Source organism: Arthrobacter flavus (assembly GCF_039526005.1).
Taxonomy (GTDB): domain Bacteria; phylum Actinomycetota; class Actinomycetes; order Actinomycetales; family Micrococcaceae; genus Arthrobacter_D; species Arthrobacter_D flavus.
Genome location: NZ_BAAAIJ010000003.1, coordinates 1 through 55,045, shown reverse-complemented (window position 1 = coordinate 55,045; position 55,045 = coordinate 1). Strand labels below are relative to the sequence as shown.

The window sequence follows — 55,045 nt, the reverse complement described above, 5'->3', positions numbered from 1 at the left end:
GCCCGCGGAGGGTCGGTCATTCCTTCCAGACCTAAAAACGTCAGGCCGGAAGGCGGCGGCAGCGGGGTGAGCAATTCCTCGGTATCGGCAAGTACCCTGGACCCAGTGGCAATGACACGCAGTCCGTCGCTGCCCATCGCCTCGTTGGCCGCATGGACCTGCGCTTCATCCAGAGGAACGGTTCCGCTGGGCGCCGCCAGGACAACGGACCCAGCCAGTACCGCCTCCGGAGCGCCCTTCACATACAGCGTCCGGCGGCCAGCGGCATCCTGTTGAACGGTCTGCGAATAACGCAGCTGAGGTTCATAGGGCTGATGGGCCGCCGGTTCGGCCGTGCGCTCCGCTTCGCTGATCGCGTCGCGGACGACGGCGACCAGGGCCATTGCCGCGTCAACCGCATCGCCAGAGTACTCCAGGTCATCGTCTTCGGCGGAGATCGTCGCCTCATTGGTCAGTGCACCGGCGCGCAAGACCGCACGAACCAGAGGTGAGTCCGTTGTTCTGCCGTCGCCGGCAGCAGCGGAAACATCAACGATCCCGCCACTCGTCCAGATCCTCTCCACGGTCAACCGATTCTCGGTTAGCGTCCCGGTCTTGTCCGAACCAATGACATTGGTCGACCCCAACGTCTCAACAGCAGGCAAAGTGCGCACTATCGCGTTCCGCCGGGCCATCCGTGACACCCCCAGGCTCAGCGCCACCGTCAGAACGATCGGCAGTGACTCGGGGATGCTGGCCACCGCCAGGCCGACAGCCGTGCGGAACATCGTGGAGACGTCGTTGCCCAGCACCAGCCCGGCGATGAAGATGAAGACGATGGCGGCGAGGACGATCAGTCCGATCCGTCGCTCCAGGCTGTGGGTGAGCAGCTGTAGCGGCGATTTCCGGGTCGGCCCCTGGACGAGGGCGTTGATCTCCCCAAGGGCAGTGCTGGCCCCGGTCGCAATAACGACTCCTCTACCCCTACCGTTCCCGACAAAGGTTCCGCTGAAGGCCACATTCGTTTTGTCAGCGTCGCCAATGTCTGGTGGCAAGGCAGCGGTGTGCTTGGACGCGGCGAAGGACTCCCCCGTCAGCATCGATTCATCCACCTGCAGCCCATTGGCCTCAAAAAGCCGCAGATCAGCCGAGACCCGTTCGCCGCTTTCCAGCAGCACCACGTCGCCGCGGACGACGTCGCTCCCTGGGATTACCTGTTCGGTCCCGTCGCGCAGTACCCGGCACGTCGGGCTGGCCATCGATTGGAGGGCACGCACGGCGTCCTCGGCCTTGCGTTCCTGGAAAAAGCCCAGAGCCGCATTGATACACAGAATGAGGAAGATCGCGCCCGCGTCCACCCAGTGCTGCTGGACCAGGGTCACTACAGCGGCCACCAGCAGAATACCGATCAGCGGGCTGATGAACTGGCGAAAGAGCACCCGCCACCAAGGGCTCACCATCGCGAAGCTCAGCTCATTCGGGCCCAATTCAGCCAATCGGTGGGCAGCCTCCGAGCTGCTGAGCCCTCGTGGGCCCGACGACAACCCCGCAAAAACTTCTGGCAGGTCTAACGCGTGCCATAAGGTCGGCGGTTCTGAGCTCGGCGCGGTGGCCGCGGACTGGGCTGCCATAGGCTCAGTCTTCTCGGCCGCCGGGTCTCCGACAAGGGACCTTCGGGCCGAATCAGGTGATTTTTAGCTTCAGGACGGCAGGAGCGCCCCTGCGCTGTGAAACTTTTCCACTAGGGGACCTTGGGCTCTACTTGGCCGAACTCAGACACGGCATGATGTAGGGAGGAGACCCTCAACCAGTCAAGGACTGATCGTGACACAAGTTCGCCCTGTTGTCGTTGGCTACGACGGATCTGACACCTCACAACGTGCAGTTGTGTGGGCCGCGCACCACGCCGCTGCGGCTGAGCTGCCCCTCGTCGTCGTGCACTGCTGGATGGGGATGTCGCATTCAGGGGAACCTGGCTCGATGATCGAGGCCTCCGACAATGCCCGGAGAATCGTGGCAGAAAAAACTGCTGCCAAAGGGGTGGACCTCGCGAAACAGGCCGCGCCAGAGGTCAGTACCAGCGCTCACCTGATAGTTGGCCATCCCTCCGAGGTCCTCACGAAAGCTTCCATGGACGCTTCTCTGCTGGTCACCGGATCCAGAGGACTGGGCGGTTTCAAAGGCCTGCTCATTGGATCAGTCAGTCTCCATCTGGCATCCTGTGCCACCTGCCCCATAGCGGTCGTACGCAAGGAACGACCTGCAAAAAGGGGCATTCTCGTTGCTATTGACGGTTCACCCCAGAGCGACAAAGCCCTTCTGTTCGCCGCCGACCTGGCAAGAGCGCGCCGCACCTCCCTGCGATTACTGCATATTCGGCCCTACAGCCGGTACGCCATCACGCGCCCACCGGTCCCGGAATCAGAGCACGATCCAGTCATTCAGCAGGCCATCAGTCTGCTGCCCGGTGACGTCGATGTCACCATCGTCGAAGACTCACTGGACGGACCCACCGTGCCAAGGAATATCGTCCTACATGCCCAAAAGGCCTCCTGTGTTGTTGTTGGCGCCAAAGGTCGCAACTCCCTTACCGTTCGCCTCGGGTCCACCGTGCACGCAGTCCTGCACTATGCCCAGGGGACAACCATCATTGTGCGCTAACGACGCCCCTCCTCGGCAGCAATGGCGTGCCTCCTCTCTCTGGCGGGCCCTGCGATTGCCACAGCAGCCTATCGACTGTGGTGTGGAAGTTCCCCAGTACCTGTGAGGTATTCAGCAATTGTGGCAAGTTTGGTATTGGTGTGCGAGCTTGAACGCACCAGCAGGATAAACGCCTGATTCGCAGTGATTCCGAACCGCTCCATTAAAATCCCCTTGGCCTGACCGATCGTGTCCCGATTCGCAAGAGCATCATGCATCTGATCCATTTTTTTGCTTCCAGCAATAGCCACCGACGCGTGAGCGGCAATCAGGAGTCCGTTTTCCTCCGATTCGACAGTGAACGCGTTAGCGTGACGGCTATAGAGGTTCATCGCTCCAAGGTTGTCGCCTTCCACGTATAGCTGGAAAGCAAGCATGCTTGCAGCACCGAGGTTCATGGCCCCCTCAGCGAAACGAGGCCAGCGGTCCTCCTGAGCCATGTCCGGAACGCTGACGGTGCCGTGTTCGAATACCGCATCAAGGCAAGGTCCCTGGCCGACCCGCGTCTGCAGAGCATCAACCTGTCGGGGCAGATCGCTCGACGGTGCTCGGGACTCTACATCCGCTCGTCCCGTGATGAGGCTGATCGAGGCCTCATCGGTGCCCGGTACCAGCTCGATAGCTGCCTTGACCAGATGTGTGAGGAGGGAGTCCGCATCGTTGTCCGCTTGCAGCACGCGAGCAAACTCACTCAGCTGCTCGGCCATGTCTTCATAGTCGACACTGCCAGGGATAGCTTCAACGAGTTGGTTCGGTGCGGTACTGCTTTCCGCCATCCTCCATTATCCCGCGATTGGGGAAACCAGTCCACAGATTTCCCAAGCCCGGTTGAACTATTGGGGGCTATCGCCCTGACCTATTTGCGTCTACGCTGTCCCTTAGGTCCAGTAGCTGGCCGCAAGAGAATCAACTTGTGGAGCCCTGCGTGGAACATAAATTGCGAGTCATTATCAAGCTGAACATCGATCACGCCAGTGCCACCGTTCAGATTACCGGTTGCCTGACCCCTCGAGGCTGTCAGGCGCTCCTCCCCCTCATCATCCGCACGCAAGGCTTATCAAGAAGTCTCGCGGTCCAGGTTGATCTCTCGCATGCGCGGCACATCGACGCCGAAGCGTTGCATTCGCTGGAGGCCTACTCGATCACGGGGACCGTCGCGGCAGATCCCCACCTCCGGATCACTTCGCCTGCTCACCTCCCTACCTGTCCAGCGCTGAAGCACAGCCTCAATGTTCTCTAACCGGTTGCCACCCAAAGAACGCCTTTCCTCGGATTCCGGGCTGCCCAGGGGCCCTCCACCGACCAGTCTCTCCACAAGTTACGCCACGTTCGGGCGGGTTATAGGGGGTCTGCCCGGACATGGCGTGACTCTGAACCCCGGAAGATAAAGCTTCTGGCGCTGGCAGAGTCGTTGGCCACCTATCGGTCGGTAGCGCAAAATGGGAGGATGCCCACGAATCATCCCCCACTAAGGTCGGCCGACGCGGGGCAGACCATGACGGCGATTGTCACTACCGGGGGTGGTGGCTACGACCGGCTTGAGGTGAGTCGGGTTCCGATCCCGGTGCCAGCCGAAGGTGAGGTCCTGGTTCAGGTTTTGGCAGCCGGCGTGAACAACACCGAAATCAACACCAGGCTCGGTTGGTACTCTTCGTCGGTTGCGACAGGCACCAATGATGCAGCCGAGGACCTTTCTGGGCAGACGTCGACGCGGCCGGACGGGGGTTGGAACACGGCCACGCCATTCCCCCTGATTCAGGGCGCAGACTGCTGCGGACGTATTGTCGCCGTCGGTCGCGGGGGCGACGAGTCCAAGGTTGGGGCCCGGGTATTGATCCGCCCATGTATGCGCACGCAGGGGTTTTCCTCGATGGAGACCAGTTGGCTAGGGTCGGACCGGGACGGAGCTTTCGCTCAGTTTGTTGCTGTCCCCGAACACGAGGCGTTCACCGTGGACTGCGACTGGAGCGACGCCGAATTGGCCACCATCCCGTGCGCTTACGGAACAGCGGAGAACATGGTCCGTCGTGCGGGTATCACCTCGGAGTCGCGGGTAGTGGTTACGGGTGCCTCCGGTGGCGTTGGATCGGCCGTCGTGCAACTCGTCAAACGTCGTGGCGGTCATGTTGTGGGCATCGCCAGTGAAGCCAAACAGGACCGGGTCCGGGCCCTGGGCGCGGATATCGTCCTTGGGCGGGACGAGGCGCTGAGCGCGCTGGGAGCGGAAAGCGTCGACGTCGTCATCGACAATGTGGCAGGCACCAGTTTTCCCGCGATGCTCAGTCTCCTCAAAAGGGGAGGCACGTACGTCTCTTCAGGCGCTATCGGCGGACCTCTGGTCGAACTGGATATGCGAACCCTGTACCTGAAAAATCTCACCTTGATCGGGTGCACAGCGTGGGACGCCGCAGTGTTCCCTAGCCTCATCTCCTACATCGAGCGTGGGGAGATTCGGCCTCTCCTGGCCAAGGTCTTCCCACTCAACCAGATCGCAGACGCACAGCGGGAATTCCTTGACAAGGCACACGTGGGCAATTTCGTCCTTATCCCCCCTGAAGCCCTGTACTACTGAGGGTGGCCAAGGCTTTGCGCAGGCGACTGCTGGCGTCGTCAGCGACCTCTTTGACAGCTGGCGCATCACTGAGACGAACCATGGTCTCCGGGTCGATGGCCTCGATCGTCGTGATGTCTGAAGTGTTGCTCCGACGGACCACGACGTTGCATGGCAGGAGGGCGCCGATTTCGGGCTCGGCGGCAATGGCCCGACTGGCCAGGGCCGGGTTGCAGGCGCCGAGGATGATGTACTCGCCGACAGCATCCGCGGCTTCGATGCCAAGCTTGGCCTCGAAAGTGGAGCGGACATTGATCTCAGTGAGTATTCCGAAACCCTGAGCTGACAGTGCATCCCGGGTAAGTTCCAGGGCTTCAGCCCAGGGAAGCGCAATGGTCGTGCTGAGTGTGTACGTCATGGTGCTCCTGGAGTGACTCGTTGACGGATCCGCCCGATAGGTCACCGGACAAGTTTTCCTACATTCTTCTAGGGTATTCGACTGCACACCGCAATCGCCCGTGACCCTTGAGGGTAATCATGTCCACCTTGTCTACCCATCTGGTCACCGGACAAGAACGCGCCATTTGAGAATCATCCGCATTATCAGTAAGTTAGTAAGAACGATACTCAATACTAATAGGACTGGGGGTGTGCGCGGTGAGTTTGGTCGTGAAGGATCTGTCGATCCGTGTTGGCTCCCAACACCTGGTCAGGGGCGTATCGCTGTCAATCGATCGGGGTGATGTGGTAGCCCTGCTGGGCCCGTCCGGGTCAGGCAAATCCTTGACCGCGGCATCCCTAAGTGGGTCCCTTCCCGGAAGTGCGATGGTTCGCGGCCATCTGGAGGTGGACGGACAAGCAACACCCCTGGGAGACAGAACCCGGGCCGGTATCGCCGCTATTCGGCAGGACTCGCTGACCTCCTTGCACCCGTTGGTTCGGATCGACCGGCAGCTTGTGCCTGTCCTTCTTCGATCGGGTGAAGCCAGCACACGGGCAGGCGCGTTGGCGCGGGCGGAATTGATGCTCGAAGAGGTAGGTTTTGCCGCTCCCACACAAGTGTTGCGGAGCTTCCCCATGGAACTGTCCGGCGGCCAGAGACAGCGGATCTGCATCGTTCAGGCGCTTGCTTGTCGGGCGTCGTATCTGATTGCGGACGAGCCGACCACAGCCCTCGACGGTGTGTCCCAGCAGCTTGTTCTGTCAGCATTCCGGACAGCAGCCGAAGCTGGCGCGGGAATCCTCCTCATCACGCACGACGTCGTCGCTGCGTCTTCCTTGTGTTCACGGGCTGTCATTCTTGACGCCGGGTCCGTCGTCGACCAGGGTTCTTTTTCCCACCTGGCCAGCAGAGCGGCACATCCCATTGCGCGTTCGCTCACCTGGGCCGCCCACCAAACAACAACACAAGACAAGCACACCGCCGCATGACGGTGACTCTTTCAGTCAGGGATCTAAGGCTGTCCTTGACTCGGCCCGGGCGGACCTTCCGCAGGAGTCTGCCGACAAATATCCTGCAAGGCGTATCTCTCGAGGTCTCCAGTGGCACTAGCCTGGGGCTTGTCGGCCGCTCCGGCTCCGGCAAATCGACCCTGCTCCGAGCACTCCTTGCTCTGGAGGAACCAGACTCAGGTTCGGTCACCCTACAGGGCAGACCTGTCCGGCCGGGTTCGTTGAGATCATTGCGCTGGTTCCGGCGCATGGTGCAGTACGTGCCCCAGGATCCGGCGAGCAGCCTGGATCCTCGGATGACAGTCGGTCAGCTGCTCCGTGAACCTCTCGTTTGTCTGGGAATCGACGGACAGCACTCCACCATGATCCGCGAAGCCCTCGGCCGGGTGGCATTGTCCGGGTCCACCAGTGGAAAGAGACCGTTCGAACTCTCCGGTGGGCAGAACCAACGTGTAGCAATCGCGCGTGCGCTCGTCGTCACGCCATCGCTTCTTCTCGCAGACGAACCGGTGAGCGGATTGGATTTACCGCTGCGCAATCAGGTGCTGGAAGTCCTGCAGCTACTGGTCAACGAACAGGGCCTGGGGATGTTGTTCGTATCTCATGACCTCGACGCAGTCGCGGCCATTTGCGCCGAGACTGCCGTACTCGCCAACGGCCGCATCGTCGAACACGGACACACCGCTCAAATCCTCGACCACCCCCGGCACGAGGCAACACGCGCACTCAATGTGGCACGACAGGCTCGGGGCGTCACCGCACAATGATCGGCTCCACCCTTCCGAGGAACCATATCTCGGTGTCTTTAATTCTGCCCACCCAACTGGTCTTCAATATCGGCTTCTACGCGGTAGTACCGTTCCTTGCACTCGTGATGACAGAGGACCTGGGTCTCGGTGCTGCCGCCATCGGGCTCGTCCTGGGCGCACGGACGTTCAGCCAGCAAGGAATGTTCCTCCTCGGCGGGGTGATCGCCGACCGCTGGGGGCCGCGCCGGAGCATCCTGACGGGCTGCGCTGTCCGCGCAGCGGGCTATCTAGGGCTTGCAATAGCTGATGACTTCTGGGCTTTTCTCGCCAGCGCGGTGCTGACCGGCATTGGCGGCGCTTTCTTCTCCCCAGCCATTGAAGGACTAGTCGGCACACTGGATCGCGCCCAATCGACGAATGGCAGTAGGCGCAACCTGTTCGCATGGCTCGTCCTTGTGGGGGAGATTGGTGCCGTCGCCGGACCTCTCATTGGGATCGGGCTGCTGCCCAACGGGTTCCCGGTTGTTGCCGGATCGGCGGCGCTGCTCTTTCTCGGCGTCGGCGTCGCCCTCTGGCTACTCTTGCCGACACACGATCCAGCCTCGGTGGTCGGCGGGGAACCCAGCGGGCGCAGGTGGAAATTTCGCGGTGCGTTCGCCTGTTTAGGGGATCGCCGCTATCTCTGTTTCGCCGCCTTCTTCAGCATGAACCTCCTGGCCTACAACCAGTTGTACTTCGCCCTACCGCTTGAACTCGCCCACAGTGGAGTGGGCGCCGGGACTTTGGCTGTGTTGTTCACGGTGGCTTCGGTTCTGACTATTGCTCTTCAACTGCCGCTCTCAGCCGTGGCTGCCAGGCTGGGCCCGGCCGCCACGCTCAGAACGGGATTCACCTGTATCGCCGCGGCATTCGCAGTGATGGGCTTGCTTGGCACTACCGGTATGAATCTCCTTCCGGGGCTCCATGCGGCAAGCGGCCCCGTTTTTTGCGTTGTGCTCCTCTGTCTGGGACACATGCTCGTCGGTCCGGCAGGGATGCAGCTCGTGCACCACTTCGCCGGACAGCGGCCGTTGAGCGCCTATTACGGGCTCCTCGCCAGTTGCGGCGGTATCGCGGTACTCATCGGCAACACACTGTTCGGCACGCTTCGTGACATCGCCGGCGGCTTGTCCAGTTGGACCTTCCTTGTCGTTCTGGCCACCCTCAGCGCGTCCTTCCTCCCTCATGTTCTTCCCCTTCCCCAGCAGAAAGATCACCCATGAACCGCCCCACATCACTGACCCTTCTTGCCGTCTCAACCATCAGTTGTTTTGCGCTGACAGGTTGCTTCTCCCCCGGCCCCGAGAATTCGCCGCTGGGATCCGGGGAAGATGGCGACGATCGGATCTCGATTGCCATGCTGCAACCACCACGGTCGGGTCTCACCCCGTTGAGTGACGACGCCTTCAAGCTCTCCCGCTGGTCCACGGCCGAGACCCTGGTGGTCCTTGATGACCTCGCGGAAGCCCAGCCGTCGCTAGCCACCGAGTGGCAGCAGACCAGCCCGATCGAGTGGACCTTCAGTCTCCGCGAGGGTGTCACCTTTCACGATGGAACCCCGCTGACAGCCGAAGACGTCGCCCGATCACTCACCACAGCCGCGACCGCCTCACCTACCCCTCGCATTCTTGACGGCGTCGACCTGACCGCTGTCGCCAGCGACGACCTGACAGTGACTGTCACCACGGCGGTGGCCGACCCTCTGGTGCCCCAACGGCTATCCAGCCCCCAGCTTTCGATCCTGGCTGCCAGCGCCTACGACGACGACGCCGTCGACCCGGTCGGCACTGGAACCGGACCCTTCGTCCTGACGGCCGTGGACGGGACCTCAGGTGCAACGCTGGACAGGAACAACGACTACTGGGGTGATCCCGCAGCTGCCGCGGGAATAGACGTCCAATTCGTGCCGGACGGCACTGCACGGGCTGCAGCACTGCGGACCGGAACGGCCGACGTCGTCGAAGCCATCCCGGTCGGCCAGGTAGCCCAGATCGACGAGGATTTGATCTTCGAGGTGCCCATGCCACGCACCAATACCCTCTACCTCAACACTGAATCAGGTCCTTTCGCGGACCCCGACGTCCGTGCCGCCGCGCGCGAAGCTATCGACCGGGCGTCGATTGTCTCAGGGGTCTACGAGGGCCGGGCCGACGTCGCGGAAGGCCTTCTCGGACCCGCACTCCCGTGGGCTGCCGACGCCCGCGCCGACGACTATCGGGAAATTCTCGAGCAGCGTGCTGAACCGGCAACGGTCGACGGCGTCAGCATCAGTCTGGGAACCTTCACTGACCGGGCGGAACTCCCCGAGGTCGCGGTACAACTCGAACAGCAGCTCGAAGCAGCCGGCTTTATCGTCGAACAGGATGTGCGCGAGTACCAGTTCATCGAAGCGGATGCCCTCGACGGCGCTTTCGATGCTTTTATCCTATCCAGGGCGACGGTACTGGACTCCGGCGATCCAGTGGCCTACATGTACAGCGACTTCGGCTGCGAGGGGTCTTTCAATCTCTCCCAGTTCTGCGATCCGGCGGTTGACGAGGCCCTCCGGGTCGCGGCCGCGCTGCCGGCCGGTCCAGACCGCCGCGAGGCCATCATGGCAGCCGAAGCCGAAATCCTCAGCCGCGACGCAGCCATTCCGATGCTGCACGAACGGGTAATCCAGGGTGAGTCAGCAAAGATTGAAGGGGCAGCGCGTGACCCGCGGGAGCGGCTACTCATCACCGGTGACACCCGCGCCGACCAGTGAAGAGGTTTCCTACCAGCGGACTAGTGGTAGGGCTGTCGCGAGCCGGAGCCCTACTGGCCGTCGTCATGGTGATCGGTTTGCTGCCCTGGCTCTCCGGCCAGAGTCCCGAATACACCGTGCTGCGTGCCCGCTATGCCGATTTGGAGGTAACACCTGAAGCACTGACCATGGTGCGGGACGAACTCGGCCTGGACCGAGGCCCGATTCCGGTGTTCATCACCTGGTTCACTGGCGCGCTCTCGGGTGACTTCGGCCACTCCTGGATCTCGAATGCGCCAGTCCTCCCAGGCACGCTCGCCGCTCTCGCAGTTTCCGTCACTCTGATGATCGGTGCCGGCGCAATTGCGCTGCTGGTGGCCAGCACGTTCGCTCTCCCCTCGCTCCTGCGAAGCGCTAGGGGCAAGCATCGGCGGGGAGCTGGACTGCTTGCCACGACCGCGACGTCCCTGCCGGAATTCCTTCTGGCCTCGCTATTCCTCGTCATCGGCGCTGTCTGGCTCGGCTGGTTTCCACCCTCAGGCTGGCTCGGTCTCCACTACGCGGTCCTCCCCTCCCTGGCCATGGGCCTGCCCGCGGGCGGGCTGATGGGTAAACTACTCGCCGATGCCATCAGCTCAGCCGGGGAAGAACAGTGGGTGTCAGCATGGTTGTCTGCCGGATTCACACGCGGCCAAATCGCGGTCGGAATCCTGCGCCGAGCACTACCGAACGTCTCAAGTCAGGCGGCGCTCGTCGTCGTCGGCCTGACTGGTGGCGCGGTAGCTGTTGAACGCGTCTTCGCCATCCCCGGTCTCGGTAGGGCGACCCTCGGAGCCGCCACCGCACAGGACATCCCTGTGCTGCAGGCCGGCGTGCTCGCCCTTCTGATGTTGGCAATTGCGGCAGGCGTCCTCGCGTCACTGGCCCGGCGGGCGCTACTCGGTCCCGCCGGACGGCTGGGGGTGGTGCCGGTCGCTGTCGTTCCGCCGTCGTTTCGCCGCCGCGACCTGGCAGTGCCAATCGGGGCGGTATCGCTTCTGGTGACCCTCACCCTCGCCGGTGTACTGCGCGATCCTTTTGCCTCGGCCCACCCACGACTCGCCCCGCCCAGCTGGCTCCTGCCCTTCGGGGCCGATGCCAGCGGGCGGGATCTGCTCGCCCGGGTGGGACACGGTACCGTCTCCACGGTGGGTACGGCCCTCGCCGTCGTTCTCCTGTCACTGTTGATCGGGGCGCTGGTCGGTTCGTTGCCGAGCCTGGGAACGGGCCCGCTGGAGGTGGCCAACGCAGCCCCTCCCGTCATTACCGGAATCATCGTGGCCGCAATTGCAGGTACGTCGGCTGGCGGCGCAGCCTTCGCCGTAGCGCTCGTCAGTTGGGCTCCCCTGGCTGCCCACACTGCGGCATTGACCCTTCAGGCGAAAAGCCTGCCCTTCGTCGCGGTACTGCCGGTTCTTGGCGTGGGTCGGGGCCGGATTCTTGTTCGGCATGTTCTGCCGCACATTGCCGGACCACTATTCCGGCACGCAATGCTCCGCCTGCCCGGTACCGCCCTGGCCCTGGCGGCACTGGGTTTCCTTGGGCTCGGCGCGAATCCGCCGAGCCCCGAGTGGGGCCTGATCCTGGCCGAGGGAATGGCCTACGTCGAACGCGCACCCTGGACCGTCTTCGCTCCGGCCTCTGCGTTGATCCTTGCCTCGGTCCTGGCGGTTTCAGCCTCAAGCGTCACTCTTCCTCCCCTTGAACGGAGGCGGAGGCGTCCGACCACGCCTGTCAATCAAGCTGCATGATTGGTATTTACCTATTGCATAAACGCATGCAGACATGTTTATATATTGGTATGACGGATGACGAACAGCTGGAGCAGGTTGCCGAGCTGTTCAAAGCGCTGGGGGCTGTGTCACGATTGCGAATTCTGACTGCCCTATCCGCCAAAGAGGGGTCAGTAGGCACGCTGGTCGCCACCACTGGCCTCTCCCAGCCACTCGTGTCACAACACCTGAGGCTCTTGCGAAGCATGAACCTCGTGACCGTCAGCAGATCGGGGCGCGAAGCCGTCTACGCATTGACCGACGAGCATGTTGCACATGTCATCGAAGACGCGATCGCCCACACGGTCGAAGCGTCCCCGACACCCAGTCATAGCCACTGAAACTGAAACTTGCGGGAGCTCCCGCACCAAGGAGATACCGATGACCACCGAAACGCACTCAGAACACACCATCCACGAGCACGACCACAAACACGGCTCGACCGATTGCACCCATGAAACTGTCCAGCACGGCGACCACACTGACTACCTTCACGACGGGCACCGCCACGCAGAACACGGCGATCACTACGACGAGCATGACGATCCGGCCGAGCACGGCGTCGGTGACCACAAACACGGCTCGACCGATTGCACCCATGAAACTGTCCAGCACGGCGACCACACTGACTACCTTCACGACGGGCACCGCCACGCAGAACACGGCGATCACTACGACGAGCACTAACGGTAGCTAGAACGAACGGCGCCGACCCCACAGGTCGGCGCCGTTCGTTTTAACGGCTTTCTAGGCTTGGTTTGCCGTCAGGCGGACGGGTGCGCCGGTACCGAGCACCGCCTGGGAAAGCTCGTGGGGTAACGCACTGGGTCGTTCTTCCTGTGGGCGCCAGCGCTCCACCCAGGCGCCGAGAGCACGCAGCCGCCCGGGGGCTTCGAGGCCGCCCAGCCAGACTGACGGCCCCGTGAGATCAGTCATCGAAGCGCGAAGGGCAACAGCGGCGACGGCACCGTGGGCACATTGTTGCAGGCAGGATGCCGAGATGAGTACCCCGCCGGATGACCGGGCGACGGCTGCGGCGAGACCGCCGTCGTCGTCGCTGGCTTTGATAAGCGCAGCGCATCGGTGACCCGCGCACAGCGCCACAACGATCCCAGCCGTGTTCTTGGTGCTCTTCACCGCCACGTCAGCCTTGGCGTGCCTTCATGCGGGGGTTTTTCTTGTTGATGACAAAAGTCTTGCCTCTGCGTCGGACGATCTGGGCACCAGGGACTTTCTTCAATGCGCGGAGGGAATTGCGTACCTTCATGGTTCTCCTTTAGTTGTTCGTGCGTGTTCTATCGGCTGGTTTTGTTGGCCGCATCCATAAGGGGCGATCGCAGTTCCTCGTCTGTCAGTGCGCAGGATGCCAGCAGGCTGGTCACCTCGACGTCATCGATGTCATCGCCGGTCAGAGCGAGGTGCGTGCCGCGGCGCCACTGCCCCTGGGGATCACTGGCCCACGACCCACCGTTACTGAGGGCGATGCGCGGGCCAACACCGAACACCGCAACCTCGGTGTCCAGCAGGCCAGCAACCCAGACCCCGCCCCGTACAAAGCAGCAACCCTCGGAGATGGCACCCAGGGCTGCTCGAAAGCGATCGGGATGCAATAAAAGATCCGTGCGGTATTCAAAGGTGCTGAATGGCCCTGACGACGTCGACGGCGCAGCGATCGCTCCGGGACGACATCGGGCGCGGGCGGCTTCGTCGTCGTGCATTCCAAGATCGGCGGCAGTCGCTCCCACGGCGGGCAGGATCTGCGCGTGGGGGGCAAGCTGGCCGAGCAGTTGAAGACCCCTGAGACTCAGTTCCTGATCCGAGGGCAGCAGATCACTGGCGGTGGTGAGCACAGTATCAGCGAAGAGCAACTCCCCCATCAGGAATTCGCCAGGGGTCCTGCCATCCTCGGGAACAGCCGTGTAGCCAGATTCAAACAACGTGTGATGGTCCCACAGTTGGTTCTCCAGGTCCTCAGGCTGTACGGCCAGCGCCACTGAATCAACAGTGAACTCCCCCGGAGCGATGGCATGAATCCCGTCAATCGCATTCTCGGCGGTGGTGCCCGGCGGCAACCCGACGATCACCTGCGAAGCCCCGGCAGCGGCAAGGCGGAGCAAGACAGGGACCAGATCGAACCGAACAGTGCAACTCAGACAGCCGTGCTCGAGGACAGACGACTCTCGTTCCACCAATTGGTCATTCTGATGGACGCGGCGCGTCACCACTCCGTCGTCAAGTAGGTCGTGCAGAACTACTGGAACTTCTGGAGACAGCGCGGCCAACTGGGATGCGGCGTTGTTGCGACCGAGGGCGTCCAGCGAAGTAATGATGACTAAGTGCATTCCACCACTATATGAGAATCGTTCTCAAATAGAAAGCGGCTGGTTCATCCGACCCACGCTCGCGGCATGTCAGAAGCTCTTAGCGCGGAGCACGAGCCGTCAGGGCCTAGCAGAACTTTCTGACCGGCAGTGGCGAGTGTCAGGGCCTTGGCGCAGGCTACGGATGTTTTACCCACGCCACCTTTGCCCGTGAAGAACAAGAATCGTGGTGCGTTATCGAGAAATTTCATCGCCGGACCTAACCACGTGGAGATGACGCACATCGGCGGTGACGTCCACCAGGGACTGGTCCAGATCGGGGCCACACACCCCCGCGTGGCAACACAGCGCAGTCTCGTACATGTGGATCGCAGACATCTGGTTCTCCCTGACTTCCTCAAGGGTTCGATTCGATACCGAACCCTCGAGCCTCATTCGCGCCTGCGGTCGCCCCGAAAGAGGCCGATCTACACAATTGCGACTCCCCCCTAGGGTATCGACCTTCATCGCTGGACAGAGCAGTGCTTTTCACTGGTCTCGCGAGCACGTCGTTGACTTCCCCAGCGAGGACTCGGACCGCCCGCTGGGTACCCCGCATTGACATGGGGAGCAGCGCTGGCTAGGTTTTGATATTGGTAAACTTTTTCCACCTTACGAGAATCTAAGGGGCGGGCACTATGCCGAAATATTTGGAGATCAACGGCCTCAGCGTCGCCGAAGAGCTTTATGAATTCGTCCGGGACGAAGCTTTGCCTGGAACGGGGATCGACCAGGGAGCTTTTTGGGCCGGCGCGGCCACGGTCATCACAGATTTCTCGCCCCAGGTGGGGGAACTGCTAGCCACCCGGGACCGGATGCAGCAGCAAATTGACGAGTATCACCGTTCTCAAGGTGCGGAACCCGTGCAGGAGGAAGCCTACGAGGCATTCCTCCGCTCAATCGGCTACCTGGTCGACGAGCCCGGGGACTTCGCGATTACGACAGACCGGGTAGACCCCGAAATCGCAACCGTGTCCGGGCCCCAGTTGGTAGTCCCGCTCCTGAATGCACGGTTCGCAGCCAACGCGGCGAACGCCCGATGGGGCTCACTCTATGACGCGCTCTACGGCACGGACGCAGTCGATAACGGCGATGGCCGCGAACACACAGACACCTACAACCCAGTCCGTGGCGCCGCCGTCGTGGCCCGTGGGCGACAGTTTCTGGATGAATACCTTGGCCTGGTGGGCGGCTCCCACGCAGACGTTATCGCCTACCGGATTGCAGACGGGGCTCTCGCTGCGGAAACTTCCGACGGCTCAATGGGGCTCGCCGACCCAGGGCAGCTGGTGGGGTATCAGGGAACCGCTGACGCGCCCGAGTCAGTCCTGCTCGTCCACCATGGGCTTCACGTCGAAATCCTGATTGACCGCACCCACACCATTGGTTCTGGTGACCCTGCTGGGGTGAAGGACGTCGTGTTGGAGTCCGCCATCACAACCATCATGGACCTCGAAGACTCCGTGGCTGCGGTCGACGCTGGCGATAAGGTCTTGGGCTACCGCAATTGGCTGCAGTTGATGCAGGGCACCCTGACCGCCGAGATCACCCAAAAAAGTGGCACTCATACCCGGCGGCTCAACTCCGACCGCTCCTACACAGCACCCGACGGCTCAGAGCTGACCCTCCCCGGGCGCTCGCTGCTGCTCATTCGCCAGGTAGGCCACCTGATGACCAGTGATGCTGTCCTCGACCCTTCCGGAGCGCCGGTGCCCGAGGAAATCCTCGACGCCCTCTTCACTGGTCTTGGCTCCGTCCACGACTTGCGGGGTCCGCATGCCGGGCGCAACTCGCGGGCCGGTTCGGTGTACATCGTCAAGCCGAAGATGCACGGTCCGGGTGAGGTCGCAGTGGCCTGCGCCCTGTTGGCGGCTGTCGAACCCGTGTTGGGCCTTGAACCGCTCACGCTGAAAATTGGCATCATGGACGAGGAACGCCGCACGTCGACCAACCTGAAGGCATGCATTTGGGAGGCACGGGACCGCGTAGCGTTCATCAACACCGGCTTCCTTGATCGCACCGGTGACGAAATCCATACCTCGATGATCGCCGGCCCCATGGTCCGCAAAGCCGACATGCGTAACTCCAGTTGGATCACGGCCTACGAGGACGCGAACGTTGATATTGGTCTGGAGTGCGGGTTCAGCGGTCGGGCTCAAATCGGCAAGGGCATGTGGGCGGCCCCTGACAATATGGGCGACATGCTCAGGCAAAAGGTTGCGCACCCGCTTGCCGGCGCTGACTGTGCCTGGGTCCCCTCCCCGACCGCGGCGACCCTGCATGTGATGCACTACCATCAAGTCGATGTGGATGCCCGGCAGGCTGAGCTGGCCGGAAAGCGTCGCTCGTCCTTGCGTCAGCTGCTCACCATTCCCGTCGGTAACCCCTCTGACTGGACCGCTGAAGACCGACGAAGCGAGCTGGACAACAACATCCAGAGCACTCTGGGATACGTCGTTCGCTGGGTGAATGACGGCGTCGGATGCTCCAAGGTTCCCGACCTCCACGGCACGGCGTTAATGGAGGACCGCGCTACCTGCCGGATCAGCTCCCAGCACGTCTCCAACTGGGTACTGCACGGCATCGTCACCGAGGAAGAGGTCGACGCCTCCCTGCGGCGGATGGCTGTGGTCGTGGACGGGCAGAACGCCTCGGACCCCACCTACGTGCCGATGTCCCCGGCATTCAAATCCGAGGCGTTCCAGGCGGCCCGTGAACTTGTTCTCGAGGGCGCTGCTCAACCATCCGGCTACACCGAACCCATCCTGCACCGCCGACGTGCCCTGCACAAGCAAGCCGACAACCGAACGAGGTCATCATGAGCCTGACACTGACAATCGCCCAATCCATCATCGCCGATGCCCTGGCGGCAGGTCAGCAACAGAACTTCAAGCCGCTGACCGTCGTCGTGCTCGACGCCGGCGGTCACGTGATCGCCGCCGCCCGCCAGGATGGCGCCTCGAATAATCGCTTTGAAATTGCGCAGGGCAAGGCATACGGAGCGCTGGCCCTTGGAATGGGTTCGCGGGCCATCATGGAGCGCGCCGAGCAACAGGCCTACTTCATCGCCGCCGCGACCGCCACTCTTGGTGGCCGACTCATCCCAGTCCCCGGCGGGGTCCTGGTGCGCGACGACGACGGCACCATCCAGGGAGCCGTCGGCATCAGCGGGGACAGCTCAGATAACGACGAGGCCGCGGCGTCGACCGCTATTAAGGCTGCCGGTCTGACGGCACAAGTCGATTGAGAACCTTAGTGATCTATCCAGCTCTCCGCGAGACCCACGGACCTCGCGCCGTTCCCTTAGCCTAGGCATGCTGGCACGGCTGCGACACCGCTTCGTGGTTCCCTCACCGGACGCTCTACCGGTTGATGGTCAGGTGAGTGCAGTGCGTGTTCCGGCGCGGATCTGCAGGTGTCCGCCGCGGGCGGAGGCCACTGTGACGTCGGCGCAGTCACGCTCCACCCCGGTCCAGGGGTGGGCGTCGATGTCTGATCCGCCAAGCCAGCAGGCGACTTTCGCCAAGGGCGTCAGCGCGGCAAAGATACCGACAGGTTTCTGCAGGTCCACCACGCATAGGCGGGCCTCCGGTGCCGTCAGGGAGACCATGTTGGACCAGGCCCTGTCCCAATCCGCCATCAGGGACAGGGCATAGGTAGCTAGCACAGCATCAGAGTGTGCCCGCCCGCCCTCTGCTTCGATCCGTGCTCGGATGTCGGTGGGCGAAAGCGCAGTTGCGTCTGCTCGGATGAGAATCACGTTGGTCCAGCCGTTGCGCTCGGCCCGCCGTCGGGCCTGGGCCAACATCTCTGAGCTGCGGTCGATGCCGACAATGGTGCCACCCGGTGTGACCCGCTCCTGCAACAGGCCGAAATTCAGGCCGGTCCCGCAACCGACGTCGAGCACCTGCGCACCAGCCGTTGGTCGGAGCTTGCCGATTCCGGTCTCACGGCCGGCACGGTAGACAGGGTATTCGCCGGACATCACGTCATAGAACCGTGCAAAGGTGCTGTATTTACCGGCGATCGGGATCACTCCATGGCAAGTCGTGGTTCCGCGCCCAGCGGAAAAGGTGTTCATCACAGCCTAGGCTAAGAGGGAATCGGACCGACAAGTGAAAAGGACAACCGGATGGACCGCAGCATCGAAATAGTCGACTTGTTGGTCATCGGTGGGGGAACCGCAGGCATTGTGGGGGCGAAAACTGCCGCCCGGCTCGGTGCCCGTACAGTCCTGGTGGAATACGCCCGCACTGGTGGAGACTGCCTGTGGACTGGTTGCGTACCGTCCAAAACGCTCCTATCCGCAGGACACTCAGCCTCAGAGCAGTCGCTCACGGGCGATGGCACTGATTTCGACGCGGTTCGCCACCGTATTTCGGGGGCAATAGCCGCCATCGAACCGGCAGACTCCCCCGAAGCACTCGAGGCGGCAGGCGTCACTGTCATCTCAGGCAAAGCAGCCTTTACTGCGCCGGGCGAAGCCAAGGTTAACGGCAGGACCATTCGCTTCCGACAGGCACTCATCGCCACGGGCAGCGCGCCAACGCTTCCACCTATCCCCGGATTATCCGACGCACCCGTGGTCGTCACCTCTGAGACCATCTGGGACCTGCAGTCACTGCCGGGTCGTCTGGTCGTCATCGGGGGTGGCCCAATCGCGTGTGAGCTCGGGCAGGCCCTCGCCCGGCTTGGCTCGCAGGTGGTGATACTTGCCCGCTCCACAATCCTGCCTCGGGAAGACCGTGACGCGGCTGCTCTTGTGCTGGGTAGCCTGCGCTCCGACGGAGTGCGGGTGATCGAGAATGCCACCGTGGACCGGATCAGCAACGGCGACGAACCCGTAATCCACACCGGCGACGGACAACGCTTCAGTGCGGACGTGATTCTCGCTGCAACGGGTAGGAGAGCCAGAACCCGGGATCTGGGCCTTGACCTGGTCGGCGTGGACTGTGACGAATCCGGTCAGGTGGTGGTCGATGCAGCGATGCGCTCGTCCAACCCGGCCGTCTGGGCTGCCGGTGATGTCACCCCTTATCCGGAGTTCACTCACCTCGCTGGCACGCACGCCAGCACCGCGGCTTCCAACGCGGTCCTTGGCCTGCGCCGGAAGGTTAGCGGAGTCGTTCCACGGGTCACGTTCACTTCCCCGGAAGTCGCCGCCGTCGGCTTGACCACGGTCACCGGGAGGTCCCACTCATCGTCGACGATCCAACACGCTCACACCGACCGGGCAATCACTGAAGACCAGACCGCAGGGTTCACGAGGATTATCATCGGCAAGGGTGGGCGGATCCTGGGCGGCACTATTGTCGGCCCGAGGGCTGGGGAGTCTTTGGCCGAGCTGACCCTCGCCGTCGACCAGGGACTGAGCACCCGCACCCTGGCAGGTGTCACACACCCTTATCCGACCTTCAACGATGCGTTGTGGAATGCATCGATAGCTCATGCCCGGTCAGGGTTGGACTCACCGGCGGCGAAGGTCGCTGTCAGAGCCCTGGCGGGTCTCAACCGCTGGCGAAACGACCGGTTGGCGCGTTCACGAAACTCGCAGTAGCAGCGACTCTTCGGGTTCCCTCAGGCGAGAGCTCGGTAGCCAGCGAAGATTCGCTGTGCCGCGCTGATCATGACCAGAACCGCCCACACCGAAGCTACCTGCCATGCGAATGCTGGAAAGAGCAGCCACAGACTGTGAACCAGGACGGTTTCCGCCCCCTCAGCGAGTCCGCCCAGGAAGGATAACGACCGGCCGTCGTCGAGCTGGCGCCCATTCTTCTCCGCGATAGAGGAGAACGCCAGAAACACGCTCCCGTTGATGTAATAAGCGAACAAGACCAGGAGGAACGGCAGCCAGGGGGCTCCAAAACCTGCCGTAGCGCCGATAGCCACGCCGATCACTGTCGCACCGTACACGATAAAATCGGCGGAAATATCCCAAAACCCGCCCTGTCCGGTGTCACGCACTGCCCCTCGCTGTGAGGCCCGTCGGCGGGCCAGCGGTCCATCCAGGCCGTCCGCGAGCCGGCACAGCAACCAGGCAGCTAACGCGGGCAACCACCACTGGGCGGCCGCGAAGCCCGCGCTTGCGAGTCCAAGCAGCAGGTTCATCCCAGTCAGCCGGTTGGGGCTGATCCACGGCACATCCAGCACTGCCGCGACTCGGTTCAGCGCGGGTGCCAGGAGCGGCCGCAACCGCGCGTCAAACATCTGCGCTCCTTGCTTGCCGACGAGATCGGGCGGCGAGTATGGCGCCAGCAAGAGTCAGTCCACCCAGAACCGCCCCCGCCAGTTGGGCCGGCCAGCCGAGTTCGAATCCGAACGCCCCCAATGCCAGGAAGCTCATCGTCCCGGGCAGCATCCCGATCATCGTGCCGAAGAAGTAGGGCCACCACCGGAGCGCCGTAAGTCCCGCAGAATAATTGATCGCGGTGAACGGCAACACCGGGACCAGACGGACCCCAATCATCGCCGTAAATCCGCTCCTGGTCAGCAGCGCATCAACTTTGGCAATGCGGGTGCCAGTATATTTTTCGACAGCATCCCTACCCAATGCTCGTCCCAGCCAGAATGCTGCAGAGGCCCCGATCAACGCGGCACAGTAGACGATCACCAGTCCCGGCCAGAATCCGAACAGCACCCCCGCCGCGATGGAGAGGACATTTTTGGGAAGAGGCGCGAGCGTCAGGGCAGCATACCCGACCATGAATCCCGCAGGCCCCCACCAGCCTGCCCGCTCAACCAGGTCACGCATCTCACTTACGGGCGGGATGGGCAGCGAAAGAACTGCGATGGTCGCAGCGAGAAGGACAAGAGCTAGGAGCGCAAGTCTGAGGATGGGTGTTGGAGACCCACGTCGCCCGCGCAAATGTTCGTGTCGCATAGTCTTTCTGCACTCCGCTAGTCCGTTGCCGGTTCGGGTGTCGGCCCGCTATCGAGGATACTTGAAGCTGTAGACCCGACTTTCGAAAGACCTCCAGTGTCGTCCTCTTCTGCTCCTCCCCCACGACGTCGTTCTCTTGTGTCTGCAACCGCGGTCCTCGCACTGGTACTCACCGCCTGTTCGGGCGCCAGCGTTGAACCCGCCGAGCAGTTTGGAACCTTCGACGAAGTACTTTCCGCGGCGGAGGGGCAGACCGTGGACCTGTGGATGTTCGGAGGAGACGCGAAGGGCAACGCCTATGTTGATGACGTACTCGCACCCGCGGCCCAGGAGCAGGGTGTCACGCTGCGCCGCGTCCCCATCGCGGACACCCCAGACGCACTGAACCGGGTTCTGAGCGAACTACAAGCTGGCCGCAGTGACGGCTCGGTGGACCTGATTTGGGCTAACGGCTCCACCTTCAGCACCGGAAAACAGGCGGAGGCCTGGCGGTGTGGCTGGACCCGGCTGCTCCCGAACATGCAGTACACCGACCCCGACGATCCTCTGCTTCTCAACGATTTCGGCACTCCTGTAGACGGCTGCGAAGCTCCCTGGCACAAAGCGCAGTTCACATTCTTTTACAATTCCGACGCCATCACCGACCCGCCAACCTCGCTCCAGGGCATCCTCGACTGGGCCCGGTCCCAGCCAGGCAGGTTCACCTATCCGGGGCCACCGGACTTCACCGGCAGTGTCTTCCTCCGCGAGGTCATGCTCAGTGCCGCTGGTGGGGCAGACCAGGTGCCGCTCCCCTACTCTGAGGAAGCGTTCGCCGAGTACGCGCCCCTGGCGCTACAGACGCTTACGGATCTTGCTCCTTCGCTTTGGCGGGAAGGCACCACGTACCCGCGGGACGAGCAGGCCCTGAACACACTCTTCGCTGACGGTGAAGTGGACATCGCCATGACGTATGGCCCCGCCACCCTGACCGATCTGGTCGAATCAGGTGCGCTACCGCCGTCAACCAAGGTCCTGACGCTTGCGGAGGGCACGGTGGGAAATGCGAGCTTCCTCGCCCTGCCGGTGAACGCCGCGGATGCCGCGGGGGCCATGGTGGTCGCCAACATCGCGCTATCACCTGAACAGCAGGCCGCGAAGGCGGATCCAGGAACCTGGGGACAGTTCACCGTGCTCGACACGGATCTTCTCACCTCAACCCAACAAGACCTCTTTGAACAGCTGCCGGAATCGCCGATCGTCCCCGTCTACGAGGAACTCTCGCGCAATGCCCACGGTGAGCTGGCATCTGACTGGGTGTCGGCTTTGAATGAGGCGTGGCGGCAAGACGTCGCCTCAGCCACATGACCGGCCTGCGGGCGCCGACCACCAGACGCGCCGCGATTCTCACGTTGCCTGCAGTAGTCCCGATCATCCTCGTCGTGGGAGTCTCGCTGACCGCCGCAGCATTGCAAAGCGTCGGACTGATGCCCTTCATCGGTCCTGCCCAATTCAACACGGATGCCTGGACCAGTGATGCTGATCAGCTGGTCCGGTCAACCGTCACCTCGATGTACATTGCTGTGGTTTCCACACTGCTGTCCCTCGTGGTTGGGTTTGTCCTTGCCGCCTATGTGCTGGCCATGCCCAGGATGGGCCGAATAGTTGAGACGTTGAGTGCCGCAACTATTCCTGTTCCGCATGTGATCGGGGCTGGAGCTATCGGGTTGCTGCTCTCCGACAGCGGCTTCCTGGAACGACTGCTCGGAATGCCTGAGGCATTCCCCGCACTGGTCTCTGGACCCTGGTTCGTGGCTGTCATCGCCGAGTATGCGTGGAAAGAGTCAGCATTTGTAGCCCTGGTCGTCCTCGGAAGCATTTCGCGCTCGGTTGGCGATCTCTGCGACGCTGCTGCCACTCTTGGCGCATCTGCGGGCCAGCGTATCCTCCGGGTGGTCCTCCCGCTTGCGGTGCCCTCACTGGCGGTCTCCGCGGCTATCGTCTTTGTGTACACCCTCGGGTCCTATGAAGCCGCCTGGCTGCTCGGACCGACCACACCTGAACCGCTCCCGGTCCGAGCTGTGAGGCTGTTTACCTCCGTCGATCTCGCTGCGCGTCCGGAGGCAATGGTGACCGCTCTGGTGTCCGTTGCCGTGAGCGCGGCAGTGATCACCCTGGCAATCCTGGTGCTTCGTCGTCATCGGAGCCTGCGATGATACCCGTCCTGCAGCCGGCGTCGACGTCGATGCGCCGGACCCTCCCCGGCGGGTTCCCCATGCGGGTAATCCTCGGTCTATTGCTCGTGGCGTGGATCGTGGCGCCGATGGTACCGGTACTGCTGTGGTCGGTCGCCGGTCAATGGCGCGCCCCGGCCGTCCTGCCGTCGTCGTTCTCCTTACAAGGGTTCACGGCACTCGCCACCGCAGACACTGCCCGGGCCGCCGTGTCGTCGCTGTCACTGGGTGTGGGAGTCGCCGTGATCGCGACACCGCTGGGCTATCTGGGGGCCCTCGCAGTACGCGCCCTGGCTCCAGCGCCCAGCCGGTTCGTTGAGTTTGTCCTGCTGACCCCGTTGGCCATTCCACCGTTCGCTTTGGTGATGGGCATTAACGTTGCCCTCTTGCGGCTCTACCTTTCACCCCCGCTAGGGGTGACACTGGTCCTGGTGGTCACGGCGCTGCCCTACACGGCGTTCATGTTTCGCAGCGCACTGGCAAGCTACGACCACCGTTTCGAGGAGGTCGCCCGTTCGCTGGGGGCCTCCCCGGTCCAGGCGGCCCGCCATGTCCGCTACCATTTGCTTGCCGGCGCAGCCGCCCGCGCCTTTTTCCTGGCGTTCCTGGTTGGCTGGGGCGACTACATCACCACCGTCCTCATCGGTGGAGGACAACTACGCACACTGCCTCTGCTGTTGGGGTCCGCTGCCTCGGCGACCGGAAACGAACAACTCACCGCGGCACTGTCGGTGGCCATCATCGTGCCTCCCCTGATCCTGCTTGCAGGACTCACCCTGCCTGCGAGCAGGAGAAAGCGACAATGAGCTCCCACCTCGAATTCCGTAGCATCTCCCGCACCTTCGGCGACGCTGAGGTACTACATCAGATCTCGCTGACCGTTCAGCCATCAGGATGTGTCGCACTGCTGGGCGCCTCCGGCAGCGGAAAATCCACCCTGCTGCGGATAGCCGCGGGACTGGACGAACCGTCATCGGGTGAGGTGCTCGTTGATGGGGAGAACCTCGCCGGTATCCCATCAGAGCAGCGCGGCGTTGCATTGGTATTCCAGAAGGCGCTGCTTTTTCCGCATCTGAGTGTGGTGGACAACGTGGCCTTTTCCGCCAGAATGGCGGGGCAATCCCGTAAAGCGTCCCGGGAACACGCCATGGCGTACCTGGAACTGGTGAAGTTGGCAGACCTCGCGCACCGCTCACCCGGCAAGCTCTCCGGCGGGCAGGAGCAGCGCGTCGCGCTGGCCCGCGCACTAGCGAGAACCCCTCGCATCCTCTTGCTTGATGAGCCGTTTAGCTCCCTCGATTCCGGGCTGCGAGACACTATGTACTCGCTGATGGGTGATATCCGCGCCGAACTCGCTCCGACAATTGTTCTGGTGACCCACGACCGCCGGGAGGCCTCAGTCCTGGCCGATTCGATCGCTGTCCTGGACAGCGGGCGAATTCTGCAGCACGGTCCCGTCGCCCAATTGCACTACCAACCGGCGACGTTAGCGGTTAATAGGCTCCTGGGAGGCCTCAACGCCGTGCCCGGCAGGCTGGTAGCAGGCGCCCATCACTCGGCGCTGGGCCGATTCCCCGTGCAGCGAGGCCTCGGGGACGGTCCAGCGTTCCTCACTGTACGACAGGAGGCTATCCACATCGTCGCACCAGCGGATGGCCCGGCAACAGGATCCGTGACGGGGTTAAAATCGTTGGGCGCCCACACGTTGGTCCACGTCACCGGCCACGGACCAAACCAACCCAACGAGCCCCTGGCAACGCTCACCATTGAGGTGCCGGGAGACCCCGACCTCCGGATGGGTCAGGATGTCGGGTTACGGCTCGTCAACGCCACCGGTTGGGCGGTCACCGGGTAGCGGCTGGGCAGCAGATTCATTATCCCGGGCCCACTGTGTCCTAGATTGCAGAACTCCCCTGTTGGCCTGTTTATCGTCGGTAAGTACCAACGACGGGAAGGCAAGGACATGAGTTCAGCACGGAGCGACATGAGGGCAAAAAGATCCGGAACTGACCCAGGCACACCCCTGGGAACCCGAATCATGGCCGGGTCCGTGGGCGGTCTTGCCGGCGGGATCGTTTTCGGGCTGCTGATGGCCATGCTGGGCATGCTACCGATGGTCGCGTCTCTGGTCGGCTCAAACTCTGCGATCGTCGGCTTCCTGGTACATCTAGTAATTTCGGTCCTGATCGGTCTCGCGCTGACAATACCCGCTCCCGGAGTGCTGAAAAAGGGCTTGGTCATCAGCGCCGTCGTGGGCCTTGTCTACGGCATGTTGTGGTGGGTTCTTGGACCGCTGCTGATCATGCCCACCATGATGGGTATGCCGATTCTCACCCTCGACGGAGGATCCGGCGCCTCACTGATGGGGCACGCGATGTATGGCCTTATCCTAGGACTGGTGGCAACCATCGTTGTCCGACGTGGCCGGTGACCACGCCGAATCTGAGCGCCGCCTGCTCCACTACCATCGTGTCGGCGGCTAGCAATCCTACGACGCTCTGGGCACCACACGAACGGGAGACAGAACCTTTGACAGAAACCGGAGAGCCCTTCAGCTGCCTAAACGCTGTGGAGCTTTTCGCTGACCTCTCCGCCGATGACATGGATGCCCTCGACCGGATGTCTCCACCCAAGCACTTTTACAGCGGTGAACTCGTCTTCAGCCAAAGTCAGCCCATCAAAGCCCTATTTATTCTCAAGGCGGGGCGGATCCGGATTTTCAGGGTTGCCGAAGATGGGAAAACTCTCACCATTGCAATCCTGGAACCCGGTGCGGTATTCGGTGAGATGCTGCTCGTCGGCCTGCAAATGTACGACAACTATGCCGAAGCGTTGGAGGCATCCACCGTGTGCCAGCTCAGCGCTGCGGACGTCGAAAACCATTTCCTCTCCAACCCGAAAATGGCAGTGAAGATCTCCCGCCTGCTCGGTGAACAGGTCGCCAGATTGGAAGAACGTCTCACCGACATGGCACTGCGCCCCCTCGCAGCCCGCACCGCCGCGACTTTACTCACCCTCGCCAACTCCGCTCCCCGCGGCAGGTTCACGCACTCCGTGGCCGTAAAACTCACTCATGAACAACTGGCCGGACTGCTCGGCGCAACGCGCGAGGCGACCAGCAAAATCATGTCTGACCTTGCCTGCAGAAAACTGATCAAGCAGGGCCGCGGCCGGATCCTGATCGAGGACGCCGAAGGACTGCGCCGAATATCCCGCACCACCTTTTAGCCCGGTGCTATGGCTGACTCCCCCGTTGCCCTGCGGTCCCACGCCGGGGGAAATCGGCTCCGACGACAAGGCACACCATGCCTCTGACTGTGGTCAGGAAAGCCCCAAGGGACGACGCTTAGGCGTTTGCGAGCCAGAGGTCCGAACCGAAGATTTCGTAGTGGATACGCTCAGCCGGGACCCCTGATTTCAGTGCCTGCGATCGGATTGAGCGCATGAATGGTAGCGGCCCGCAGAGGTAAACTGACGCGTTATCTGGGATGGTCACTGCGTCTAGGGACATGAATCCCTCACGCGAATCGCTGGTTGGCATCTCTAGCCAAAGCTGTAGCTCAGCGGATTCGAGGCTTGCCGCATCGTTGCTCATCTGCTCGCGCAACGCCCAGCGTTCCATGCTGGCCTCAGCATGGAGAACGAGTACCTCTCGACGGGATTCGCGTTGAGCCAGCGATCGCAGAATCGACGCTGTGGGGGTGCACCCGATTCCGGCAGACGCCAGGACAAGCGGGTGGTCACCGTCAGCCAAGGTGACGTCACCACAGGGGTTGGAAAGCATCAACTGGTCACCGACCTGGACAGTGTGATGAAGCACCGGAGTGACTTCGCCCTCCGTGTCGAGTCGGGCGGTGAATACCCGGACGGCCGTACCGTCATCTGCGGCCAGCGAGTATTGGCGTACTTGGTGAATGCCGTCCGGCATCCTTACCTTCACGCCAACGTACTGTCCTGGCTGGGCTGGGCTCACCGGGGTGCCATCAGCTGGTATGAGCGTGATGGTCACGGCGTCGCTGCCCGCAGCTTCCTTTTTGGTCACTGTCCATGGGGACCAGGGCTTGTCATTGGCGGCCGAGGTGTACAGAGCGTTTTCCATTTTGATCAGGGTGTGGGCCATCAGCCAGTAAACTTCGGTCCACGCGTCAGCAATTTCAGCGGTGATCACTTCGCTGAGTTCCTCCGCAATAGCGTCGAAGAGATGCTTGTACACGACGTCGTACTGCTCCGGCACAATGCCGAGGGACACATGCTTGTGAGCGATTCGGGCTAACAGAATCTCCGGTGCACTGTCAGGGTTGTTGACCAGATGCGTTGCAAATCCCGCAATGCTTCCCGCCAATGCCTGCTGCTGCGTTCCATTTTTCTGATTTGATCGACTAAAAAGCCCATCAAATAATTCCGGATGCGCACTAAAAAGCCGGTTGTAGAAGTTTCTTGCGATCCCCGGCATCTTTTCGCCCACCACGGGGAGGGTCGCCTCGATGATGGGGTGTGACTGGGTCGAAAGCATGCCGTCTCCTAGATTTGAGGGTGATTGCCTCATCTAAAAGTAGCATTTGATATGCAAGTTTAACGATTCGAGGTAGGTGGCATGTGGACATGGCAGTCTTCTTGGCTGGTGATCATGCCGAGCGAGACTGGTACAGCGCCCTTCCCCCGGGAATCGGGCAGCCCGGCTATGACGACGTCATCAAGCTCCGAGTAAAATGCTTCTCGGGCCCGGCGCAAAGCCATCCGCAACCCGCAGCCGTGAATGAGGGGGCAGTCCCCGGCTGGCGTTCGGCAGTCCGCAAGATCCTCACGTGTGTCCAAAGCCCGCAGCAGGGAGCCGACACTGGCGCGGCGGCCCTCCTCGCTGATCCTTAACCCCCCGGAGCGCCCGCGGACGACCTCCACAAGACCAAGATCACGGAGCCGTATGACCGCCTTGCTGACATGGTTGTAGGGTATGCCAATCTCGTCGGCAATGACTCGTGAAGTCTTCAGCCCCGCCGCTGGAGCAAGGATCATCATCACGCGCAGGCAGACATCCGAAAAGGCGTTGATCCTCATGCATCAACAGTAGGCCGAGGAGAGGTGTCCAGCGGAATCCGGTCTACCGGTTGCGTTTATTGGTGATCTCCCGACTTTCCCACCGATAATTCCTGCAGATCCACCCGCTACATGGATGGGGACTACCAGCGAATCATGGCCGGGCTTCGGCGGTCAGGAGATGGGCACTTCGACATCAACAATGCCGACGAACCGACTGCCAATTCCCTCGTATTCGCTGCGGACCAGGCCCGGAATGATCGGCGGGTAGTCCGCCAGGCCATGATGCGCGCAGCAGACATAGGTGAACGGCGGCCACCATTTCTTCGGCCGGGCGGCTTCCGAGAAACCACAGACCGCGCAGGTCAGCTGAACCCAAACAGGGCGCTTACCCGTTCGGTTGCTCCTGGACTGTACTAGCCAGCCCGGTGGATTGTTCACAAGCTCGGACAACTCCGCGTCCGACAGCCTCGCAGGGATACCGTGACGGTGCGCCATCTCCAACGGAATATCAAGGATCTGAGCTACTTCACGTCGTGTGACCATCAGATAACGATACGGGACGCGGGCCCTTGCCTGCTCACGGATCTACTGTGGAGTCAACACCCACCACCGCTCTTTGGGAGCCCTTCACAACTGGCGGTCAAAGCCTATTTGGTCGTGTCAGCAGTGGACACGGCCTTCTTATCGCCCTCAGAATCCTCGTCCTGGGCGTGTGGAGGTGCGGTGTTCACCGGCTTGCCGTGGTCCAGCGCATCGTCGCCGCGGGTTTTGAGCAGACTCGCGACGGTCGCCACAGCGATGGTTGCGGTGATGAAGAGCAGCGAGAACCAGATGGGGATTTCTGGTACCCAGAGTAGGGGTTCCCCGCCGTTGACGAAGGGGAGCTCGTTGACATGCAGTGCGTGGAAGACGAGTTTCACGCCGATGAAGCCAAGGATGACGGCCAGACCCTGGGCAAGGTAGACCAGGCGCTCCAGCAGCCCTCCGATGAGGAAAAACAGTTGACGCAGACCCATCAATGCGAACGCGTTGGCGGTGAAAACGATGTAGGCCTCGTTGGTCAGACCATAGATCGCAGGAATCGAATCGACAGCGAAAATGAGGTCCACAAAGCCAATCGTGATGATTGTCAACAGCATCGGCGTGACGAACCGCTTCCCGCCCTGCTTCACAGTGAGTTTGTCCTCGTGATACTCATCAGTGACTGGCAAGACCCGGCGTACCAGTGTCATGAACTTACCGTTAGCCGGATTGGATTCGTGGCTGCCAAATGCTTGCCGGTACGCCAGGACAAGCAGCAGAGCGCCGAAGATATAAAAAACCCAGGAGAAGTTCTCGATCAGGGCCGCCCCGATGGCGATGAACCCGCCACGCAGGATCAGGGCAATGATGATCCCGATCATCAGCACCTTCTGCTGGTACTTCTTCGGCACAGCAAATCCGGTCATTACGATAAGGAAGACAAATAAGTTGTCGATCGAGAGTGCCTTCTCGGTGAGGTACCCGGCGAAGTACTCACCACCGAATCTCCAGCCGGAGACCACTCCGATTCCGACGCCGAACAGTAGCGCCAGTCCGATATAGAACGCGGACCAGCGCGCCGATTCTCCGATGGATGGTTCATGGGGTTTACGCACATGTGCGAAGAACTCGTACACGAAGAACAGGATCGTCACAGCGATCGTAATGAGCCAAATCAGGGGTGTGATCTGCATGGAGGGAACTCCCAAGGGGTATTCGTTGGATAAATACGCCAAGGTCTCCTCCGCCCCGGATAACACCGGAACCGACGACCCGGGATGCCTCAATGCATCCGTATTGACGAGCCGATCGCAGACGGGAGTACTCCCCTTGATAAAGGAATCCTAACTCACCCAGAAGCGGCATCCCAACCCAAGGGGTATTAATGTCGCGGCAGCCGATGATTGATCCACTCAGCGGGACTTATGCTGGGCCGACTCTCTTTTCTTGCCCTTCGATGTTTTTTTCGATTTACCGATCTCGTAGCGCCGAGGCACGAATCGCTGGCGGTCCAACGGTGGACGCTCGTACATTCGGTTCTGGCGCTCGGGCAACTCGATGTCCGGAAACTCCCGACGCTCGTAAGGCAACAGCGACAGCAGATGGGCCATCAGATTGAGCCGGGCCTCCTTCTTGTTGTCCGCGTCCACCACCCACCACGGGCTGCGCTCGGTGTCGCTGAACTCAAACATCTTGTCCTTGGCCTCGGCGTAGTCAACCCAGCGGGCTTGCGCCTGAAGATCCAGGGTGCTCAGCTTCCAACGCTTAGCCGGGTTGTCGATTCGCCGCTGGAATCGACGGCGCTGCTCGGAGTCGGAAAGACTCAGCCAGTACTTCACCAGGACGATACCATCGGAGACTATTGCCTCCTCAAGCTTGGGTACCGCGTCAACGAAGTCGGCATACTCTTCATCAGTGCAATAGCCCATCACCCGTTCCACCCCGGCCCGGTTGTACCAGGACCGGTCGAACAGCACAATTTCCCCAGCGGCCGGCAGATGGGCGATGTAGCGCTGAAAGTACCACTGCGACCGCTCGCGCTCCGTCGGTACCGGGAGTGCAACAACCCGGCAGAAGCGCGGGTTAAGCGCACCGCTAATACGTTGGATCGTTCCGCCCTTACCGGCGGTGTCACGTCCTTCGAAGATAACGACCAGTCGCGTGCCGGTTGCGCGCACCCACTCCTGTAAGGCGACCAGTTCGTCCTGCAACCGCAGCAGTTCCTTGTCGTAGTCCTTCTTGGATAGGACCTTGGAGTTTGCCTCATTAGACGTTTTCTTGATCACACCTCACATTCTGCCCCAGACCCGAGCATTTCAGGGAGGTTGTTGTTTGCGAATTGTCAGTGAGAACTGGTGGTGGGGGCACGTCGGTAGGTGGCGGTGAGGAAACTGGCGAGGATGCCTAGGCCGAGGATGACTAAAGCGGGCCATAACCGGATGGGGCCGATGTAATCGGTGACGTCGAAGTTGAGCAAGGGCTCAGCGAGGAATGCGAAAGCGGCGTATCCCAAGGACAGGACTAGTGCGAGCCCCAAGATGCGGGGTGTTCGCGGCTTTCCGGGGGACAGTTCGGCAGCGTATTGCTCTGCATACCTGGAGGGGGTGCCGAAGTGTTCGGTGGGGTCTTCACCGGGTGGGGTGTGGGCTGCAACTTCGGCGAGGACCTCCGCGATGGTGTCCTCGGGTAGTCCGCGGTAGCGCAACTCTGCGGCGAGATGCTGTTCATAGCTCATGGCGTGGCTTCTCCTCGGGTTGATAGCTCCTTGAGGTTCCGGCCCATGTCGTCCCACGCCTGAATTGCGGCGTCTAGTAAGAAATGGCCCTGACCCGTCGTGGTGAAGATTTTGCGTCCTGGCCCGCTTTGGTCGTGATTCCACTGGGACTGAATAAGTCCCTGTTGTTCGAGGCGGGCGAGGAGCGGATAGAGGGTGCCGCCCTTGAGATCGGGAAATCCGTAGGAGTTGAGGATCTCAATGAGGGCGTAGCCATGGGTTGGCTGAAGACTCAGAGCTGCGAGGATCGCGACGGGTAGAGCTGACCGCGCCACTCCTGAGGCTTCGACATCTTTTGACATACCTAGATAGTAGCTCTACTTAGCTAGCGTCGCTATACCTCATTGTGGGTTTTCGATGGAGACCTGTTCCAGGTGTTCGGGCACCCGGGCCCGCCAGCCTAGTTCCCGTTTGATGCGGATGCGGAGGGCATCCGAGCCAACGGGTTCGCCATGCGTAATGTAGGTCATGCGGGGTGGGGTTTTTGCTGCCTTCATCCACGCGATGAGCCCGTCGGAATCGGCGTGGGCAGACAGGTTTTCCATTTGGATGACTTCGGCACGGATTAGAACGTCCTCACCATAGATACGGAGCGCACGTTCCCCTGCCGCGAGGCCCGCTCCCCGGGTGCCGCTGGCCTGGTAGCCGCTGAGGACGATGGCGTTCTTCGGATCCGATCCATACGCTGCGAGGTGATGAAGGATCCTGCCGCCGGTCAGCATTCCACTGGCCGAGATGATGATCATCGGTCCGCCTCGTAAGTTCAGCAACTTGGACTCATCCGCAGTGCGGGTCATGGTGGCCAGCCTGTACATACCTTCGTAGTCGGCCTGCTTGAGATGGTGTTCCTCGCGGTACCGTTGGTACATCCGGGAAGCGTCGATCGCCATGGGGCTGTTGAGATATACAGGGATGTCCGGGATTGCATTCTTCCTGCGGAGCTTGGACAGATACAGCATCAGCGTCTCCGCCCGACCGACGGCGAATGCCGCAATCATGATCACCCCGCCGCGTTTCGCCACCCGGTTGACGATCTCCTCAAGTTGTTTCTGCGGGTCAAGGCCCGAGTGTTTCCTGTTCCCGTAGGTTGATTCGGTGACCAGCACCCCGACGTGGCCGAGGGCCCGGGGCGGGTACATGAAAGGATCATCGGCTCGGCCCAGGTCCCCCGTGAAATGCACGGAGTGTGAGCCCATCCGGATGTGGACCTGCGCGGCGCCCAGGATGTGACCGGCGGGCAGATAGGTCAGTTCCATGCCTCCGCCAAGCGGCAGGGAGGTGTCGAAACCGTGGATCCTGAAACTGTTGAGGGACTTCACAGCATCCGCCGCTGTGTAGAGCGGACGCGGTGGCCTGTGCTGGGATGAGTCGCGGTGGAGTGCGTACCGGGCCTCCTCTTCCTGTAAGTGTCCACTGTCCGGGAGGATCAGTTTGCAGAGGTCGAAGGTGCCCTCTGTGGCGTAGACAGGTCCGGCGAAGCCGTCCCTGACGAGCGCGGGTACGTATCCGGTGTGGTCCAGATGTGCATGGGTCAGGACCACGGCGTCAATGGAATGCGGCGGAACGGGAAAGGGTGCACGGTTACGTTCCCGGCTGCGCTTGTAGCCCTGGAAAAGTCCGCAGTCGACCAGCACACGCTTGCCACCGGAGTCAATCAGGTATCTGGAACCGGTGACGGTATCGGTGGCCCCAAGGAACCGGAGAGAAGGCTGCTGGTGTCTCATTCCGGGCTCATGTCGGCTACCGCGTTCAGCCATGACCGGCGAGGTAGCCAATGAGGCCGTCAACCGTTGCGACCGCCGGATAGTCGCGTTCCGGGATGTCCACTCCGGTGGCCTTTGCGATGGTCTCGACGAGGTGAAGGAAGTCCAGCGAGTCGAGTTCCAGGTCCTGGCGCAGCCGGGCAGAACCGTCGAGGTCGTCAGGTTCAACATCGGGGGCCACCTGGCCGATTGCTGCCTGCACTGCGTGCCTGGCGTCCTGTTCCTTCATAGCTCCTCCGGGTCTCTGCAATAATTCGTCGATGCGGGAAAGGAAACGGCCGCCGCGCAGCCCGTCGCTGACGCGATGGTCTGCCGAGAGCGTTGCGGTGACAGCGTGGCGGATGCCGAGCATTCCGTTATGCGCCCACGGCTGCTCAAGGACTTTGCCGAAGCCCACCATGGCCACTTGGGGTGGATAGATCACGCCGTAGACGCTGTCCACGCCGAGGTCGCCCAGATTGGTCACGGTGATGGTGGGAGCGGCCATCTCGGCACGCTGCAGCCGGCCCGCTCTGGCCCGGCTGACAAGGTCGCGCAACTGGTCCATCAGTTCAACGAGGGTCAGCGTTTGGGCATCGTGCAGTGCGGGAGCCACCAGGCCTCCGTGGCGCAGCGCCACCGCAACACCAAGCTGGACACTGGTGCTCGGGTGAAACGTGCCACGGGTAAAGAAGCCGTTAATCTCTGGTGTCTCCATTGCGGCCAATGCCGTCGCCTTCAATAGCATCGCTGAGGGAACGAGGCGGGAGGAGACCGGCCGCTGTTGGTTCTGCGATTGCATCCATGCCATCGCCGTTGCCAAGTCGAGAGTGTTGGCCAAATAGTAGTGCGGTATTTCCTTCTTCGAACGGGACATGAGGGTGCCGATGGCCCGTCTTAGGGTAGTCGCCTTGTCCCCGCCGGCCCCCTTTCGGCTGCGCGGTGCAGCGTCGGCTGCAGGCTTCTCCCCCCGTCGAGGCTCGGACGACGCCGTCGCCTCCACGCGTTTCCTGGTGGCCGCGCCAGTGGAATGCCGGACATCGGACTCGGTGATCGCGCCGTCGGGCCCGGTCCCGGCGACCTCGTGAAGGTCAACCCCCATTTGGGTCGCCAGCCGCCTGGCACGCGGGGAGGACCGCACCCTGCGCCGCGACGGCGGCGCGCTCTGCGCTTGGTTAACTGCCGGCGCCTCCCGGACCGCAGCTTCGCCGGCGGCATGTACGACGTCGGCGCGGGTCACCTCGCCCTTCAGGCCGCTTCCATGGACCGAGCCGAGGTCGACCCCGAGGGAGTGGGCCAGATGCCGAACCGGCGGCGACGGACTTTTGCCGTGTTTGACCGGCGGACGCGAAGGGACTGCGGCTTGCCCAACAGTTGGAGCCAGTCCAGGGGCGTCAGCCGACCCCACGGTGGGTGTTTGTTCTAACGGGGCCCGGCCCCGGTCGGCGGGTGTCGGAGTGATTCGGGCGATGGGTGTTCCTACGTTCACGGTGTCGCCGATGTCCACGAGGAACTCGGCAACTACCCCTTCCTCGAATGACTCGATGTCCATGACGGTTTTGTCGGTGTCCACAGCGGCCACGATGTCGCCTTTGTGGACATAGTCACCGGGCTTGACCAGCCACTCCACCACCTTGCCGTGCTCCATGTCGGCGCCCAGGGACGGCATGCGAAACTCAGTCACGGTTGTTTCCCACGACCTTCCGCGCGGCGGCCACGACCTGCTCAACCGATGGCAGGGCAGCCAACTCCATATGCTTGGCATAAGGCACGGGCACTTCTGCGCTGCAGACCCGTTCCACCGGGGCATCGAGGTCGAAGAAGGCATGCTCGCCGATCCTGGCGGCGATCTCGGCCGAGAGGCTGCCGCTCCGCCAACCTTCATCCACGACCACTGCCCGGTGGGTCTTGCCGACGCTGTCAAAGATGGTCCCGTCGTCGGGCGGCCGGAGTGTGCGCAGGTCAATGACCTCAGCGTCAATGCCGTCCCCGGCCAGGTGGTCCGCTGCCTCCAGCACGAGGGGAAGGGTGCCGCCGTAGGTGATGAGCGTGGCGTCGCTTCCGCGCCGCCGGATGACAGCTCTGTCGATGTCCACGGCCCCGGCATCGTCATCCAGCTCGCCTGCAACGTTGTACAACGAGCCGTGCTCGAAGATCAGCACCGGGTCCGCATCCTGGAGCGCTGTCCAGAGCATCCCGCGGGCGTCCGCAAGGGTGGCGGGGGCGAGGATGCGCAGGCCCGGAATGTGCGCATACCACCCTTCCAGGCTGTGGGAGTGCTGGGCTCCAAGCTGGCGGCCCGCCCCTGTGGTCATCCGGATCACTATCGGCACCTTGAACTGGCCGCCGGACATGTGCAGCAGGGTCGCTGCGTTGTTGATGATCTGATCCAGGGCGAGCAGGCTGAAGTTGACTGTCATGATTTCGACGACGGGACGCATTCCGCCCAGGGCCGCTCCGATTCCTGCGCCGACAAACCCGGATTCGGACAGTGGAGTATCGCGGATGCGTTCCGGGCCGAATTCGTCAAGCAGGTCCAGGCTGACGGCGAAGCTGCCGCCATAGCGGCCCACGTCCTCACCCATCAGGAACACCCGCTCGTCGCGCTGCATTGCGTCCCGGAGCCCTGCCCGGACCGCTTCCCGGTAGGTGGTTTTCATGCTGCCGGCCCGCCTTCCGCTGCTCCGTCGTTTCGCTCGCTGTAAACAAAGCGGGTGAGGTCCTCCACCGGTTCGAGCGTGCCTGCCTCAGCGAATTCGACGCCGGCAGCCACCTCGGCGTCGACGTCGGCCTGCAGCGTGGCCCACTGCTCGTCCGACAGCTCACCTGCCGCCTCCAATGCGGCTTTGATCAGGGCAATGGGATCCCGTTCCATCCACCGGGCCACCTCCGACTTCTCCCTGTACAGCTCAGGATCGAACATCGAGTGGGCGCGGAAGCGGTAGGTGCGCAACTCCAGGAAATACGGGCCGCCGCCGGAGCGCACAGCATCAACGGCCCGCCGGGCAGCTTCCTCGACCGCGAGCACATCCATCCCGTCAACGGTCCAGGCGGGAATCTCATAACCTGCCGCCTTAAGGGCCATGTCCGCCTGGGACTCCGAACGGAACAGTGCCGTGCCCATCGCGTACAGGTTGTTCTCGCAGCAGAAGAGCACCGGAAGCTCCCACAGCGCTGCAAGGTTCAGGCTTTCATGGAACTCGCCTTCTGCTACCGCCCCTTCCCCAAAGAAGCAGGCGGTCACCCGACGTCGGCCGGCCATTTTGTCGGCCAGGGCGAGGCCGACGGCGAGCGGCAACCCGCCAGCCACAATCGCGTTTCCCCCGTAGAAGCGGGTGGCGGCGTCGAAGAGGTGCATGGAGCCGCCGCGTCCGCGGCAGCATCCTTCAAGACGCCCATACATCTCGGCCAGGATGGAGCCGGCGGACAACCCCCGCAGGAGCGCATGGCCGTGCTCACGGTAGGTGGCCACAACTGCGTCCTCCGGCGTCAGCGTTTCCAGCACCCCGGCGGCCACGGCTTCTTCACCAATGTAGACGTGCAAAAAGCCGCGGATCTTGGCGGCGCTGTAGAGTTCGATGCACTTTTCCTCCAGCCTGCGCACACGGAGCATCTGCCGCATCAGGTGCCTGGCATGGTCAGCATCAGGGAAGGCCTGTTCCCGCAGCGCGTTCATGGCCGCGGCCCCGCCTGTTCCAGTGTTGACAGGTCACCCTCGGGCAGGCCCAGCTCGCGCGCCTTGAGCAGCCGGCGGAGAATCTTGCCGCTACGGGTCTTGGGTAGGTCGGTGGTGAAATCGAGGAGCCTGGGGGCGACCGCGGCGCCCAGGCGTTTACGGGCGAATCCGATGATGGCCAGTCGGAGTTCCTCCGAGGGTTCCTGGCCGCGCTGCAGTTCGACAAAGGCCTTGACCACTTCTCCGGCCACCGGGTCTGGGACACCGATGACCCCGGCCTCCGCTACTGCCGGATGCTCCATGAGGCAGCTTTCCACTTCGAAGGGCCCGATCAGGTGACCTGATGACTTGATGACATCGTCCCCGCGGCCCACGAACCAGAAGTACCCGTCGCCGTCGCGCCGTGCCAGGTCTCCGGTGAGATACCAGCCGCCAGCGAAACAGCGGCGGTACCTCTCATCCTCGTTGAGGTAGCCGCGGAACATGGAGGGCCATCCGGGCCGGAGGGCCAGCTCCCCCACGGTGTCCGGTTCGGTGACGAGCTTGGCTTCTCCGTCCTGGATGATGGGCTTGCCCTGGGCGTCCCGCGCTACCAGCGCGGCGTCGATGCCGGGTAGCGCCCGGCCCATGGAGCCGGGCCGGATGGGCATGGAAGGGTAGTTGGATATCATGATGCCCCCGGTCTCGGTCTGCCACCAGTTGTCATGAATTGGTAGCCCGAGGACTTCCTGCCCCCACACCACGGCTTCGGGATGCAACGGCTCGCCAACACTCGCGACGAATCGCAGGGCGGAAAGGTCGTGACCAGCAGCCCTCTCCGCCCCTGCCTTCATCAGCATGCGCAGCGCCGTCGGAGCCGTGTACCAGACCGTGATGTGCTGTTCGGCGAGGATCCTGTACCACCGGTCAATGTCGAGTTCTTCCTCGTCCACCACCACGGTGACCCCATGGACCAGGGGCGCGATGATGCCGTAGGAGGTCCCAGTGACCCAGCCGGGATCGGCTGTGCACCAGTAGATGTCATCAGGATGGAGGTCCAGGGCGTAACGGCCGGTGGCATAGTGGGCCACCACTGCCTCATGAACGTGGATCGCACCTTTGGGGGTGCCGGTGGTTCCGCTGGTGAAGTGCAGCAGGGCCATGTCCTCGGGCTGCGTGACCGCAATGTCCTGGTCCGGCGAAGCTTGTGCCAGGAGCGCGGTGAGGTCCAGGGTGTCCGGTTCAGGGTGACCGTCAGCATCGGCCAGGAGAACGAAGCGCAGCTCGGGAAGGCTTCCCCTGATGGGTGCGACCTTCTTCCGGTACAAGGCCCTGCTGGTCACCAGCACACGCCCCGCCCCGAGACGCAGTCTCTGCTGCACCGGTTCGGGACCAAAGGCCGGAAAGAGCGGGCAGAAGACGCTGGCATTCTTGAAAGTGCCCAGGACTGCCACGTAAAGGTCCGGGCTGCGCCCCAGCAGGGAGAAAACCCGTTCGTCCCGCCCGACGCCGAGTTGCCGCAGGACCGCTGCAAATCGGTTGGTCTGACTGGCCAACTGCGCATAGCTTAGTGAGTGGGTGCCGCCATCTGACCGGATGAAACGCAGCGCTTCCCGGCCGGACCGGTCCCCCGCAGCGTGCCGGTCCACTGCCTCGTAGGCGATGTTCAGTCCGCGGCCACCGGGGAGCCCGGACAGCTCCCGCCGGGCCTGGTCCCAGGTGAAGGACTTCCGAACTTCCTCGTACTCGCCGAGGTTGGGGGGCACACGGAAGGATGCCGGGTCCTTCGCGATGATGGGCCACTGGGTGGGACGTGCGGTTGTTGCTTTCATGGTTCCATCACTCCTATCCGCTAGAAGCCCGTGGGCTCGGTGTCGAGCCGCTGAGCCTGGGTGAAGGACGAGGACCCCAGCCGCCCCATGAGCACCTATCCACGCGATTCCCTCTCTCTCCGGTGCGGAAGCGTCACCCCCATCGGTCCCGCTTGTACTTTCAGCCCGCGGCTCAAGTCAACGCTCCCCAAAACCCGCCCGCTAGGGTAGAAAGGCCTGCCCTCCGATGTCACAAACCGGCGGGCTTTGTTGCGCGATTTGGGTCTCGGGCATTTTCGTCGACGCCTGCCCGGCTGCTACCGGGTTGCTGGGGAAGGTGGGACCTTCGGCTCTTCGGGTGCGTTTCCTACCCTGACATTGTTAAGTCCGATGATGAAGGAGGTCACAGTGCTCGCGTGGTGGGTGGACCAGCCCGGTCCCATGAATACCCGGCCCCTGGTTAAGGGGGTCCGTGATACCCCTAGCCCGGGTCCCAACGAACTCCTGGTGGATGTGACAGTCTGCGGCGTGTGCCGTACTGATCTCCATCTGGCCGAGGGTGACCTGCAGCCGCGTCGTCCGGCCGTCATCCCCGGGCACGAGGCAGTGGGCACAGTGGTGGCGAGCGGCCCCGGCAGTTCCAGGTTCACACCGGGCGACAGGGTTGGCGTTGCCTGGCTGGGCGGCGTCTGTGGTTCGTGCCCCTACTGCCGCCGGGGCGACGAGAATCTGTGCGCGGCACCCGTCCTCACTGGATGGGACAAGGACGGCGGGTACGCCGAGCAACTCACGGTCTCCCAGGACTTTGCCTATCTCATTCCGGAGGTTTTCACGGATGAACAAGCCGCACCGCTGCTATGTTCGGGCATTATTGGTTACCGTTCGCTGAAACGGGCGAGTGTGCCGCCTGGTGGACGCCTGGGCATCTATGGATTCGGCAGTTCAGCGCACCTCACCGCGCAGCTGGCGATGCACCAAGGCGCATCCGTCTACGTCATGACCCGTTCCGAGGAGGCGCGCGCCTTGGCCAGAAAGCTTGGGGCAGCGTATGTCGGCGACGCCGACGACGAACCGCCTGTGCCCCTTGATTCCGCCATTCTCTTTGCTCCGGTGGGCAATTTGGTGCCGGTGGCGCTGGCAGCCCTTGACCGTGGCGGAACGCTGGCGATTGCCGGTATCCATCTCAGCGACATACCGTCCTTGAACTACAACGCCCACCTCTTCTACGAACGTCAAGTACGCAGCGTGACAGCAAACACCCGCGCCGATGGCCAAGAATTCTTTGCCCTCGCAGCCCAGATCCCGTTGATCCCTTCCGTCAGCGTCTACCCGTTTGACGCAGCAAATACCGCCCTGGCTGATCTCGCCGCAGACAGGGTCACCGGTTCCGCTGTCCTGCGCGTGAATCCCTCAGGATCGCCCGGGCAGGGTTGAGGCGCCCGGTCGTGACAGCTCCAACGGCTGCGCTCCCAACGGCGGTATTCTCGGTGCCCATATTCGCTCGGCTGCCATCAGGGGAATGCGACGGGGATTCCCGCTGCCTTCCCCTCTTTATAGCAACACTGCCGTCGATTACGATGCCACAGTGGAAACTTCGCTGAAGAAGTACGATCCCTACCTCCCCCAGACGCCGCCGATGGCCAAGGATGACCCGGTTGTGCGCTGGCTGCTGCAAGGGGATCCAGCGATCCGTTGGCAGGTATTGCGCGACCTCGTTGACACCCCACAGGATGAGGTGGTCTTTGAACGGGCACGGGTGGAACACGAAGGGTGGGGAGCTGGGCTGCTCGCGCTGCGGGCCCCCGACGGACAGTGGGCGGACGGGGCATGCTTCCCGGATACCGCGGCGTTCGCCGAAAGCACCGCGCAGGCCTTGTCTGCCGGCAAAGCACCGCCACCGTTCCCGACTCCCGACGCTGAACCGATCGAGACGCCAGGTGAGCGGTCCGCCAAGGAACCCGAACAGCCATGGACCGCTACCTATCCGGTACTGCTCGACCTATGCCATTTGGGTGTCCCGCCGGACAGCGCGGTGATGCGGGAAACAGCGCATCTGGTCGCCCGCAACTGTCGGTGGGAGTACGACGGATCGCGGTTCTTCGCCGGAGAAGTGGACTGCTGCATCAATGCTGGCACTATCCTCATCGGCACCTATCTGGGCATCGACGTCGACCCGGTGGTGCAGCGGCTTGTGGCAGATCAGCTACCGGACGGTGGATGGAACTGCTGGGCCGAGGCGCGTTCGGCGCCGGGATCGTTCGCCAGCACTCTTGACGTGGTCGACGCTTTGCTGAGGTGGGAGCGACTCACCGGTGGATCCGACGAAGTCCGCCGCGCTCGCCATGAGGGCGAGGAGTATCTACTTCGACGCAGCCTATTCCGATCGTTGCGCACCGGGGAACTGGTGAACTCCCGATGGCTTCAGTTCTCCTACCCTCCGCGCTGGCACTATGACCTGCTTAAGGCGACGAGCTACTTCGCCCTGCGTGGCGGCCCGGCCGATCCGCGGCTGGTTGAGGCGATCGATCAAGTTCGCGCCAGGCGTCAGCCAGATGGACGTTGGCTGCTGGAAAACACTCACCCGGGTGTGGTCCACTTTCGGCTTGAAGGACCCGATGGCACCCCGAGTCGGTGGAACACGCTGAGGGCCCTGCGGGTTCTGCGCTGGTACGACGCAGCAAGTCTCTCCAAGGAAACATTCGTGACACCGTGACCTGTGCGGGCGCTACCCGTCATGGGGACGTTGTCCACCGTGGGCAGCGCCCGGGCGCGTGTGGTTTGGTCGATCGTGGCTCGTTTTCAGCTGCCGAGCATGCGGGTGCTTTGGAATCGTTGCGCTGCCGTGCGCGTGATGAAGACACGTGCGACCAGTGTTCCCAAAAGAACGAGGCCGAGCACCGGGAGGGATTATCTGGGACCCTGCCAGCGTGGTGGTCGGTGAGCAGGTCGTATCGGAAGGGCTGGCTGATGCTTTCGCACGGCAGCTTTACGGAGATGCCGGATACACGCCCATTGGCATGCCTCACCTGGCTGATGATGCGGTTTTCGCGAAGGTCATCTCCGGGCTGAGGGTCGGCGGCATGAACTTCACGCCTGTCAACGATGATCAGCTGACAAGTCACTCCCACACGGCAGTATCAGGGTCCACACCATGGGATCGGGAGTTAGCGTCGATGACCTGCTTAAGCCAATCAGCCAAACCTGGCTCCGCTTGTTCGTAGTGCGCCTGGAGGCCGGGTTCTGTCACGTACCCACCTGCGAGCACGACGTGCATCGAGTGGGTGCAGTGAAAGTACTCGCTCATCGCTTCGCGGTGCTTTTCTGCCAAAGCGTTGGCACTTTCGCTGGCCGGCAAGACCCCGCTGCGTTTCGCTTCAGCCAGGGCGTTCGTGATCTCCTCCATAGATGCTGCGATCTCGTGCCAGTCGGCCTCGGTGCGGGTTGCGGACCGCTCCGTGTATTCGGCCCATTGTGCCGAATCAGCCCATTGCTCCCGTGCCTTCGCCGTCCAAGTCGGGTCCCACTGCTCCCCGAAGACCCGAGCCTGCGCAGCTGCGGGTATGAGGATGCCTTGCTCCTCAGCCGCAAGAAGCCGTTCGACCTCCTGATCCACGCCTTGAAGGTGCCGGATCTTCGCAACCAGCTCTAGCCGTCGGCGCACGAGTTCTTCTCGTCGCACGGCTGAACCTGCTTCAAGGAGTGCAGGGATTCGCTGCAGCGGCACACCAAGGTCCCGAAACAGCAACACCCTTCGCAGGCGTGCGACGTCCGCTGCCGAATAGGTTCGATACCCGCCTCCTGTCCGTCCCGAAGGTGCAGCGACCCCACAGTGGTGCCGGTGATGCGACGTTCGGACGCTCACACCCAGGCGTTCCGCGACCGTTCCGACGCTTTCAGCTCCATTCACGAGCCATCGACCTCAAGGCTAAGCATTTTACTGACGTCGAAGCCTTCCCGTTTCTGGAACCGGAAGTTCGATGATCGTGCCGTAATCCTGCTCCCACCCGTAGTCAACACTTTTCACCCGAAGGACGCGCGGGCTTGCTTCGACGATCTGCACATTGATCGGTTCGTCACGGTCAGCGATGGACAGCACCCAGATGTCCGCTAAATAGCTCAGCCCAATCCTCTCCAGCACCTGTGAAGCATCGTACTCATCTGCGGCATCACCGAGCCCATACCCGAACACAGTGACAGGGACGAAGGACGTTCCTTCCGGGACGAGGTACCCAAGCAGCTCCCCATCGTCTTCGCGGTAGTACGGCACCCACTCTGAAGAAATCATCACCCGATCCTACTAACACCCCCGCCCGGGAGGACACACAAACCAATTTAGGGCTCGAGCGTGCGCGAAGGTCCGGCCTGGACCGTGCCGAGGAGCTAGAACTATTTGAGCAGGTTCCCTCGCTCAGAATGCGGGTGGAACGTCAATCAATCTGCACAATTGTTCCTATGACAAATTCCGTAAAGGTACGAAGTGCAGACCTCGAAGACGTACTCGAAATGGTGAGGATGCGACACGCGGTGTTCCGATCAATGGCCGACGCCGGTGCCGCTAGCCGCCCCGAAGAAATCGAAGACACCTCCTGGTACGTCAATGCGAAGGAAGCAATTGCTCACCAGATCAATCGCGGCACACTAGGCGCGTTCGTTATCGACGCCGAATCATCATCGCTACACCCTGCTAATGCTGCTAGCAGGCCGCTCTCTGCGTGCGCCATAGCAACCCTGGACGAACGCCTACCCGGTCCGGGATTCCCCCAAGGACTCAGTGGATCGATGTCGTCAGTATTTGTTGAACCGACGCACCGTGGTCGCGGATACGCGCGATTAGTGGTGTCTGCCGGGATTTCATGGCTGGAAAGCAGAGGCGCCGAGGTAGTGGATTTGCACGCCACCCCTCAAGCGACGCAGCTTTACCGGGCCTTAGGATTTACAGAGCCCCGCTCGTTGTCACTTCGCCGGGTCTTTACATCAACGTTGAACACGTAGGTTGCCTGATCGCCGCTTCAGCCAACGATGCTGCTGCTCCGCAGGACAATTTCGCGCCATGAGGGTCGGCTCGGCAGCGGATATTCCTTCCGGCCTGGAGTACGTTGGTTTGATGCCAGATGCTATCTTCGATCACCCGCGGGTGGCCCGAGTTTATGACCCTCTTGATCCTGACCGTAGTGATTTGGACACCTACTTCAGCTCTTGATGTAGCGACGGACCCATCCCACCATCGTCAGTACGACCTTGCCACGATGACCGCCAACGTAGCCCAAGTCTTCCTTGAGGACGGCGAGTGGATCGCTACCCTGCGAGCAATCAACACATGCCTGGGCGTTGGGGGGCTGATCGCGTTCGAGAGCCGCGTTCCCTCGGATCAGGCCTGGAACCGCTGGACCAAGGAACTTACCCAACGGGTCGTCGACGTTGATGGCGAAGGGCCGCTAGAGGAATGGGTCCACGTAACGAAGGTCGATGGTGAGTTCGTTACTTTCGATTCCCCGACTATCTTCCTGGCCGATGGTGAACGTATCGAGTCCAGGTCCACCCTGCGCTTCCGCACCCAGGAAGCAATCTGCAGATCATTGTTAGAAGCCGGCTTCACTAATCCCGAGGTACGGGATCTCCCCCATGCGCCCGGCCGCGGCTGGCTGATCCTTGCGCACGCTTGATCGGACGTAGAGTCCATGACTAACACGCTGGTTGGACTCGAACAGGCCCTCCGGCAGGCGTGGGGGCGGACACCACCTGCCTCAAACCCGGAAATCTGGTCCGCTGGAATCCTAAGAAGCCAGAACGCAGGAAATGCGAGCCCACAGCACTCGTGCTGCATCTAACCCGCCGACAATTCGTTTCTCACTAAGCAATAGAGGACCCCCGTGTCGCCGTCAGGCCAGTGGGAGGACCGCCGGGCAGGACGCTAGGGTGCGTATATGGGTGTTGAAGGCGTTGCCATTTTTGTGAACGGGACAGTGGGGGTGGGAAAGACGACCACCGTCGATGCGATGAGCGATCTACTCGCAGGAAAACTGATCCCTCACGCAGTCATCGACCTGGACCGCATTCGTCAGGCGTGGCCCGCTGCTGAAGAGGACCCTTTCAATCACCGCCTTGAACTCCTCAACCTCGAAGCTTTGGTATCGAATTACCGCGCCGCCGGTATGACCACGTTGGTTATTGCAGGCGTGATTGAGAAGAAGACCGCTGTGGCGCAGTACGAGGAAATTCTTGAGCAATGGCAGCTCATTGTCGTTCGCCTGACAGCCACGGAACTAGTACGTAAGAGAAGGATCGAGGCGCGGCATATCGCTGATCCTGTCGGACGAGACTGGCATCTACAAAGAACCATCGAGCTAGAAGCAGTGCTCGATGCCGCTAATCTAAACGAAGTGTTAATCGATACCTCCCACGAATCCCCGTCGGAAGTCGCGCAGCGAGTCTTTGACGCGGCGGAGAAGAATGCTCCGATTTGATGCCGCTGGTATGAAGGATCCCCACCGCGCACGCTCAGGTCGCATCCAATGAGGATCGATACCGTACTTCAGTTAGGAGGGAACTGCCCATCGTATGCTTTTTGGTGGCGCCATCCAGGGTCATGCTCATTCGTTCGTAGAAAGCCCGACCGCGCTGATTCGTCTCGAGAACCCAAACGGTGAGTGCGGTGTGGCCGCTATCGCGTAACTGATTCAGTGCCGCTTCCCACAGCTGATATCCGGCTCCCCCACCAACTTGCTTCTGAACGAGATACAGGGCGGTTACCTCCCCGGTTAGCGCGTCGGCGTCATTGTCCCGGCTGGTGTCTGCGTGGATGAAGCCAACAATGGAATCGCTAGTCACGGCAACAAGGGGGCGAGGAAGCATCTGCTGGTGCAGCATTTGATTCCAGCTTCTGGCTCGCTGGTCAGCATCGAGGCCCTCGAGAACGACGTCCGGGATTAATCCCCGGTAGGCCCACTGCCACGCCTGGACGTGTACCAGCGCGAGGTCCTGTATATCCTGATCTCCAGCAGACCTGATTTCGATTGTCGACATCTGCCTATTCAACAAGGCCGAAGGTGCCCAATAGCAATCTGACTCGGCATAAATCATCACAGGTCACGAATCTCCAGCGCCCCGAAGGTGCCCGCAATCCGGTCCTCGAACGCGACACAGTTTTTGTCGCTGAGACAGTTGATTGACCTGTGTTTCGATAGACCATGACCACAATCGAGGTAGTGAAGGCAACAGATCTCGAGCTCAGTGAGGTTCTTGAACTTTATGGAGCAGTAGATTGGCTGGCGTACACGAAAGATCCGGACGCATTGTTAGCCGCGCTAAGGGGGTCTTCCACTTTGGTTGCGGCCCACGATGGCCAGACCCTGGTTGGACTCGCACGAGTTATTTCCGATGGCGCTTCGATCTGCTATCTCCAAGACATTCTCGTCCTGCCATCCCATCAAAGAAGAGGCCTTGGACGATCTTTGGTTGAACGAGCGCTCGGTGAGTATCCCCACGTTCGTCAGAAAGTCCTGATCACCGATGACGAGCCAAAGCAAAAGGCGTTCTACGAATCTCTGGGCTACACCCAGACGGAAAATTTCCGTGGCGGATCAGTGAAGGCGTTCGTCAGGTTCGACTAACTGCAGTAATGCGAAACCGGATCGTCCTCTTCACTCTCAGGCAAAAGGAACACGAAGCGCTGCTCCGGAGTCCAGACGTACGTATCATCGCAGCAGTAACCCCTCAACCACGCCTGCCCGTCCACGACACGAAGGTAGAACCCCTTGGGATACTTCACGTCCTCACTCACAGGCTCAGATCCAATGTGAATCGCTCCAGCCGGGCTGCGACCTGCCGATAGGACTAAGTCCGGCGCGTTCGCTTGGTCCGTCAGCGCCAAACGGAGGTACGGCCCGACCGTCAAAGGACAGAGTTCAAGCCCCTGCTTCCTTGCAGCCGCGAAAACCTGGGATAGGACTGCACCCTGTTCAAGTCCGAGCTGCTCTACGGTTCGCTCCACAATTCGTAGCGTTTGACCGGGCGGATCATCAAACGTGGAGTGAGCGAGCAGCGTCTCCGCGTATGTGTTGAGCTGAACGCCCGCGTCACGCAGAGTCATCACAAGCTGCGTTCGCGGCCGCCCGTCTACCTGGACTAGCAAACCTTCAATCTTTGCTGCACGGATCATGAAGTCATTCTCCGTCATTAGCGGTAGGACAAGATCACGATCGATTCATACGGTCGGCCTTGCCCGTAGGCGGATGGTGAGTTCAGTCGGTCGTTGCAACGGTAAGGGTTTCTGGTTCGAATAGTAGTTGCTGCATGGCGTAGGCGGGGGTGATTCCGCGCTCATAGCACCTGGTCCTCAACTGGTGGGTGGTGTTGAATGAGAGCACCCAGCTGGGGTGCGACGAGTCCGTAGTAGGCCGGGCAGGAGACAAGGAGTTCTGTGTGAGTTCCGTCGCCGACGATGCGTCCTCCCTCAAGCACGATCACACGTTCGGCGCTTAGAAGAGTGGAGAGCCGATGCGCTATGACGATGGTCGTCTGTTCTGTGCGCGCTGCGGCAAAAGATTCCCGAATTTCCTTTTCGCTGCTCACATCGAGGGCGCTGACTGCTTCGTCCAAAATCAGCACCCGGCTTCCGCCGAGGATTGACCGGGCTAGAGCCAGACGCTGACGTTCCCCACCAGAAAATACCGCACCACTTCCACCGGCTAGGGTGTCCAGCCCGGCGGGGAGACGCCTGACCAGATCCGCGGCACGAGCCGTTTCGAGTGCATCCCAGAGATCCGCCTCCGTTACCGTGCCGTTGTCCTCGACAGCCAGTAGCAGGTTTTCGCGGATGGTGAGAGTGAAGAGGTAAACCTCCTGGGGCACCAGAGAGACCGCCCGCGCCAAGGCGGTCTCAGAGAGCAGGCGAAGGTCTGTTCCGTCAACCTCGACTCGGCCTGTGTCGGGATCCATAAAGCGTGCCATAAGCGCTCCGAGGGTAGATTTTCCCGCACCGGAACGTCCAGCCAGGGCTACCCGTTCGCCCGCTTGAACGCTCAGGCAGGCTCCGAGGACTGCGGGACGAGCGGGAAAGCCAGGGTCTTTGGCGGGCCAAGTGAACGAAACGTTCTCCAAATCCAATCGGGCCGCGCGGGCGGACCCGACGTCAGCAGTTCCGGTCCGGTCCACCGTCGGTAGGGCATAGAGCACCTCCTCGATGCGTACGGCGGCCTGCCCGGTGGTGCCGTAGTGGCGGGTGACGGCGATCCATTGAACGATTGCTGCAGGGCTGGCGCCGCAGAGCACAATGAGCGGAGTGAGCATCTCAGGAGCAAGATCTCCGGCGTTCACTTGGTTCGCTCCAACAGCGGCACCGACCAGGGCTGCAAGTACAGCGATGACGCCCGCTGCGGCGTTTTCAAGTCCGGCCCGGCGAGCGTTAGCCAGCTGCACCCTGGCCAGGCGCTCATCGATCACCGCGACGCGTCGTAGCCGTTCGGCCACCATTGAGTAACCGGTAATTTCCCTGACGGCACCAAGGTTCTCGTTCACCTCGGCCCCTAGTTCAGCGATGCAGCTCCGAATCTGCTCCCCATGTCGCCGGGCAAACCGGCGCATTGACAGAGGAACCGCCACTCCAAGAACCAGTACTGGGAGCAGGCCCAGCGCGGCAGGGAGGTTGACAGTCGCCGCGACCACCCAGAGCAGCGGGGTGCTGATAGCTGCGGAGAGAATGTAGATGGAGGAATGCGCGTAGAAGATTTCCAGCGCCTCGGCATCGGTCATGGTGGTGGTCGCGAGGTCTCCGGTACGCCGGTGCGCGATTCCTGCGGGGGCAAGCCGCACGATGGCAGCGAAGATCCAGGACCGCACCCGGCTCATCATCCGGAAGCTCAGATCGTGGCCAAGCCAGGATTCGAGCCAGGAACAGAGCCCGCGGATTACCACGGCGGCGCCGACTAGGGCCGCAGCGGCCCACAGCTGTGTGGACTCGGTTCCAAGGATGGCTGTTGACACGGCCCAGGCACCAATCGCTGATCCCGCGGCGGCAACTGTCACCGCAGTCACATTCATGATCACCACGAAAATGTACACATGGCGCCAGCCTGCGAACGCCGCAGACAGGCCAGCGAAGCTGACCAAAGGGGTTCCGGTGGGTGGTGGCGGTGCTGAGATCATGACCGGGTCCCCAATCCTGCAATGCTCACGTCGGCGAGTTGGGCGTGAAGCATCTGCGCCCAGTGTCCGCCCTGCCCTGCGAGGTCTCCGGGCGCCCCAAATTCGACCAGTCGTCCGTCGTCAAGCACGGCTACCAGGTCGGCGCTGACGACAGTGGAAAGCCGGTGGGCGATGACCACGGTTGTGCGCCGGCTGTTGCCGCCCAGGTGCAGGGCCTCGGTGATAAGGGCTTCGTTCTCAGCGTCCAAGGCCGAGGTTGCCTCATCCAAGACCAGCAGCGGGGTACGGGAGATCAGCGCCCGGGCCAGAGCCACCCGTTGCCGCTGCCCCCCGGAGAGCAGCGCCCCACCTTCTCCCACCGGGCTGTCCAAGCCGCCCGGGATCCGGTCGGTGAACTCGGTGACACGGGCCCCAGCGACCGCTTCCCTGAAGTCGGCGTCGGTTGCTTCCGGGTTGGCTTGACGAATGTTCTCGGCGATGGTCCCGTCCAGCAGGACAATGTCCTGGGCAACGCGTGCAGCCGCCCGGCGTATCTGGGCCAGAGGCAGCGAACGCAGATTTCGTTCGTTCAGGAGGACTGCCCCGGTGGTGGGATCAACGTCTCGCAGGATCAGCTGGATAAGCGTGGATTTTCCCGCACCGGACCGTCCAACCACGGCCAGCGTCGCGCCGGCCGGAACAGTAAAAGAAACGTCCTGCAACGCCGGCCGGCCGGCTCCGGGGTAAGTGAACCCGACTGCTTTCACTTCCAGCGCAGGCGGTCCGCTCAATGCCAGAGGAAACGCGTCCGGACTGTCGCTGACGGTGGGCTTCGTCTCTAGGACCCGGTTGATGCCCGCGGCGGCTGCAATTCCGTAAAAACCCTCATGCCAGTAGTTCTGCAGTTCCTGCAGCGGGCGAAAACACTCTGCGGAGAGAAAGAGCACCAACAACACATCGGCGGTGTTGAGGCTGCCGTCGGCGGCATGAAATGCCGCCAGAACTGTGGCCCCTGCGGTACCGATGCTCATCGCGGAGGCGGTCACCACTGACACCCCGAGTGAGGCACGAAGGTTGGCGTTGGTGGCCTCGCGCAGTTTTTCTGCATCAGCGGTCAACCGTTTGCCTTGCCTTTTCGCCGCTCCAAGGGCCACCAAAGTGTCGATCCCTTTAAGGGTGTCGGTAATCCGGGCCGAGTAGGCGGAAAAAGCTTCCCAATGTTCCTCAGCACGCTCGCCGAGCATCCGGTTCCAAAGTCTCTGCGCCAACGGCACAGTAGCCACGCCCAGCAGCACAACCAGTGCTACGGAAAAATCGCGGGTGGCCAAAATCCCGACCAGCACGGCCGGAACGATCGCTGTGACCACGAGCTGCGGCAGATAGAACCCGACATAGGCCTGAAGGTGCTCAACGCCGTCGACAACTGTTGCCTGGGTGCCGCCTGCGCCCGGCCGCCCGGGACCTAGGGTGAACAGGTGGTTCATCAGCTGGGAACGGACCCTACTCTTTACCGAGATGGCCGCTAAGGTCCCGAACTGATCCCGCAGCCACAAGAGCCCCGTTCGGGCCAAGGTAAAGACGCCTGCCCAGATCAGCGGGGCCACCATTGCAGCGGTTCCCGATGCGTCAGCGGTCCCTGAGCCGGTCTGGATGGATCCCAGAATAGCTGCGACTGCAGCGGCGAACGAGAACGCGGCACCAACCGCCGCCGCCGAAGCTCCCAGGCCTGCCAGGATTGTTGCCCCAAGATACCACTTCGCGGTCAGGGCAAGCCGGAGGATGGGTTGGCTAACAAACATTAGCTACCGCTCCCAACGCATCCAGGTTCAGTCCCGCCCACCGGTGAAAGCGTCCGGGTAAAGCCCTTCAGCGATCTGGCGGACCGCATCAATATTGCCCAAGGTGCCAGGGAACGTGTCGGAGGCAGAAAGACTGATCAGGCGGTCATTTTTCACGGCGGCCATGTCGGGGAACGTCTCACGCAGGTACTCAATCGTGGCGGTCTCTTGCTCGGGCCCGGTGACGGCGAAGACGACGGCGTCGGGGTTTTCCTCGGCGAGAGCCTCCGGGGAGATGCTGGCAGCGAAGAAATCGGCGAAGGCCGGGTCTTCAGGAGAGAACACGTTGTCTCCGCCTGCTGTCTGGATCATGTCGTATTCGATGCCAGCCCCGATCGCAGACAGGGAGGTGCCTTCCACGAAAACCTGCGCTACGGTCAGCTTCTGAAGTCCGTCGATGGCTTCGGCGACCTCGTCCAGATCCTCCTGGCCCTGTGCCGCGAGTTCAGCAGCGGCACCGGGTACCGCAAAGATTTTACCGAGGTTCTCAATATCGATGAAAATGTCGTCCACGGTTCCAACATTGCGGCGTTCCAAGCAACCCCCGGTCGCGGTGTAGGCACCGACCCCTGCCTGCTCCAACTGTTCGATACTGGCGAATCCCTGCTCGGCCGTGAATTCGTACCCGGTAGGTGAATAGACGAAGTCAGGTTCTGCGCCCAGCAGGATTTCCCTAGTCGGTGGCGCGTCGTCGCTGAGTACCGGAATGTCCTCGGCGTCCGCTGCAATGTCAGCGGGCAGATCCGAAGTATCCGTTTGGGCTTGACCGACCAACAGATCGCCCAGGCCTAGGCGCAGCATCAGGCCGGTTTGGGAAGGACTCATCCCCACTACCGCCGAGGGAGCCTCGGAGAAGTCCAGGGTCCGTCCACAGTTCTCGACGGTAACGGGCTCGTAATCGCCTCCCGTGGTGCCGGGCTTCTCGGGTGTGGTCGCCACGCCGCTCCCGCAGGCACTGACCAGCAGGACGACTCCCAAAGCGGCGGTGCCTCGAAAGATCAGGTTTGGCTGCTTCATATGCTTCATGTGCGTGCTGCTTTCAATAGTGATGATGCGGGTGTTGGACGGACTTGGTGTTTGTGGTGTTGCGGGCTGTAAGCGATCAACAGGCCGCCTGTATCGGGGTGAGTGAGGCGGTGCGCGCGGACGCCGAAGACGTCACCGATCAGTTCAGTTGTCAGGACGTCCTCTGGCGGGCCGAATGCCTGCACGGATCCCGCGTGCATCACCGCAATCTCGTCACAGTGCGCCGCCGCGAGATTCAAGTCGTGGAGTGCCGCCAGAGTGGTCAAGCCCAAGTGAGAGATGATGTGCATTAGCTCCAGCTGAAAAGCAATATCCAGGTGGTTGGTGGGTTCATCAAGGACCAGGACCCTGCTTCGCTGAACCAGTGCCCTAGCCAATAGGACGCGTTGCTTTTCGCCACCCGAAAGACCGGAGAAAGCCCGCCCGGCGAACGCGAGGGCGCCGACGTCGTTCAATGCCTCGGTCGCTAGCTGCAGATCTTCCGAGGTGTCAGAGCCGAAGCCTTTGCGGTGTGGGACCCGGCCTAGCAGGACGACGTCGAGCACGTCCAAGTCGAATTCGGATTCGGCTTCCTGGGCCATGACTGCCACACTCCTCGCCACGGTACGCAATGGCAACGCCCATACGTCCTCGCCGTCGAGCCGGATCGTTCCGCCGGTGGGCTTGGTGACCCGGTACAGGCTGCGCAGCAGGGTGGACTTCCCGCTTCCATTCGGGCCGAGGATACCCACCGTATGACCGGAAGTAACGTCCAGGTTGGCGCTACGGATGATGTGGGCACCACCGAGGTGAACGTTGACCTGCTCGAAGGTAACTCTCATCGGTTCATCCCAGCCTGAAGTGCCCGTTTACGGCGCATCAACCAGAGGAAAAACGGTGCCCCAACCATGGCGGTCAGGATGCCCAAGGGGATTTCTGTCGGAGCAGCGACGGTGCGGGAGAGCAAATCTGCCAGTGACAAAAACAATGCGCCGGCAATTACTGCGGCGGGTAGCATCCTTCGATGATCGCTGCCGACTAGAATCCGGCAGACGTGCGGAATGACCAATCCAACAAACCCGATCCCACCCGCGACTGAGACGATGGTCCCGGTCAGCAGAGCGGTAGCAATCAGCAGTCCCCCGCGCAGCCTCTGCACATCCACCCCGAGCGAAGTCGCCGCTTCGTCCCCAGTCAGCAGCGCGTTCAAGGAACGCCCTTGCGTCAACGCCAGAACCAGCACCAAACCAAGAACGACGGCAGGACTGGCCAGCTGGCCCATCGTCACCGCAGACACACTCCCGAGCAAGAAGAACAGCACACTGAACACATTCTGCGCATCAGTAGTGATCGTTAGATAACTAGTTACCGCACTGAACAGGGAACCCAAGGCAACACCGGAAAGGATCAGCCGAGTCGGCGAAATACTTCCGCGCTGGCGGGCGAACAGGTAGACCGCGACCGTGGCGAATAACGCACCGGCAAAGGCAGAGGCTTGAAGTCCCAACCCACCCACCGCGGCCGATCCCAAAACAATCACAAGGACAGCGCCCACGCCAGCCCCGGCGGAAACGCCCAAAATGTAGGGTTCGGCCAGGGGATTACGGACCACAGCCTGCATCAACGTGCCAGCCAAAGCCAACCCGCCACCAGCAATCGCAGCCATCAGGGACCGCGGCAAACGAAACTGCCACACCGCCTGATCCTGCAGGGTCGATATTGATCCGTCCGTCATCCACGGCATTCCCGAAATGACATGCCCAACGATGATCCGTAGCGAATCAGTCAATGACACCTCAACCGGGCCCACACTCGCCGACACCAAAACAGTGAGCACCACACCAAATCCCAAAAAAACGCGCAGCGCCGCCGACTTCAAGAAGCTTCGTCGACGTACCGCTGCCAAAGGACTGTCGGGCACCATGGGGGACGCAGCTGTGGTCGGCGGGACGCTCATGTAGCCATGCTCCAGAAAATCAACATGGCCTAAACTATAATCATTCTCAATAGATATGGTCAAAGGGCGTTGCGTCCACTACGCACCTCCCCAAAAAGTCTCACCGAAGGGTAGAGAAACGCCACCAATGGGCAGGATCTGATAAAGCGACCCCAAACCGTTGACGAGTCGAATAAGGACACTTCCCAGCCACGGTGAGGTAGATCGATCCGCTGGCATCTGGATCGTTGCCTGATGCGGACTGCGGAACGGGAGGACTCCCCGGCTTCCGCTATCCCGTCTTGCCCACGGCTGCGAGCTGCCGCCAGCACCTTCTTAGTTCTCATTACCGTCTAGTCGTTCTCAAATTCGGCAACCCCCGCAAGCACATGGAAGAAAACCACGCGCCGGGCGTCGTCGTATCAATCTATCTACTGGGTTTGACTCACCGTAAGCCTGCCCTAGGAAAGCCTTGTCTGCATCACCCTCGCCGACAACCACGTAGGCCAACCCTCCGAGTCGACCTGCCGAGGCCAAGCACCGAAATCTGAGCTGCTGCGGTGGTTTCGGACAGCGGATTTGGTGGTTTTCTCTACGCTGCCAGGGCTGGCTGCTGGTCACTGTAGTGGACTTCATTGGGTCGGCGATAATCGAGGGCTGAGTGCCGGCGGCGGCTGTTGTAGAAGCCCTCGATGTAGCGAATAACGTCCCGTTTTGCCTGTAATTTGGTGGCGTAGACGGTCCGGTAGACCCGTTCGTTTTTCAAGGCGCCGAAGAAGCTCTCGGCCAGACTGTTGTCCCAACACACCCCGGTGCGGCCCATCGAAGATCGCATACCCAGATCGGTGACCAATGTCCTGAACATGGTTGAGGTGTAAACGCTGCCGCGATCCGAGTGGAAAATTGCGCCTGCCTCCACCCGGTTGGTCCGGGCAGCGTTTGTCAGGGCGTCCGCGACCAGCTCGGTGCGCATGTGATCGGCGATGGACCAGCCCACAACTTTCTTCGAATAGCAGTCGATCACGGTGGCCAGGTAGATGAAGCCCTGCCACGTGTGAATATAGGGGCTCTTCGCGGTTCGTGGTGATTTCCGCTGCTGAGGAGATGTTCAGGCGGCTGTTCTAGCGGCGCTTCTCAATAGGATA

Annotated in this window: 58 protein-coding genes and 2 pseudogenes (1 of these 60 cut by a window edge); 25 read left to right on the top strand and 35 right to left on the bottom strand. The window is 61.8% G+C overall.

From position 1 onward, the window contains the following. Positions 1-1,610, bottom strand: partial view of a cation-translocating P-type ATPase gene (locus ABD059_RS01235; RefSeq protein WP_343877250.1) — the 5' portion only. It extends 442 nt beyond the left edge of the window; 1,610 of the gene's 2,052 nt are visible here — the first part of the coding sequence; its start codon is at positions 1,608-1,610; its stop codon lies beyond the left edge, outside the window. A 193-nt stretch (positions 1,611-1,803) separates the two neighbouring features. On the opposite strand from ABD059_RS01235, the gene ABD059_RS01230 reads away from it, so the two are divergent. Beyond that, complete coding sequence (locus ABD059_RS01230; protein ID WP_343877249.1) at positions 1,804-2,640, top strand: universal stress protein; 837 nt, start codon at positions 1,804-1,806, stop codon at positions 2,638-2,640. Positions 2,641-2,708: 68 nt separating this feature from the next. On the opposite strand, the gene ABD059_RS01225 is transcribed toward ABD059_RS01230, so the two are convergent. Beyond that, positions 2,709-3,386 (bottom strand): GAF and ANTAR domain-containing protein, encoded by a 678-nt coding sequence (locus ABD059_RS01225; RefSeq protein WP_343877248.1) that lies wholly within the window; start codon positions 3,384-3,386, stop codon positions 2,709-2,711. Positions 3,387-3,604: 218 nt separating this feature from the next. Between ABD059_RS01225 and ABD059_RS01220 the strand changes: the two genes are divergently transcribed. Beyond that, the gene (locus tag ABD059_RS01220; RefSeq protein WP_343877247.1) at positions 3,605-3,919 is read left to right on the top strand and encodes a hypothetical protein; all 315 of its coding nucleotides are present in this window, start codon (positions 3,605-3,607) and stop codon (positions 3,917-3,919) included. A 207-nt stretch (positions 3,920-4,126) separates the two neighbouring features. Beyond that, a complete protein-coding gene (locus ABD059_RS01215) occupies positions 4,127-5,251 on the top strand; it encodes an alcohol dehydrogenase family protein (RefSeq protein ID WP_343877246.1) in 1,125 nt (374 codons plus the stop codon). Here the strand turns inward: ABD059_RS01215 and ABD059_RS01210 are convergent. Then, positions 5,223-5,648: a DUF302 domain-containing protein gene (locus tag ABD059_RS01210; protein ID WP_343877245.1), complete on the bottom strand. Its 426-nt coding sequence runs from the start codon at positions 5,646-5,648 to the stop codon at positions 5,223-5,225. The genes ABD059_RS01215 and ABD059_RS01210 overlap by 29 nt on opposite strands. A 239-nt stretch (positions 5,649-5,887) precedes the next feature. On the opposite strand from ABD059_RS01210, the gene ABD059_RS01205 reads away from it, so the two are divergent. The 6 genes from ABD059_RS01205 to ABD059_RS01180 are packed head-to-tail and all read left to right on the top strand — an operon-like array spanning position 5,888 to position 12,347. Then, entirely contained in the window at positions 5,888-6,661 is a 774-nt protein-coding gene (locus ABD059_RS01205) for an ATP-binding cassette domain-containing protein (protein WP_343877244.1), read from the top strand. Then, positions 6,658-7,449, top strand: a complete 792-nt coding sequence (locus ABD059_RS01200) for an ABC transporter ATP-binding protein (RefSeq protein WP_343877242.1) — start codon at positions 6,658-6,660, stop codon at positions 7,447-7,449. Before ABD059_RS01205 ends, ABD059_RS01200 begins: the two co-directional genes overlap by 4 nt. A 32-nt stretch (positions 7,450-7,481) precedes the next feature. Continuing rightward, positions 7,482-8,693 carry an MFS transporter gene (locus ABD059_RS01195; RefSeq protein WP_343877241.1) on the top strand — a complete coding sequence of 404 codons (1,212 nt, stop codon included), beginning with the start codon at positions 7,482-7,484 and terminating at the stop codon, positions 8,691-8,693. Beyond that, positions 8,690-10,216 carry an ABC transporter substrate-binding protein gene (locus ABD059_RS01190; protein WP_343877239.1) on the top strand — a complete coding sequence of 509 codons (1,527 nt, stop codon included), beginning with the start codon at positions 8,690-8,692 and terminating at the stop codon, positions 10,214-10,216. The genes ABD059_RS01195 and ABD059_RS01190 overlap by 4 nt, the downstream gene beginning before the upstream one ends. A 23-nt stretch (positions 10,217-10,239) precedes the next feature. Further along, positions 10,240-11,985, top strand: coding sequence for an ABC transporter permease subunit (locus ABD059_RS01185; protein ID WP_343877238.1), 1,746 nt, complete (start codon positions 10,240-10,242; stop codon positions 11,983-11,985). Between the two features lie 50 nt (positions 11,986-12,035). Continuing rightward, the gene (locus ABD059_RS01180) at positions 12,036-12,347 is read left to right on the top strand and encodes an ArsR/SmtB family transcription factor (RefSeq protein ID WP_343877237.1); all 312 of its coding nucleotides are present in this window, start codon (positions 12,036-12,038) and stop codon (positions 12,345-12,347) included. Between the two features lie 58 nt (positions 12,348-12,405). Here ABD059_RS01180 and ABD059_RS01175 read toward each other — a convergent pair whose 3' ends face one another. From ABD059_RS01175 to ABD059_RS01150, 6 genes are all read right to left on the bottom strand, one after another. After that, the gene (locus tag ABD059_RS01175) at positions 12,406-12,690 is read right to left on the bottom strand and encodes a hypothetical protein (RefSeq protein WP_343877235.1); all 285 of its coding nucleotides are present in this window, start codon (positions 12,688-12,690) and stop codon (positions 12,406-12,408) included. Positions 12,691-12,753: 63 nt separating this feature from the next. Beyond that, positions 12,754-13,143, bottom strand: coding sequence for a hypothetical protein (locus ABD059_RS01170; protein ID WP_343877234.1), 390 nt, complete (start codon positions 13,141-13,143; stop codon positions 12,754-12,756). Positions 13,144-13,150: 7 nt separating this feature from the next. Further along, positions 13,151-13,273 carry a type B 50S ribosomal protein L36 gene (gene ykgO / locus ABD059_RS01165; protein WP_082471366.1) on the bottom strand — a complete coding sequence of 41 codons (123 nt, stop codon included), beginning with the start codon at positions 13,271-13,273 and terminating at the stop codon, positions 13,151-13,153. Positions 13,274-13,301: 28 nt separating this feature from the next. Beyond that, positions 13,302-14,348: a GTP-binding protein gene (locus ABD059_RS01160; protein WP_343877233.1), complete on the bottom strand. Its 1,047-nt coding sequence runs from the start codon at positions 14,346-14,348 to the stop codon at positions 13,302-13,304. A 44-nt stretch (positions 14,349-14,392) separates the two neighbouring features. Beyond that, a complete protein-coding gene (locus ABD059_RS01155) occupies positions 14,393-14,578 on the bottom strand; it encodes an ArsA-related P-loop ATPase (protein ID WP_425546116.1) in 186 nt (61 codons plus the stop codon). Next, entirely contained in the window at positions 14,562-14,705 is a 144-nt protein-coding gene (locus ABD059_RS01150; RefSeq protein ID WP_343877232.1) for an arsenic metallochaperone ArsD family protein, read from the bottom strand. Before ABD059_RS01150 ends, ABD059_RS01155 begins: the two co-directional genes overlap by 17 nt. A gap of 299 nt (positions 14,706-15,004) precedes the next feature. Between ABD059_RS01150 and ABD059_RS01145 the strand changes: the two genes are divergently transcribed. Together ABD059_RS01145 and ABD059_RS01140 are read left to right on the top strand one after the other, a co-directional pair. After that, positions 15,005-17,188 carry a malate synthase G gene (locus ABD059_RS01145; protein WP_343877231.1) on the top strand — a complete coding sequence of 728 codons (2,184 nt, stop codon included), beginning with the start codon at positions 15,005-15,007 and terminating at the stop codon, positions 17,186-17,188. Continuing rightward, the gene (locus ABD059_RS01140; RefSeq protein WP_343877230.1) at positions 17,185-17,613 is read left to right on the top strand and encodes a GlcG/HbpS family heme-binding protein; all 429 of its coding nucleotides are present in this window, start codon (positions 17,185-17,187) and stop codon (positions 17,611-17,613) included. Before ABD059_RS01145 ends, ABD059_RS01140 begins: the two co-directional genes overlap by 4 nt. A 129-nt stretch (positions 17,614-17,742) precedes the next feature. Here ABD059_RS01140 and ABD059_RS01135 read toward each other — a convergent pair whose 3' ends face one another. Next, positions 17,743-18,447: a class I SAM-dependent methyltransferase gene (locus ABD059_RS01135; RefSeq protein ID WP_343877229.1), complete on the bottom strand. Its 705-nt coding sequence runs from the start codon at positions 18,445-18,447 to the stop codon at positions 17,743-17,745. 51 nt (positions 18,448-18,498) lie between these two features. Here ABD059_RS01135 and ABD059_RS01130 point away from each other — a divergent pair, with 51 nt between their 5' ends. Then, positions 18,499-19,923, top strand: a complete 1,425-nt coding sequence (locus ABD059_RS01130) for a dihydrolipoyl dehydrogenase family protein (RefSeq protein ID WP_343877228.1) — start codon at positions 18,499-18,501, stop codon at positions 19,921-19,923. Between the two features lie 20 nt (positions 19,924-19,943). Here ABD059_RS01130 and ABD059_RS01125 read toward each other — a convergent pair whose 3' ends face one another. Further along, positions 19,944-20,573, bottom strand: a complete 630-nt coding sequence (locus ABD059_RS01125; RefSeq protein WP_343877227.1) for a CDP-alcohol phosphatidyltransferase family protein — start codon at positions 20,571-20,573, stop codon at positions 19,944-19,946. Next, complete coding sequence (locus ABD059_RS01120) at positions 20,566-21,246, bottom strand: TVP38/TMEM64 family protein (protein WP_343877225.1); 681 nt, start codon at positions 21,244-21,246, stop codon at positions 20,566-20,568. The genes ABD059_RS01125 and ABD059_RS01120 overlap by 8 nt, the downstream gene beginning before the upstream one ends. Positions 21,247-21,384: 138 nt before the next feature. Here ABD059_RS01120 and ABD059_RS01115 point away from each other — a divergent pair, with 138 nt between their 5' ends. From ABD059_RS01115 to ABD059_RS01090, 6 genes are all read left to right on the top strand, one after another. Beyond that, positions 21,385-22,593: an ABC transporter substrate-binding protein gene (locus ABD059_RS01115; protein ID WP_343877224.1), complete on the top strand. Its 1,209-nt coding sequence runs from the start codon at positions 21,385-21,387 to the stop codon at positions 22,591-22,593. Then, on the top strand, positions 22,590-23,441 hold the full coding sequence (locus ABD059_RS01110; protein WP_343877223.1) for an ABC transporter permease: 852 nt from the start codon (positions 22,590-22,592) through the stop codon (positions 23,439-23,441). Before ABD059_RS01115 ends, ABD059_RS01110 begins: the two co-directional genes overlap by 4 nt. Further along, on the top strand, positions 23,438-24,265 hold the full coding sequence (locus ABD059_RS01105) for an ABC transporter permease (RefSeq protein WP_343877221.1): 828 nt from the start codon (positions 23,438-23,440) through the stop codon (positions 24,263-24,265). Before ABD059_RS01110 ends, ABD059_RS01105 begins: the two co-directional genes overlap by 4 nt. Continuing rightward, positions 24,262-25,314 (top strand): ABC transporter ATP-binding protein, encoded by a 1,053-nt coding sequence (locus ABD059_RS01100; protein ID WP_343877220.1) that lies wholly within the window; start codon positions 24,262-24,264, stop codon positions 25,312-25,314. The genes ABD059_RS01105 and ABD059_RS01100 overlap by 4 nt, the downstream gene beginning before the upstream one ends. Positions 25,315-25,422: 108 nt before the next feature. After that, complete coding sequence (locus ABD059_RS01095) at positions 25,423-25,890, top strand: hypothetical protein (RefSeq protein ID WP_343877219.1); 468 nt, start codon at positions 25,423-25,425, stop codon at positions 25,888-25,890. Between the two features lie 98 nt (positions 25,891-25,988). Then, positions 25,989-26,687, top strand: a complete 699-nt coding sequence (locus tag ABD059_RS01090) for a Crp/Fnr family transcriptional regulator (protein ID WP_343877218.1) — start codon at positions 25,989-25,991, stop codon at positions 26,685-26,687. Positions 26,688-26,805: 118 nt separating this feature from the next. On the opposite strand, the gene ABD059_RS01085 is transcribed toward ABD059_RS01090, so the two are convergent. The 12 genes from ABD059_RS01085 to acsA form a co-directional block, all read right to left on the bottom strand. Then, a complete protein-coding gene (locus ABD059_RS01085) occupies positions 26,806-27,972 on the bottom strand; it encodes a globin domain-containing protein (RefSeq protein WP_343877216.1) in 1,167 nt (388 codons plus the stop codon). Positions 27,973-28,031: 59 nt separating this feature from the next. Further along, a complete protein-coding gene (locus ABD059_RS01080) occupies positions 28,032-28,514 on the bottom strand; it encodes an RrF2 family transcriptional regulator (RefSeq protein ID WP_343877215.1) in 483 nt (160 codons plus the stop codon). A 153-nt stretch (positions 28,515-28,667) separates the two neighbouring features. After that, a complete protein-coding gene (locus ABD059_RS01075; protein ID WP_343877214.1) occupies positions 28,668-29,039 on the bottom strand; it encodes a hypothetical protein in 372 nt (123 codons plus the stop codon). 104 nt (positions 29,040-29,143) lie between these two features. After that, complete coding sequence (locus ABD059_RS01070) at positions 29,144-30,211, bottom strand: TerC family protein (RefSeq protein ID WP_343877212.1); 1,068 nt, start codon at positions 30,209-30,211, stop codon at positions 29,144-29,146. A gap of 219 nt (positions 30,212-30,430) precedes the next feature. Further along, a complete protein-coding gene (ppk2, locus tag ABD059_RS01065; protein WP_343877210.1) occupies positions 30,431-31,303 on the bottom strand; it encodes a polyphosphate kinase 2 in 873 nt (290 codons plus the stop codon). Positions 31,304-31,359: 56 nt separating this feature from the next. After that, entirely contained in the window at positions 31,360-31,752 is a 393-nt protein-coding gene (locus ABD059_RS01060) for a hypothetical protein (RefSeq protein WP_343877209.1), read from the bottom strand. Continuing rightward, positions 31,749-32,093: a PadR family transcriptional regulator gene (locus tag ABD059_RS01055; RefSeq protein WP_343877208.1), complete on the bottom strand. Its 345-nt coding sequence runs from the start codon at positions 32,091-32,093 to the stop codon at positions 31,749-31,751. The genes ABD059_RS01060 and ABD059_RS01055 overlap by 4 nt, the downstream gene beginning before the upstream one ends. A 39-nt stretch (positions 32,094-32,132) precedes the next feature. Beyond that, on the bottom strand, positions 32,133-33,515 hold the full coding sequence (locus ABD059_RS01050) for an MBL fold metallo-hydrolase (RefSeq protein ID WP_343877207.1): 1,383 nt from the start codon (positions 33,513-33,515) through the stop codon (positions 32,133-32,135). A 25-nt stretch (positions 33,516-33,540) separates the two neighbouring features. Beyond that, complete coding sequence (locus ABD059_RS01045) at positions 33,541-35,217, bottom strand: 2-oxo acid dehydrogenase subunit E2 (RefSeq protein WP_343877206.1); 1,677 nt, start codon at positions 35,215-35,217, stop codon at positions 33,541-33,543. After that, positions 35,210-36,193 (bottom strand): alpha-ketoacid dehydrogenase subunit beta, encoded by a 984-nt coding sequence (locus tag ABD059_RS01040; RefSeq protein ID WP_343877204.1) that lies wholly within the window; start codon positions 36,191-36,193, stop codon positions 35,210-35,212. Before ABD059_RS01040 ends, ABD059_RS01045 begins: the two co-directional genes overlap by 8 nt. Next, positions 36,190-37,209: a pyruvate dehydrogenase (acetyl-transferring) E1 component subunit alpha gene (pdhA, locus tag ABD059_RS01035; RefSeq protein ID WP_343877202.1), complete on the bottom strand. Its 1,020-nt coding sequence runs from the start codon at positions 37,207-37,209 to the stop codon at positions 36,190-36,192. Before pdhA ends, ABD059_RS01040 begins: the two co-directional genes overlap by 4 nt. Next, positions 37,206-39,020 (bottom strand): acetate--CoA ligase, encoded by a 1,815-nt coding sequence (gene acsA / locus ABD059_RS01030; RefSeq protein WP_343877200.1) that lies wholly within the window; start codon positions 39,018-39,020, stop codon positions 37,206-37,208. Before acsA ends, pdhA begins: the two co-directional genes overlap by 4 nt. A 372-nt stretch (positions 39,021-39,392) precedes the next feature. Between acsA and ABD059_RS01025 the strand changes: the two genes are divergently transcribed. After that, positions 39,393-40,433 carry a zinc-dependent alcohol dehydrogenase family protein gene (locus ABD059_RS01025; protein WP_343877199.1) on the top strand — a complete coding sequence of 347 codons (1,041 nt, stop codon included), beginning with the start codon at positions 39,393-39,395 and terminating at the stop codon, positions 40,431-40,433. A 151-nt stretch (positions 40,434-40,584) separates the two neighbouring features. Beyond that, positions 40,585-41,712, top strand: coding sequence for a hypothetical protein (locus ABD059_RS01020; protein ID WP_343877197.1), 1,128 nt, complete (start codon positions 40,585-40,587; stop codon positions 41,710-41,712). 405 nt (positions 41,713-42,117) lie between these two features. On the opposite strand, the gene ABD059_RS01015 is transcribed toward ABD059_RS01020, so the two are convergent. The 3 genes and pseudogenes from ABD059_RS01015 to ABD059_RS01005 all read right to left on the bottom strand — a co-directional run bounded on the left by ABD059_RS01015 (position 42,118) and on the right by ABD059_RS01005 (position 43,284). Beyond that, positions 42,118-42,678: a TipAS antibiotic-recognition domain-containing protein gene (locus ABD059_RS01015; protein ID WP_343877279.1), complete on the bottom strand. Its 561-nt coding sequence runs from the start codon at positions 42,676-42,678 to the stop codon at positions 42,118-42,120. 24 nt (positions 42,679-42,702) lie between these two features. Next, positions 42,703-42,906, bottom strand: a pseudogene (locus ABD059_RS01010) (MerR family transcriptional regulator); the annotation flags it as partial. A gap of 27 nt (positions 42,907-42,933) precedes the next feature. Next, complete coding sequence (locus ABD059_RS01005; RefSeq protein ID WP_343877196.1) at positions 42,934-43,284, bottom strand: hypothetical protein; 351 nt, start codon at positions 43,282-43,284, stop codon at positions 42,934-42,936. A gap of 128 nt (positions 43,285-43,412) precedes the next feature. On the opposite strand from ABD059_RS01005, the gene ABD059_RS17685 reads away from it, so the two are divergent. The 3 genes from ABD059_RS17685 (at position 43,413) to ABD059_RS00995 (ending at position 45,463) form a co-directional block, all read left to right on the top strand. Beyond that, positions 43,413-43,991, top strand: coding sequence for a GNAT family N-acetyltransferase (locus ABD059_RS17685; protein WP_377959503.1), 579 nt, complete (start codon positions 43,413-43,415; stop codon positions 43,989-43,991). Positions 43,992-44,245: 254 nt separating this feature from the next. Continuing rightward, positions 44,246-44,662: a hypothetical protein gene (locus tag ABD059_RS01000; protein WP_343877195.1), complete on the top strand. Its 417-nt coding sequence runs from the start codon at positions 44,246-44,248 to the stop codon at positions 44,660-44,662. 261 nt (positions 44,663-44,923) lie between these two features. After that, complete coding sequence (locus ABD059_RS00995) at positions 44,924-45,463, top strand: AAA family ATPase (RefSeq protein WP_343877194.1); 540 nt, start codon at positions 44,924-44,926, stop codon at positions 45,461-45,463. A gap of 34 nt (positions 45,464-45,497) precedes the next feature. On the opposite strand, the gene ABD059_RS00990 is transcribed toward ABD059_RS00995, so the two are convergent. Beyond that, positions 45,498-46,022: a GNAT family N-acetyltransferase gene (locus ABD059_RS00990; protein ID WP_343877192.1), complete on the bottom strand. Its 525-nt coding sequence runs from the start codon at positions 46,020-46,022 to the stop codon at positions 45,498-45,500. A gap of 164 nt (positions 46,023-46,186) precedes the next feature. Between ABD059_RS00990 and ABD059_RS00985 the strand changes: the two genes are divergently transcribed. After that, positions 46,187-46,609, top strand: a complete 423-nt coding sequence (locus ABD059_RS00985) for a GNAT family N-acetyltransferase (RefSeq protein WP_343877190.1) — start codon at positions 46,187-46,189, stop codon at positions 46,607-46,609. On the opposite strand, the gene ABD059_RS00980 is transcribed toward ABD059_RS00985, so the two are convergent. From ABD059_RS00980 to ABD059_RS00955, 6 genes are all read right to left on the bottom strand, one after another. Continuing rightward, complete coding sequence (locus tag ABD059_RS00980; protein WP_343877189.1) at positions 46,606-47,157, bottom strand: hypothetical protein; 552 nt, start codon at positions 47,155-47,157, stop codon at positions 46,606-46,608. The genes ABD059_RS00985 and ABD059_RS00980 overlap by 4 nt on opposite strands. 161 nt (positions 47,158-47,318) lie before the next feature. After that, on the bottom strand, positions 47,319-49,142 hold the full coding sequence (locus tag ABD059_RS00975; protein ID WP_343877187.1) for an ABC transporter ATP-binding protein: 1,824 nt from the start codon (positions 49,140-49,142) through the stop codon (positions 47,319-47,321). Next, positions 49,139-50,920 carry an ABC transporter ATP-binding protein/permease gene (locus tag ABD059_RS00970; RefSeq protein ID WP_343877186.1) on the bottom strand — a complete coding sequence of 594 codons (1,782 nt, stop codon included), beginning with the start codon at positions 50,918-50,920 and terminating at the stop codon, positions 49,139-49,141. Before ABD059_RS00970 ends, ABD059_RS00975 begins: the two co-directional genes overlap by 4 nt. A 27-nt stretch (positions 50,921-50,947) precedes the next feature. Continuing rightward, the gene (locus ABD059_RS00965) at positions 50,948-51,985 is read right to left on the bottom strand and encodes an ABC transporter substrate-binding protein (RefSeq protein WP_343877184.1); all 1,038 of its coding nucleotides are present in this window, start codon (positions 51,983-51,985) and stop codon (positions 50,948-50,950) included. Further along, a complete protein-coding gene (locus tag ABD059_RS00960) occupies positions 51,982-52,806 on the bottom strand; it encodes an ABC transporter ATP-binding protein (protein ID WP_343877183.1) in 825 nt (274 codons plus the stop codon). The genes ABD059_RS00965 and ABD059_RS00960 overlap by 4 nt, the downstream gene beginning before the upstream one ends. After that, entirely contained in the window at positions 52,803-53,759 is a 957-nt protein-coding gene (locus ABD059_RS00955) for a FecCD family ABC transporter permease (RefSeq protein ID WP_377959506.1), read from the bottom strand. The genes ABD059_RS00960 and ABD059_RS00955 overlap by 4 nt, the downstream gene beginning before the upstream one ends. Before the next feature lie 34 nt (positions 53,760-53,793). Between ABD059_RS00955 and ABD059_RS00950 the strand changes: the two genes are divergently transcribed. Then, positions 53,794-53,925: a hypothetical protein gene (locus tag ABD059_RS00950; RefSeq protein ID WP_343877180.1), complete on the top strand. Its 132-nt coding sequence runs from the start codon at positions 53,794-53,796 to the stop codon at positions 53,923-53,925. 567 nt (positions 53,926-54,492) lie between these two features. Here ABD059_RS00950 and ABD059_RS00945 read toward each other — a convergent pair. After that, positions 54,493-54,963, bottom strand: a pseudogene (locus ABD059_RS00945) (IS3 family transposase); the annotation flags it as partial. Positions 54,964-55,045: the final 82 nt, after the last annotated feature.

Excerpts from the sequence above, each read along its gene's own strand:
- ABD059_RS01225 (WP_343877248.1), bottom strand. The coding sequence starts at position 3,386 with ATGGCCGAGCAGCTGAGTGAGTTTGCTCGCGTGCTGCAAGCGGACAAC.
- ABD059_RS01215 (WP_343877246.1), top strand. The coding sequence starts at position 4,127 with ATGCCCACGAATCATCCCCCACTAAGGTCGGCCGACGCGGGGCAGACC.
- ABD059_RS01210 (WP_343877245.1), bottom strand. The coding sequence starts at position 5,648 with ATGACGTACACACTCAGCACGACCATTGCGCTTCCCTGGGCTGAAGCC.
- ABD059_RS01200 (WP_343877242.1), top strand. The coding sequence starts at position 6,658 with ATGACGGTGACTCTTTCAGTCAGGGATCTAAGGCTGTCCTTGACTCGG.
- ABD059_RS01190 (WP_343877239.1), top strand. The coding sequence starts at position 8,690 with ATGAACCGCCCCACATCACTGACCCTTCTTGCCGTCTCAACCATCAGT.
- ABD059_RS01180 (WP_343877237.1), top strand. The coding sequence starts at position 12,036 with ATGACGGATGACGAACAGCTGGAGCAGGTTGCCGAGCTGTTCAAAGCG.
- ykgO (WP_082471366.1), bottom strand. The coding sequence starts at position 13,273 with ATGAAGGTACGCAATTCCCTCCGCGCATTGAAGAAAGTCCCTGGTGCC.
- ABD059_RS01160 (WP_343877233.1), bottom strand. The coding sequence starts at position 14,348 with ATGCACTTAGTCATCATTACTTCGCTGGACGCCCTCGGTCGCAACAAC.
- ABD059_RS01155 (WP_425546116.1), bottom strand. The coding sequence starts at position 14,578 with ATGAAATTTCTCGATAACGCACCACGATTCTTGTTCTTCACGGGCAAA.
- ABD059_RS01150 (WP_343877232.1), bottom strand. The coding sequence starts at position 14,705 with ATGTCTGCGATCCACATGTACGAGACTGCGCTGTGTTGCCACGCGGGG.
- ABD059_RS01145 (WP_343877231.1), top strand. The coding sequence starts at position 15,005 with ATGCCGAAATATTTGGAGATCAACGGCCTCAGCGTCGCCGAAGAGCTT.
- ABD059_RS01140 (WP_343877230.1), top strand. The coding sequence starts at position 17,185 with ATGAGCCTGACACTGACAATCGCCCAATCCATCATCGCCGATGCCCTG.
- ABD059_RS01135 (WP_343877229.1), bottom strand. The coding sequence starts at position 18,447 with ATGAACACCTTTTCCGCTGGGCGCGGAACCACGACTTGCCATGGAGTG.
- ABD059_RS01130 (WP_343877228.1), top strand. The coding sequence starts at position 18,499 with ATGGACCGCAGCATCGAAATAGTCGACTTGTTGGTCATCGGTGGGGGA.
- ABD059_RS01125 (WP_343877227.1), bottom strand. The coding sequence starts at position 20,573 with ATGTTTGACGCGCGGTTGCGGCCGCTCCTGGCACCCGCGCTGAACCGA.
- ABD059_RS01120 (WP_343877225.1), bottom strand. The coding sequence starts at position 21,246 with ATGCGACACGAACATTTGCGCGGGCGACGTGGGTCTCCAACACCCATC.
- ABD059_RS01110 (WP_343877223.1), top strand. The coding sequence starts at position 22,590 with ATGACCGGCCTGCGGGCGCCGACCACCAGACGCGCCGCGATTCTCACG.
- ABD059_RS01105 (WP_343877221.1), top strand. The coding sequence starts at position 23,438 with ATGATACCCGTCCTGCAGCCGGCGTCGACGTCGATGCGCCGGACCCTC.
- ABD059_RS01100 (WP_343877220.1), top strand. The coding sequence starts at position 24,262 with ATGAGCTCCCACCTCGAATTCCGTAGCATCTCCCGCACCTTCGGCGAC.
- ABD059_RS01095 (WP_343877219.1), top strand. The coding sequence starts at position 25,423 with ATGAGTTCAGCACGGAGCGACATGAGGGCAAAAAGATCCGGAACTGAC.
- ABD059_RS01085 (WP_343877216.1), bottom strand. The coding sequence starts at position 27,972 with ATGCTTTCGACCCAGTCACACCCCATCATCGAGGCGACCCTCCCCGTG.
- ABD059_RS01080 (WP_343877215.1), bottom strand. The coding sequence starts at position 28,514 with ATGAGGATCAACGCCTTTTCGGATGTCTGCCTGCGCGTGATGATGATC.
- ABD059_RS01075 (WP_343877214.1), bottom strand. The coding sequence starts at position 29,039 with ATGGTCACACGACGTGAAGTAGCTCAGATCCTTGATATTCCGTTGGAG.
- ABD059_RS01070 (WP_343877212.1), bottom strand. The coding sequence starts at position 30,211 with ATGCAGATCACACCCCTGATTTGGCTCATTACGATCGCTGTGACGATC.
- ABD059_RS01060 (WP_343877209.1), bottom strand. The coding sequence starts at position 31,752 with ATGAGCTATGAACAGCATCTCGCCGCAGAGTTGCGCTACCGCGGACTA.
- ABD059_RS01055 (WP_343877208.1), bottom strand. The coding sequence starts at position 32,093 with ATGTCAAAAGATGTCGAAGCCTCAGGAGTGGCGCGGTCAGCTCTACCC.
- ABD059_RS01050 (WP_343877207.1), bottom strand. The coding sequence starts at position 33,515 with ATGAGACACCAGCAGCCTTCTCTCCGGTTCCTTGGGGCCACCGATACC.
- ABD059_RS01040 (WP_343877204.1), bottom strand. The coding sequence starts at position 36,193 with ATGAAAACCACCTACCGGGAAGCGGTCCGGGCAGGGCTCCGGGACGCA.
- pdhA (WP_343877202.1), bottom strand. The coding sequence starts at position 37,209 with ATGAACGCGCTGCGGGAACAGGCCTTCCCTGATGCTGACCATGCCAGG.
- acsA (WP_343877200.1), bottom strand. The coding sequence starts at position 39,020 with ATGAAAGCAACAACCGCACGTCCCACCCAGTGGCCCATCATCGCGAAG.
- ABD059_RS01025 (WP_343877199.1), top strand. The coding sequence starts at position 39,393 with ATGAAGGAGGTCACAGTGCTCGCGTGGTGGGTGGACCAGCCCGGTCCC.
- ABD059_RS01005 (WP_343877196.1), bottom strand. The coding sequence starts at position 43,284 with ATGATTTCTTCAGAGTGGGTGCCGTACTACCGCGAAGACGATGGGGAG.
- ABD059_RS17685 (WP_377959503.1), top strand. The coding sequence starts at position 43,413 with ATGCGGGTGGAACGTCAATCAATCTGCACAATTGTTCCTATGACAAAT.
- ABD059_RS01000 (WP_343877195.1), top strand. The coding sequence starts at position 44,246 with ATGACCGCCAACGTAGCCCAAGTCTTCCTTGAGGACGGCGAGTGGATC.
- ABD059_RS00995 (WP_343877194.1), top strand. The coding sequence starts at position 44,924 with ATGGGTGTTGAAGGCGTTGCCATTTTTGTGAACGGGACAGTGGGGGTG.
- ABD059_RS00990 (WP_343877192.1), bottom strand. The coding sequence starts at position 46,022 with ATGTCGACAATCGAAATCAGGTCTGCTGGAGATCAGGATATACAGGAC.
- ABD059_RS00985 (WP_343877190.1), top strand. The coding sequence starts at position 46,187 with ATGACCACAATCGAGGTAGTGAAGGCAACAGATCTCGAGCTCAGTGAG.
- ABD059_RS00980 (WP_343877189.1), bottom strand. The coding sequence starts at position 47,157 with ATGATCCGTGCAGCAAAGATTGAAGGTTTGCTAGTCCAGGTAGACGGG.
- ABD059_RS00975 (WP_343877187.1), bottom strand. The coding sequence starts at position 49,142 with ATGATCTCAGCACCGCCACCACCCACCGGAACCCCTTTGGTCAGCTTC.
- ABD059_RS00970 (WP_343877186.1), bottom strand. The coding sequence starts at position 50,920 with ATGTTTGTTAGCCAACCCATCCTCCGGCTTGCCCTGACCGCGAAGTGG.
- ABD059_RS00965 (WP_343877184.1), bottom strand. The coding sequence starts at position 51,985 with ATGAAGCATATGAAGCAGCCAAACCTGATCTTTCGAGGCACCGCCGCT.
- ABD059_RS00960 (WP_343877183.1), bottom strand. The coding sequence starts at position 52,806 with ATGAGAGTTACCTTCGAGCAGGTCAACGTTCACCTCGGTGGTGCCCAC.